Source organism: Ciceribacter sp. L1K23 (assembly GCF_018122705.1).
GTDB lineage: Bacteria > Pseudomonadota > Alphaproteobacteria > Rhizobiales > Rhizobiaceae > Allorhizobium.
The window spans coordinates 1,161,505-1,218,588 of record NZ_JAGRRC010000001.1 but is presented as its reverse complement, the minus strand read 5'-3'; the positions used below and the strand labels follow the sequence as shown (position 1 = coordinate 1,218,588).

General features: G+C 63.6%; 52 protein-coding genes (2 of these 52 cut by a window edge). 25 read left to right on the top strand and 27 right to left on the bottom strand.

Going from position 1 to position 57,084, the window contains the following annotated elements; genetic code table 11:
* Positions 1-653 carry the 5' portion of an efflux RND transporter periplasmic adaptor subunit gene (locus J5J10_RS05560; protein ID WP_208551438.1) on the bottom strand. 523 nt of this gene lie to the left of the window's left edge, so 653 of the gene's 1,176 nt are visible here — the first part of the coding sequence; the start codon lies at positions 651-653; the stop codon falls past the left edge of the window.
* A gap of 256 nt (positions 654-909) precedes the next feature.
* Between J5J10_RS05560 and J5J10_RS05555 the strand changes: the two genes are divergently transcribed.
* The 3 genes from J5J10_RS05555 (at position 910) to J5J10_RS05545 (ending at position 4,638) form a co-directional block, all read left to right on the top strand.
* Positions 910-1,599: a hypothetical protein gene (locus tag J5J10_RS05555; protein WP_211929153.1), complete on the top strand. Its 690-nt coding sequence runs from the start codon at positions 910-912 to the stop codon at positions 1,597-1,599.
* Complete coding sequence (locus J5J10_RS05550) at positions 1,524-1,940, top strand: hypothetical protein (RefSeq protein ID WP_211931147.1); 417 nt, start codon at positions 1,524-1,526, stop codon at positions 1,938-1,940. The genes J5J10_RS05555 and J5J10_RS05550 overlap by 76 nt, the downstream gene beginning before the upstream one ends.
* Positions 1,941-2,037: 97 nt before the next feature.
* Entirely contained in the window at positions 2,038-4,638 is a 2,601-nt protein-coding gene (locus J5J10_RS05545; RefSeq protein WP_211929152.1) for a UvrD-helicase domain-containing protein, read from the top strand.
* Positions 4,639-4,692: 54 nt separating this feature from the next.
* Here the strand turns inward: J5J10_RS05545 and J5J10_RS05540 are convergent, their stop codons facing one another.
* Entirely contained in the window at positions 4,693-4,995 is a 303-nt protein-coding gene (locus J5J10_RS05540) for a type II toxin-antitoxin system RelE/ParE family toxin (RefSeq protein ID WP_211931146.1), read from the bottom strand.
* A 3-nt stretch (positions 4,996-4,998) separates the two neighbouring features.
* Positions 4,999-5,250, bottom strand: coding sequence for a type II toxin-antitoxin system ParD family antitoxin (locus tag J5J10_RS05535; RefSeq protein WP_211931145.1), 252 nt, complete (start codon positions 5,248-5,250; stop codon positions 4,999-5,001).
* 153 nt (positions 5,251-5,403) lie between these two features.
* On the opposite strand from J5J10_RS05535, the gene J5J10_RS05530 reads away from it, so the two are divergent.
* Positions 5,404-5,898: a hypothetical protein gene (locus J5J10_RS05530; protein WP_211929151.1), complete on the top strand. Its 495-nt coding sequence runs from the start codon at positions 5,404-5,406 to the stop codon at positions 5,896-5,898.
* The gene (locus J5J10_RS05525; protein ID WP_211929150.1) at positions 5,895-6,257 is read left to right on the top strand and encodes a carboxypeptidase-like regulatory domain-containing protein; all 363 of its coding nucleotides are present in this window, start codon (positions 5,895-5,897) and stop codon (positions 6,255-6,257) included. Before J5J10_RS05530 ends, J5J10_RS05525 begins: the two co-directional genes overlap by 4 nt.
* A 49-nt stretch (positions 6,258-6,306) precedes the next feature.
* Here J5J10_RS05525 and J5J10_RS05520 read toward each other — a convergent pair whose 3' ends face one another.
* Positions 6,307-7,218, bottom strand: coding sequence for a LysR family transcriptional regulator (locus tag J5J10_RS05520; protein WP_211929149.1), 912 nt, complete (start codon positions 7,216-7,218; stop codon positions 6,307-6,309).
* A gap of 133 nt (positions 7,219-7,351) precedes the next feature.
* On the opposite strand from J5J10_RS05520, the gene J5J10_RS05515 reads away from it, so the two are divergent.
* Positions 7,352-7,966 carry a cupin domain-containing protein gene (locus J5J10_RS05515; protein ID WP_211929148.1) on the top strand — a complete coding sequence of 205 codons (615 nt, stop codon included), beginning with the start codon at positions 7,352-7,354 and terminating at the stop codon, positions 7,964-7,966.
* Between the two features lie 22 nt (positions 7,967-7,988).
* On the opposite strand, the gene J5J10_RS05510 is transcribed toward J5J10_RS05515, so the two are convergent.
* A complete protein-coding gene (locus J5J10_RS05510; protein WP_246745841.1) occupies positions 7,989-8,228 on the bottom strand; it encodes a DUF6074 family protein in 240 nt (79 codons plus the stop codon).
* Between the two features lie 405 nt (positions 8,229-8,633).
* Between J5J10_RS05510 and J5J10_RS05505 the strand changes: the two genes are divergently transcribed.
* Complete coding sequence (locus J5J10_RS05505; protein WP_211929147.1) at positions 8,634-11,348, top strand: cation-transporting P-type ATPase; 2,715 nt, start codon at positions 8,634-8,636, stop codon at positions 11,346-11,348.
* A 107-nt stretch (positions 11,349-11,455) separates the two neighbouring features.
* On the opposite strand, the gene J5J10_RS05500 is transcribed toward J5J10_RS05505, so the two are convergent.
* The 5 genes from J5J10_RS05500 to J5J10_RS05480 all read right to left on the bottom strand — a co-directional run bounded on the left by J5J10_RS05500 (position 11,456) and on the right by J5J10_RS05480 (position 17,790).
* A complete protein-coding gene (locus J5J10_RS05500) occupies positions 11,456-12,238 on the bottom strand; it encodes an SRPBCC domain-containing protein (protein WP_211929146.1) in 783 nt (260 codons plus the stop codon).
* Positions 12,239-12,259: 21 nt separating this feature from the next.
* Complete coding sequence (locus tag J5J10_RS05495) at positions 12,260-13,090, bottom strand: type II CAAX endopeptidase family protein (RefSeq protein ID WP_211929145.1); 831 nt, start codon at positions 13,088-13,090, stop codon at positions 12,260-12,262.
* 108 nt (positions 13,091-13,198) lie between these two features.
* Positions 13,199-14,272 (bottom strand): endonuclease/exonuclease/phosphatase family protein, encoded by a 1,074-nt coding sequence (locus tag J5J10_RS05490; protein ID WP_211929144.1) that lies wholly within the window; start codon positions 14,270-14,272, stop codon positions 13,199-13,201.
* A gap of 134 nt (positions 14,273-14,406) precedes the next feature.
* Entirely contained in the window at positions 14,407-16,746 is a 2,340-nt protein-coding gene (locus tag J5J10_RS05485; protein WP_211929143.1) for a glucose/quinate/shikimate family membrane-bound PQQ-dependent dehydrogenase, read from the bottom strand.
* A gap of 150 nt (positions 16,747-16,896) precedes the next feature.
* Positions 16,897-17,790: a DMT family transporter gene (locus J5J10_RS05480; protein ID WP_211929142.1), complete on the bottom strand. Its 894-nt coding sequence runs from the start codon at positions 17,788-17,790 to the stop codon at positions 16,897-16,899.
* Between the two features lie 165 nt (positions 17,791-17,955).
* On the opposite strand from J5J10_RS05480, the gene J5J10_RS05475 reads away from it, so the two are divergent.
* Positions 17,956-18,846, top strand: coding sequence for a LysR family transcriptional regulator (locus tag J5J10_RS05475; RefSeq protein WP_211929141.1), 891 nt, complete (start codon positions 17,956-17,958; stop codon positions 18,844-18,846).
* A 25-nt stretch (positions 18,847-18,871) separates the two neighbouring features.
* On the opposite strand, the gene J5J10_RS05470 is transcribed toward J5J10_RS05475, so the two are convergent.
* Together J5J10_RS05470 and J5J10_RS05465 are read right to left on the bottom strand one after the other, a co-directional pair.
* Entirely contained in the window at positions 18,872-19,090 is a 219-nt protein-coding gene (locus J5J10_RS05470; protein ID WP_211929140.1) for a hypothetical protein, read from the bottom strand.
* Positions 19,091-19,187: 97 nt separating this feature from the next.
* Entirely contained in the window at positions 19,188-21,725 is a 2,538-nt protein-coding gene (locus tag J5J10_RS05465) for a DEAD/DEAH box helicase family protein (RefSeq protein WP_211929139.1), read from the bottom strand.
* Positions 21,726-23,077: 1,352 nt separating this feature from the next.
* On the opposite strand from J5J10_RS05465, the gene pncA reads away from it, so the two are divergent.
* The 3 genes from pncA (at position 23,078) to panB (ending at position 25,515) form a co-directional block, all read left to right on the top strand.
* Entirely contained in the window at positions 23,078-23,704 is a 627-nt protein-coding gene (pncA, locus tag J5J10_RS05460) for a bifunctional nicotinamidase/pyrazinamidase (protein ID WP_211929138.1), read from the top strand.
* A gap of 114 nt (positions 23,705-23,818) precedes the next feature.
* Complete coding sequence (panC, locus tag J5J10_RS05455; protein ID WP_211929137.1) at positions 23,819-24,691, top strand: pantoate--beta-alanine ligase; 873 nt, start codon at positions 23,819-23,821, stop codon at positions 24,689-24,691.
* Positions 24,688-25,515 (top strand): 3-methyl-2-oxobutanoate hydroxymethyltransferase, encoded by an 828-nt coding sequence (gene panB / locus J5J10_RS05450; protein ID WP_211929136.1) that lies wholly within the window; start codon positions 24,688-24,690, stop codon positions 25,513-25,515. The genes panC and panB overlap by 4 nt, the downstream gene beginning before the upstream one ends.
* 7 nt (positions 25,516-25,522) lie before the next feature.
* Here the strand turns inward: panB and J5J10_RS05445 are convergent, their stop codons facing one another.
* Positions 25,523-25,795, bottom strand: coding sequence for a DUF2164 domain-containing protein (locus tag J5J10_RS05445; protein ID WP_249116680.1), 273 nt, complete (start codon positions 25,793-25,795; stop codon positions 25,523-25,525).
* A gap of 157 nt (positions 25,796-25,952) precedes the next feature.
* On the opposite strand from J5J10_RS05445, the gene J5J10_RS05440 reads away from it, so the two are divergent.
* Together J5J10_RS05440 and J5J10_RS05435 are read left to right on the top strand one after the other, a co-directional pair.
* On the top strand, positions 25,953-26,645 hold the full coding sequence (locus J5J10_RS05440) for an AzlC family ABC transporter permease (RefSeq protein ID WP_211929135.1): 693 nt from the start codon (positions 25,953-25,955) through the stop codon (positions 26,643-26,645).
* Positions 26,642-26,956, top strand: a complete 315-nt coding sequence (locus tag J5J10_RS05435; RefSeq protein ID WP_211929134.1) for an AzlD family protein — start codon at positions 26,642-26,644, stop codon at positions 26,954-26,956. Before J5J10_RS05440 ends, J5J10_RS05435 begins: the two co-directional genes overlap by 4 nt.
* Here J5J10_RS05435 and J5J10_RS05430 read toward each other — a convergent pair.
* The gene (locus J5J10_RS05430; protein WP_211929133.1) at positions 26,946-28,781 is read right to left on the bottom strand and encodes an aminopeptidase P family protein; all 1,836 of its coding nucleotides are present in this window, start codon (positions 28,779-28,781) and stop codon (positions 26,946-26,948) included. The genes J5J10_RS05435 and J5J10_RS05430 overlap by 11 nt on opposite strands.
* A 282-nt stretch (positions 28,782-29,063) precedes the next feature.
* Here J5J10_RS05430 and J5J10_RS05425 point away from each other — a divergent pair, with 282 nt between their 5' ends.
* Entirely contained in the window at positions 29,064-29,237 is a 174-nt protein-coding gene (locus J5J10_RS05425; protein ID WP_208551460.1) for a hypothetical protein, read from the top strand.
* Positions 29,238-29,458: 221 nt separating this feature from the next.
* Here J5J10_RS05425 and J5J10_RS05420 read toward each other — a convergent pair whose 3' ends face one another.
* The 3 genes from J5J10_RS05420 to J5J10_RS05410 form a co-directional block, all read right to left on the bottom strand.
* A complete protein-coding gene (locus J5J10_RS05420; RefSeq protein WP_211929132.1) occupies positions 29,459-30,331 on the bottom strand; it encodes a 50S ribosomal protein L11 methyltransferase in 873 nt (290 codons plus the stop codon).
* Between the two features lie 96 nt (positions 30,332-30,427).
* Complete coding sequence (locus J5J10_RS05415; RefSeq protein ID WP_211929131.1) at positions 30,428-31,027, bottom strand: SCO family protein; 600 nt, start codon at positions 31,025-31,027, stop codon at positions 30,428-30,430.
* Between the two features lie 141 nt (positions 31,028-31,168).
* Positions 31,169-31,327, bottom strand: coding sequence for a hypothetical protein (locus tag J5J10_RS05410; protein ID WP_208551463.1), 159 nt, complete (start codon positions 31,325-31,327; stop codon positions 31,169-31,171).
* 137 nt (positions 31,328-31,464) lie between these two features.
* On the opposite strand from J5J10_RS05410, the gene J5J10_RS05405 reads away from it, so the two are divergent.
* The 4 genes from J5J10_RS05405 (at position 31,465) to J5J10_RS05390 (ending at position 35,428) form a co-directional block, all read left to right on the top strand.
* A complete protein-coding gene (locus tag J5J10_RS05405) occupies positions 31,465-32,253 on the top strand; it encodes a DUF2189 domain-containing protein (protein ID WP_246745843.1) in 789 nt (262 codons plus the stop codon).
* Positions 32,254-32,430: 177 nt separating this feature from the next.
* Positions 32,431-34,401 carry a methyl-accepting chemotaxis protein gene (locus J5J10_RS05400; RefSeq protein WP_211929130.1) on the top strand — a complete coding sequence of 657 codons (1,971 nt, stop codon included), beginning with the start codon at positions 32,431-32,433 and terminating at the stop codon, positions 34,399-34,401.
* A gap of 1 nt (position 34,402) precedes the next feature.
* Positions 34,403-34,867, top strand: a complete 465-nt coding sequence (locus J5J10_RS05395) for a chemotaxis protein CheW (RefSeq protein ID WP_208551465.1) — start codon at positions 34,403-34,405, stop codon at positions 34,865-34,867.
* Between the two features lie 198 nt (positions 34,868-35,065).
* Positions 35,066-35,428, top strand: coding sequence for a hypothetical protein (locus J5J10_RS05390; protein WP_211929129.1), 363 nt, complete (start codon positions 35,066-35,068; stop codon positions 35,426-35,428).
* Between the two features lie 254 nt (positions 35,429-35,682).
* On the opposite strand, the gene J5J10_RS05385 is transcribed toward J5J10_RS05390, so the two are convergent.
* Together J5J10_RS05385 and J5J10_RS05380 are read right to left on the bottom strand one after the other, a co-directional pair.
* Positions 35,683-36,174, bottom strand: coding sequence for a CreA family protein (locus J5J10_RS05385; protein WP_211929128.1), 492 nt, complete (start codon positions 36,172-36,174; stop codon positions 35,683-35,685).
* A 46-nt stretch (positions 36,175-36,220) separates the two neighbouring features.
* Positions 36,221-36,862 (bottom strand): 3'-5' exonuclease, encoded by a 642-nt coding sequence (locus J5J10_RS05380; protein ID WP_211929127.1) that lies wholly within the window; start codon positions 36,860-36,862, stop codon positions 36,221-36,223.
* 50 nt (positions 36,863-36,912) lie between these two features.
* Between J5J10_RS05380 and J5J10_RS05375 the strand changes: the two genes are divergently transcribed.
* The 4 genes from J5J10_RS05375 to J5J10_RS05360 all read left to right on the top strand — a co-directional run bounded on the left by J5J10_RS05375 (position 36,913) and on the right by J5J10_RS05360 (position 41,178).
* Positions 36,913-37,554 (top strand): hypothetical protein, encoded by a 642-nt coding sequence (locus J5J10_RS05375; protein ID WP_211929126.1) that lies wholly within the window; start codon positions 36,913-36,915, stop codon positions 37,552-37,554.
* A 152-nt stretch (positions 37,555-37,706) separates the two neighbouring features.
* A complete protein-coding gene (locus J5J10_RS05370; RefSeq protein ID WP_211929125.1) occupies positions 37,707-39,836 on the top strand; it encodes a DEAD/DEAH box helicase in 2,130 nt (709 codons plus the stop codon).
* Between the two features lie 63 nt (positions 39,837-39,899).
* Positions 39,900-40,763, top strand: coding sequence for a TIGR02587 family membrane protein (locus J5J10_RS05365; protein ID WP_211929124.1), 864 nt, complete (start codon positions 39,900-39,902; stop codon positions 40,761-40,763).
* 7 nt (positions 40,764-40,770) lie between these two features.
* Positions 40,771-41,178 (top strand): TIGR02588 family protein, encoded by a 408-nt coding sequence (locus J5J10_RS05360; protein WP_208551472.1) that lies wholly within the window; start codon positions 40,771-40,773, stop codon positions 41,176-41,178.
* 52 nt (positions 41,179-41,230) lie between these two features.
* Here the strand turns inward: J5J10_RS05360 and J5J10_RS05355 are convergent, their stop codons facing one another.
* Positions 41,231-41,857 carry a TetR/AcrR family transcriptional regulator gene (locus J5J10_RS05355; protein ID WP_208551473.1) on the bottom strand — a complete coding sequence of 209 codons (627 nt, stop codon included), beginning with the start codon at positions 41,855-41,857 and terminating at the stop codon, positions 41,231-41,233.
* A 92-nt stretch (positions 41,858-41,949) separates the two neighbouring features.
* Between J5J10_RS05355 and J5J10_RS05350 the strand changes: the two genes are divergently transcribed.
* The 3 genes from J5J10_RS05350 to J5J10_RS05340 are packed head-to-tail and all read left to right on the top strand — an operon-like array spanning position 41,950 to position 47,179.
* Positions 41,950-43,035: an efflux RND transporter periplasmic adaptor subunit gene (locus tag J5J10_RS05350; protein WP_211929123.1), complete on the top strand. Its 1,086-nt coding sequence runs from the start codon at positions 41,950-41,952 to the stop codon at positions 43,033-43,035.
* Positions 43,032-44,117, top strand: a complete 1,086-nt coding sequence (locus tag J5J10_RS05345) for an efflux RND transporter periplasmic adaptor subunit (protein WP_211929122.1) — start codon at positions 43,032-43,034, stop codon at positions 44,115-44,117. Before J5J10_RS05350 ends, J5J10_RS05345 begins: the two co-directional genes overlap by 4 nt.
* Entirely contained in the window at positions 44,114-47,179 is a 3,066-nt protein-coding gene (locus tag J5J10_RS05340; protein ID WP_211929121.1) for an efflux RND transporter permease subunit, read from the top strand. The genes J5J10_RS05345 and J5J10_RS05340 overlap by 4 nt, the downstream gene beginning before the upstream one ends.
* A 58-nt stretch (positions 47,180-47,237) precedes the next feature.
* On the opposite strand, the gene ligA is transcribed toward J5J10_RS05340, so the two are convergent.
* From ligA to ftsZ, 7 genes are all read right to left on the bottom strand, one after another.
* On the bottom strand, positions 47,238-49,397 hold the full coding sequence (ligA, locus tag J5J10_RS05335) for an NAD-dependent DNA ligase LigA (RefSeq protein WP_211929120.1): 2,160 nt from the start codon (positions 49,395-49,397) through the stop codon (positions 47,238-47,240).
* A gap of 66 nt (positions 49,398-49,463) precedes the next feature.
* Complete coding sequence (locus J5J10_RS05330; RefSeq protein ID WP_211929119.1) at positions 49,464-50,276, bottom strand: endonuclease/exonuclease/phosphatase family protein; 813 nt, start codon at positions 50,274-50,276, stop codon at positions 49,464-49,466.
* A 37-nt stretch (positions 50,277-50,313) separates the two neighbouring features.
* Positions 50,314-51,705, bottom strand: a complete 1,392-nt coding sequence (gene cls, locus J5J10_RS05325) for a cardiolipin synthase (protein WP_211931143.1) — start codon at positions 51,703-51,705, stop codon at positions 50,314-50,316.
* A 105-nt stretch (positions 51,706-51,810) separates the two neighbouring features.
* Positions 51,811-53,484 carry a DNA repair protein RecN gene (gene recN, locus J5J10_RS05320; protein WP_211929118.1) on the bottom strand — a complete coding sequence of 558 codons (1,674 nt, stop codon included), beginning with the start codon at positions 53,482-53,484 and terminating at the stop codon, positions 51,811-51,813.
* A 30-nt stretch (positions 53,485-53,514) separates the two neighbouring features.
* Positions 53,515-54,321, bottom strand: a complete 807-nt coding sequence (locus J5J10_RS05315; RefSeq protein WP_249116833.1) for an outer membrane protein assembly factor BamD — start codon at positions 54,319-54,321, stop codon at positions 53,515-53,517.
* Between the two features lie 264 nt (positions 54,322-54,585).
* Positions 54,586-55,551 (bottom strand): UDP-3-O-acyl-N-acetylglucosamine deacetylase, encoded by a 966-nt coding sequence (lpxC, locus tag J5J10_RS05310; RefSeq protein WP_208551481.1) that lies wholly within the window; start codon positions 55,549-55,551, stop codon positions 54,586-54,588.
* A 276-nt stretch (positions 55,552-55,827) separates the two neighbouring features.
* On the bottom strand, positions 55,828-57,084 hold the 3' portion of the coding sequence (gene ftsZ / locus J5J10_RS05305; RefSeq protein ID WP_211929116.1) for a cell division protein FtsZ. 474 nt of this gene lie beyond the right edge of the window; 1,257 of the gene's 1,731 nt are visible here — the last part of the coding sequence; the start codon falls outside the window, past its right edge — the gene reads right to left on this strand; it ends in the stop codon at positions 55,828-55,830.

Here is a 57,084-nt window from a genome sequence, read left to right as displayed (position 1 = left end):
GTCGTGACATTATCGCCCACGTTGACGGCGACGATACCCGCCACACCGTCGATGGGTGCGACGATGTCGCGGCGCCTCAGGTCGAGCTCGGCGGTGCTCACCGCAAGCTTGGCCGTTTCCTCGGCGATCTGTGCATCGAGTACCTCGAGACGGGCGACCGACTGGAGGTTTTTGTAGGACGAGGAGCGTTCCACCGCGCTCCGAAGCGCCACGCGGGCCCGGTCGAGCGCGATCACCTGCTCGTCGCGGTCGAGCTTCGCCAGCACCTGACCCTTGGTCACGCGCTGACCCGACGTCACAAGGATCTCCTCGATCGTGCCCGCAACCTGCGGCATCACGACGACCGACTGGATTGCCTCACCGCTGCCGATCGCGCTCAGCCGGTCGTTCACGGTCCCGGTTTCGACGGCGACGGCGACCACAGCCGGTGCGTTGCCGCCCTGCCGTCGGCCACCGTTTGCACCCGCCTGCCCACCGTTGACTGCGCCGGTCTGCGTCGCCGCATCCGGTGACGGTCCGAGCGCCGATACCAGAGCCTGCGGCAGGCCGAGCCGGGCAAGCGTCTGCCCGCTTCCCGGGACGAACCACAGCCAGCCGACCAAGGCCACCACCAGCAGCACCGCCGCCAGAAGCAATTGTTTCCAGAACGCCATCAAGGACTCCGCGCATTAAAAAAAATAAGTCATCGAGCGTTCGGCCGGCGCCGAAAAACGACACCGGCCGACAGCCCGGTCCAAGGAATTCCTGGTACTATTTATGCGCCGCAACAGAACGGCAAGCCAGATTGTTCAACATTACCAAATTGTCATCGCTATCACGAAAGCGTCATCGGCCATTCGCTCGCCAGCTTGACTTTTGCCGCACCGCAGCAAGACTGCCTGAACTCCTTTGGCAAAAGTGACCTGACCCATGATCTCGATGGCGGAATTCCTGGCGAAAATCCCGAAGATGGAACTGCACCTGCATCTGGAGGGTGCCATTCGCCCGCAGACGGCCGTCGGTTTGGCCCGAAAGAACGGCGTCGCCCTGCCACCCTTCGAACGGGTCGAGGACCTTTACCGCTACGACACGCTTGAGCAGTTCCTCAATATCTACACCGCCGTCTCCGACAGTCTGGTCTCCGCCGACGACTATAGGCGCGTCACCTACGAGATGCTGGAGAGCTGCGCGGCGAACAACGCACGTTACGTCGAGTTCTTCTTCTCTCCGCAGATTCATTTCCCGAACGGCGTCAGCTTCGACACCCAGATGGATGGAATCCGCGCCGGCATGGCCGATGCCGAACGCGATTTCGGCATTGCCTCCGTCTGCGCCCCCGGCGTCAACCGCGAGCTCGGCCCCGCTGCCGGCGAGGGGTTCCTCGACATGATCCTGGCCCGCAAGGACGAGAAGCTTGTCGGCATCGGCCTCGACTTCAACGAGGCCCCCTTCCCGCCGGAACCCTATGCCGCGCTCTTCGAAAGAGCCCGGAATGCCGGCCTGCAGGTCACGGCACATGCCGGCGAAACCGGGCCGGCCGATTCATCCGCGGCTCGATCGACGCGCTCAAGGTCCGCCGGATCGATCACGGCTATCATATCGTCGACGATCCCGCGCTGATGCAACGCTGCAAGGATGAGGGCATCCTCTTCACCGTCTGCCCCTCGACCAGCGCCGTCACCTCCCCCTGGCACGACCTGTCTGCCCCGGACCACGCGATCCGCCGGATGAAGGACTTCGGCCTGAAGGTCATGATCAACAGCGACGACCCGCCGATGTTCTTCACGGACCTCGGCAAGGAATACGAGAAGGCCGCCCATCAGCTCGGCTTCACCCCCGCCGACATCCGCCGCAGCACCATCGACGCCATCGAAGGCAGCTGGCTGGACGACACGACGAAGCGCCGCTACGCGGCCGAATGGGGCGCCGAAATCGATGGCCTCATCGCCGAGCTCGGGTGATTTTCCCCTTCCGGAATCCGGCCCGTCAAACCGCCGCCGGAATGAAAGGAGAACATCTTGACTCGCCTTTCGGGCTCGAATCACTACATTGGGGCCCATGAGTAACGGTTTCGACGACATTCCTTTCTTCGACGAGGAGCCGACGCCGCGCAACGGCGCGCCCGCCCCGGCTCCAAAGGCCGGCGGCCTCGGCATTGCCGCGCGCGCCATGGCGGCCCGCGACCAGGCCCAGACACCCGACTATCTCGCCGGCCTCAATCCCGAGCAGCGCGAGGCGGTCGAGACAACTGAGGGTCCTGTCCTGGTGCTCGCCGGCGCCGGCACCGGCAAGACGCGCGTGCTGACCACCCGCATCGCCCACATCCTCGCCACCGGCCGCGCCTATCCCTCGCAGATCCTCGCCGTGACCTTCACCAACAAGGCCGCGCGCGAGATGAAGGAGCGCATCGGCATGCTGGTCGGCGGCGCCGTCGAAGGCATGCCCTGGCTCGGCACCTTCCACTCGATCGGCGTCAAGATCCTGCGCCGCCACGCCGAGCTCGTCGGCCTGAAATCCGATTTCACCATCCTCGACACCGACGACGTCATCCGTCTGATCAAGCAGTTGATCCAGGCCGAAGGTCTCGACGACAAGCGCTGGCCGGCCCGCACCTTCGCCGCCATGCTCGACGGCTGGAAGAACAAGGGCCTCGACCCCGCACACATCCCGGAAGGCGATTCCCGCGCCTTCGCCAACGGCAAGGGCCGCGAACTCTACACCGCCTACCAGAACCGCCTGAAAAGCCTGAACGCCTGCGATTTCGGCGACCTGCTGCTCCACCCGATCCGCATCTTCCGGCAACATCCCGATGTGCTGAAGGATTACCACCAGCGCTTCCGCTACATCCTCGTCGACGAGTACCAGGACACCAACACCGCCCAGTACATGTGGCTGCGCCTGCTCGCCCAGCGGTCGCCGGCATCGCGAAATACCTCCCCGGCCGAGGGCCGAGCCGGCGATAGCCGGCCGGGCGACGTTTCGCCCGCGCCCGCGCAGGCCAGCGCCGAAAGGCGCGATACGGCCGTGAGCGAAAACAAATCGCAGCAGATAAACATCTGCTGCGTCGGCGACGACGACCAGTCGATCTACGGCTGGCGCGGTGCCGAGGTCGACAACATCCTGCGCTTCGAGAAGGATTTTCCCGGCGCCAAGGTCGTCAAGCTGGAGCGCAACTACCGCTCCACCGAGCACATTCTCGGCGCAGCCGGCCACCTGATCGCCCACAACGAGGGCCGTCTCGGCAAGACGCTGTTCACCGAACGCACCAACCCCGACGACGAGAAGGTGCTGGTCCACGCCGCCTGGGACTCGGAGGAAGAGGCCCGCGCCGTCGGCGAGGAGATCGAGCGCCTGCAGCGCGGCGATGGCGCCGACGGGAAAAAGCACAATCTCAACGACATGGCGATCCTGGTCCGCGCCTCCTTCCAGATGCGCGAATTCGAAGACCGCTTCGTCACCCTCGGCCTCAACTACCGCGTCATCGGCGGCCCGCGCTTCTACGAACGGCTCGAGATCCGCGATGCCATGGCCTATTTCCGCCTCGTCTGCCAGCCGGCCGACGATCTCGCCTTCGAGCGCATCGTCAACACCCCGAAGCGAGGCCTGGGCGACACCACGGTGCGGACGCTCCACGACTATGCCCGCGCCCGCGACATCCCGATGCTCGCCGCCGCCGCCGAGATCGCCGAGACGGACGAGCTGAAGCCCAAGGCCCGCAAGGCGCTCTACGACGTCGTGCAATACTTCACCCGATGGTCGCAAGCCCTTGAATCGACTCCCCATACCGAGCTCGCCGAGCAGATCCTCGAAGAGTCCGGCTATACCGACATGTGGAAGAACGACAAGTCGGCCGAAGCCCCGGGCCGGCTGGAAAACCTCAAGGAACTCATCCGCTCGATGGAGAGCTTCGAGTCGATGCGCGGCTTCCTCGAGCACGTCTCGCTCGTCATGGACGCCGAGCAGAACGAGGACATGGACGCCGTCTCGATCATGACGCTCCACTCCGCCAAGGGCTTGGAATTCGACACCGTCTTCCTGCCCGGCTGGGAGGAAGGCCTCTTCCCGCACCAGCGCGCGCTCGACGAAAGCGGTCGCGCCGGTCTCGAGGAAGAACGCCGCCTCGCCTATGTCGGCATCACCCGCGCCAAGAAGCTCTGCCACATCTGGTTCGTCTCCAACCGCCGCATCCACGGCCTCTGGCAGTCGACCATGCCCTCGCGCTTCCTCGACGAGCTCCCCGCCGTCCATGTCGAGGTCGCCGAGGCCGAGACGAGCTATGGCGGCTACGGTCGCGGCGGCTACGGCCAGTCGCGCTTCGACAAGGCCGACCCCTTCCAGAACAGCTATTCCACCCCCGGCTGGAAACGCGCCCAGGCCAACAAATCGGACGCCACCCGCGACAACTGGGGCACCCGCTCCGGCCACGCGGTGGAACGCATCGGCTACGGCGAGGCGGGTCCGAGCGGCAAGGTCATCGAAGGCCAGCTCGTCGCCAAATCCGTCGCCGACACCCCCTCGAAATTTTCCGTCGGCGACCGCGTCTTCCACCTGAAATTCGGCAACGGCAACGTCTCAGGCGTCGAAGGCAACAAGCTGACTATCGATTTCGACCGGGCGGGGCAGAAGCGGGTGCTGGACGGGTTCGTGGAGCGGGCGTGAGGGGTTAGGCCTTGGCTGCACAGGCCCGTGTGATCTGGAACAACCACAACGAGATCATTCCGTCGGGACCCCTGAGGTTTCCCAGTTTTCCCTGCCGTGCCGAACGCGAACGACGAAAACCTCGTCATCCTCTTCCACGACGTAAACGATCAAATGCGCCTTGAAAGGCAGCAGCCTCACCGGCGGAACGATTTCCGTCCTCTCGCGGGCCATCCGGGGATTTTCGCCGATCAACCCCAAAAGCGCCAGCAGTTCGGTATGGTAGCGCTTCGCCTGGGCTCGGCCGAAGACCGAAATTCCATGTTCAGCGATCGCGATGATGTCTTCTTCCGCCTCGCCTGACAGACGGAATCCGATCCGTCAGCGTCCGTTCTTGGCGCTCACCCGCGCAATCGCTTCTTCGAAAAGCGCCTCCGGCGACCGCTCGCCGATCCCGCTCGCCAGTCCCTCGTCGACCAGTCGCTGCATGGCCGCGATCTTGTCAGCCCTTTCCTGGTCCCGCCGGATCAGGTCGCGGACATAGTCGCTGGCATTGGAATACCGGCCCGACTTGGCCTGCGCCTCCACCCAGTCCTTCATCGGATCCGGCAGGGATACGTTCATCGTCGCCATCGGCATCGTCCTCTTTTCCAGGATAATGGCAAACTTTGCCATCTGCTGCAATCCGCGCGCCCGGGAAGCGGAGCATACATATCAAATTCAATTTTAGATTGAACTCAAGAACGGCTTGCCCTATCCTCCCCCTATAACCGGGGCACGACGCCAATGACTGGCAATCTGATCGTCTCGCTGTCTTTCGTGATGCTGGCCGCGCTGTGCATTCTTGGCAGCATCTTCGTGCTGTCGCGGGTGAAGTACAATCCGGGCGCCGGCACCGAGATCAACATCCCCTTCCTGGGTACGATGAAGACCGATGTCCCGGCCATTGGCGGCCTCCTCGTCGGCATTGTCTTCGCCGGGTTCGCCTATGACCTGCAGCGCCCCAACAAGATCGAGTTCGTCAATTTCACCGGCAAGGTCCATATCGACCCCGAGGTCCTCCGCGACGTTCCTGCCGTCGTCGTCGGCGTCACCACCAGCCGCTGGAACCTGACGGAAACCCCGCGCGACAATGGCACGATGGAGATCACCATTCCGGTGCCCAACAACTGGGACAACTACACGGCTTATGCCTTCGCCCACGGCGTCCCCTCTGTCCGTCCGGCCGTCGAGGGCCTGCGCCTCGATGCGGCAAGCTTCGAACTGGATCTGAAACGATGAGCCCGCGCGCCCTCCTCCCCGCCCTACTGGCCGCCGTGACGCTGGCGTCCGCCGCACTGGCCCAATCCGCCGAGGTCACCGGCGAGGTCAAGACGCCGACGGCCGAGCCGCTCGCCGGCGTTCCCGTCATCATCGAGGGGCCCGAAGGCAAGAGCGTGCTGTTCACGGACAAGGAAGGTCGCTGGACGCTCTATAACGCGCCGGCGGGAGATTACTCCGTCCAGGCGATCATGCCGCAGGCGAGCGTCACTGATGCGGTGCCGAGCGTCCCCTTCACCATCGAGGAAAAGGGACTGTTCTCGAATTTCGGCGCCGGCAGCATCACCAATGTCGAACCGCTGATCGCCGATCAGATGTAGGCTGTATCCGCCGCGACATTACCGGAATGAGCCGAGCACGCAGAAATGCCTAGCAGGTCCAGTCGACCGCGGCGGCATGCTCCTTCACGATGGCCTTGGCCACATCCATGACGGCCCGCACGCGCGGCACGGCCCGCAGGTGCTCATGGGTCAGAAGCCACAGCTCCAACGTCGGCGGCAGGTCGGGCCGGAAGCAGCGCACCATGTCCGGCTGCATCATCGCGAGGAATTCCGAATAGAGGCCAATGCCGATACCGGCGCGGATGCTGGTAAAGGCTGCCGGAAGGGAGTTCTGCCGCACGACCACCGCTTCCGGCGGAAAATAACGGTCCGCCCAGTCGAGTACAGGTCGCCTTCGTACGGAGGCGTCGAGACCGATCAGCGCGTGATGTCGCAGATCTTCCGGACGCGTGGGCGTTCCGTGGACTTCGGCATAGGCGCGAGAGCAAAACAGGCTCCAGTAATCGATGCCGAGACGGACCCCGACCAGGCCCGCCTCGTCCGGGGCTCGAGCCAGACTGCGCAACGCGACATCCGCCTCCTCCTTGGCGAGGTCGCGCAGTTGCGCCGTTGTATCAACTTCGATCCTGATATCCGGATGCAGCGCCTTTATCCGCCGGATCAGCGCCGGCAGGAACAGCTCCGCCAGCGGCTCGTTGGTGGTAAAGCGCACCGTGCCTGAAAGATCGCGCGACAGGCCGTCGACCGCATGACCGAAGGCGTCGGTTGCCGCCCGCACCGCCCTCGCCGGCTCGATCAGCCTCTCGGCCGCCTCGGTCATCACATAGCCGGTGCGCCGCTTGTCGAAGAGCTCCAGCGCCAGCGCCTCCTCCAGCGCCGCGATCCGGCGCGAGACGGTGGACTGGCTGACGCCGAGCTGTTTGGAGGCCGCAAGCGTCGAGCCCGTCTCGGCCACCGCCAGCAGGAAACGGAGATCGTCATGGTCGAAGCGCTGGATCATCGGGTTATGCAGAAGTGGAGAACGAACGGGCGAGAACGGTGTTTGAACGCGAAGTCGGCGCACACTACACGCGTTTCATCGCGCGGTGAACACGTCACACGCGCATCATTCCCATCCCGAAGAGAGAACGCCGATGCAAACCGCCCTCGTTCCGGCCGATACCCGGATCACCAATCATTTCAACAAGGAGACCTTCGTCTTCACCCACCCCTACGACGACCAGCCGGTCAGCCGCATGGATGTCATTCTGGAGGCCGGTGGTTCTGGCGGCGGCAATGCCATCGCCCATGTCCATCCGCGGACCGACGAGATCTTTACCGTTCACTACGGCCGCCTGATGGTCTCGCTCGATGGCGTCGAGCACTATGTCGAAGCGGGCCAGTCGGCCACGGTGCCCATGGGCGTACCGCACTTCTTCCGCAACGCCTTCGACGGCGAAACCCGCGCCACGGTCACCTTCACGAACCCCCAGCAGCACCAGCGCTTTTTCCTCAATCTCGCGCTCTGGACGGAAAACCATCCGACGTATTTCTCGAACAACGGCGAGGTGAAGCTGCTGGCCATGGCACTCGGCCTGCATGAGTTCCGGGATCATCTCTACGTCGCCAGCCTGCCGGTCAGGATGCAGAAGATCCTGTTCGCCGGGCTTTCCGTCGTCGCGCGCCTGGCGGGCTATCGCCTCGCGGTCCGGCCGCGCGAGGTGGAAAAATCGGAGACGTCGCGGCTCGTCGGCGTCCCGGCCGAATGACAAGCTGTCGGGTGCCCGGTCTTCAGCCCTGCGCCATCTGCTCGCGGTGCAGCGTCATCAGTTCCATCTGTACGGCGAGCTGGAAATCCATGATCTGCGTCCGCATCTCGTCTTCCGGGCATCCCCGGGCGACGAGATCGGCGCCGAGCGCCCGGCAGGTCGTCTTCCAGAAATCGACAGCCGCTTCGCCGTGATGACGGTCGAGATCATGTGCGGCCTTGCGCACCAGATCGCGGCGCATGTGCAGGGGAAAGAAACTCAAGGAACCACCGGCCTCAGCCGAACGCGCGTCTACCGACATACCGAAACACCCTTACATCTGATTCCTGGAGTTAAGGGCATGCGGGTTAATGAAGGGTTGAGTCGCGGCATTTTGGCGGCGGCCGCCGTGCCAAAATGAAAACGAGGCCGCGCGTCGGTTGGCGGGACGGCGCCGAGGATTGACCGCGGCCGGCAACTCGCCCTCGCCAGTCCGTCACCTTTGTCGCCACGCCGACAAGGCCGTTTCACTTGGCATGGATCAAGGCGCTTCGCCAAAAAGCATTGTCTCACAATGGACGGCACGGCCCGTTCGCGACAGCATGTTATCACTAGAGGATTCCCCTGTCGCAGAACAAAAAGGCAGGCCTGCGAGACTGACGCGACACGACGAAGGAGAACGCCGCCGATGACGATCCCCGAACGCGCGACCGACAGACGCCATGCCGACATGCCCCACCATGCCCATCCCGCCGAGACCGTCATCGCCGCTCTCGCGTCGGACAAAAAGGGCCTGAGCGCGCAGGAAGCCGGCGACCGGCTCCTGCGCCATGGCGCCAACAGCCTGCCAGTCGGCAAGCAGCGTCACCCGCTGTTTCGCTTTCTCGCCCAGTTCAACAATGCCCTGATCTATTTCATGCTGGCGAGCGCGCTCGCCGCCGGGCTGCTCGGACACCTCGTCGATACCGGCGTCATCCTCGCCGTGGTGCTGGTCAATGCCATCGTCGGCTTCCTGCAGGAGGGCAAGGCCGAGCAATCGCTGGCCGCCGTGCGCGACATGATCGCCCCCAACGCCGCCGTGCTGCGGGATGGCAAGCGGATCAGCATCCCGGTCTCGGGGCTGGTGCCGGGCGATGTCGTCCTCATCGAGGCCGGCGACCGCGTACCCGCCGATCTTCGCCTCTTCAAGGCGCGTGGCCTGAGGGTTGACGAGGCGCTTTTGACGGGCGAATCCGTCGCCGCCTCCAAACATGTCGATCCGGTGGCGGAAGATGCCGCTCTCGGCGACCGCAAGTCCATGGTCTTTTCCGGAACCCTGGTCTCCACCGGTCAGGGCACCGGTGTGGTCACCTCCACCGGTCTCCGCACCGAGATCGGCAAGATCAGCGCGCTCTTGGGCGAGGTCGAACAACTGACGACGCCGCTGCTGCGCCAGATCAACAGCTTCGGCCGCGGCTTCACCTGGTTTGCCTTTCTCGGCGCCGCCATCCTGTTCGGCTTCGCCGTCGCTGTCAGCGGTTTTGCCTGGGACGAGGCGCTGATGGCGGTCATCGCGTTGTCCGTCAGCCTCGTGCCGGAGGGCCTGCCCGCCGTCATCACCATCACGCTTGCCATCGGCGTCCAGCGCATGGCCGCCCGCAATGCCGTCATCCGCCGCCTGCCGGCGGTCGAAACCCTCGGCGCCACCTCCGTCATCTGCTCGGACAAGACAGGCACGCTGACCCGCAACGAAATGACAGTCCGCCGCCTCATCACGCCGGAGGCAACGATCATGGTCGGGGGGGCGGGCTATGATCCCGGCGACGTCCTCCTGTTCGACCACAGGAAACCGGCCGGACCTGGCACCGCCCTGTCGCTCGTTCGTGCCGGCCTGCTTTGCAACGACGCCACGCTGCGCCAGGATGCCTCCGGCTGGCACGTGGAGGGCGATCCGATGGAAGGCGCGCTCGTCACGCTGGCCATGAAGGCCGGCTTCCAGCCGGATGTCGAACGGGCCGAATGGCCGCGCCTCGACGAAATCCCCTTCGATGCCGCGCACCGCTTCATGGCAAGCCTGCACCACATGTCGCTTGCCGAGCGGGTCGTGCTCGTCAAGGGCGCGCCGGAGGTGGTGCTGGCGATGTGCGCCAACCAGGAAGGACCGGCAGGCCCGGTTCCGCTCGAAGCCGAGCTCTGGAACCACCGCATCGCCGAAGCCGCCGCCGAGGGCGAGCGCGTGCTCGGTTTCGCCACGCGGCCCCTGCGCGCCGGAACGGACCGGATCGATTTCGACGACGTCGAGGGCGGCCTCATTCTGCTCGGCATGATCGGCTTCATCGACCCGCCGCGCGAGGAGGCCATCCAGGCCGTCGCCGAGTGCCGGTCGGCCGGCATCGCCGTCAGGATGATCACGGGAGACCACGCCGCCACCGCCCGGGCGATCGCCGGGCAGCTCGGCCTGGCCGACGATCCGAAGGTGCTGACCGGCGCCGATCTCGATGCCCTGCCCGACGAGGATTTCGCCCGTGCCATTAGGGAGACGGTCGTCTTTGCCCGCACCAGCCCGGAGCACAAGCTGCGCATCGTCCAGGCCCTTCAGGCCGAGGGCCGCGTGGTGGCGATGACGGGAGACGGCGTCAACGACGCGCCGTCGCTGAAACAGGCCGATGTCGGGATTTCGATGGGCCTGAAGGGCACGGAGGCCGCCAAGGAAGCCTCGGAAATGGTGCTGATGGACGACAATTTCGCCTCCATCGTCGCCGCCGTCCGCGAAGGCCGCACGGTCCACGACAATATCCGCAAGGTCATCGGCTGGACCCTGCCCACCAATGGCGGCGAGGCATCGGCTGTCATCCTCGCCATCCTGTTCAATTTCGTGATGCCCATGTCGCCGGTGCAGATCCTCTGGATCAATCTGCTCTCGGCCGCCACGCTCGGCCTGGCGCTGGCCCTGGAACCTTCAGAACCGAACGTGATGCAGCGCACCCCGCGCCGACCGGACGCCGGCCTGCTCACACCGTTCATCCTGTGGCGCATCGGCCTCGTCACGGTCATGTTCACCGGCATCGTGCTCGGCCTGTTCTTCTGGGCGCTCGGTCAGGGCCGCGATCTCGAAACCGCGCGCACCATGGTCGTCAACATGCTTATCGTGCTGGAAATCTTCTACATGTTCAGCGTCCGCTACCTGCACACGACCTCGCTGACGTTCACGGGGGCCAAAGGCACCTGGCCCGTTCTGACAGCGCTTGCCGTCGTGGTGATCGGCCAGCTCGCCTTCACCTATCTGCCGGTGATGAACACGATCTTCGACTCCCGGCCGCTGACGTTTCTTGACGGCATCCTCATCATCGCCATCGGCGCCGCCTCTTTCATCGTGCTGGAGATCGAGAAGCGCTTGACGCGTCGGCTGTTCGCCGAGCAGTGAACGGTGCCCAACCTCAAGAAATCGCCGCCGAAGCGCATATCTTCGGCGGCGATGCGGACTATCCAATCCCTGCTTCGGGACGAGCCGGAACCCTTATCGGTGTAGCATCAGCCCGCCATCGCCGGCGGCGGCATGTGGAAGGGCTCGCCGGTCTCGGCCAGCGTCTTCAGCCGCGACAGCGCTTCCGGCCAGCCGCCGGTGATCGCCTTGCTGGTGGCCGTCTCGCCTCCGAAATCGTCATGCGTCAGCGTTAGCTTGCAGGCCTTGTCGCCGACGGGTTCGAGCGTCCAGGTCACCCGCGAAGCGGGATCGACCGCCACGTCCGGCGACCACTGGGCGCTGAACGTATGCACGAAGCGGCGCGGTGGCTCGATTGCCACCACCTTGCCCACGATCATCGGCCGGTCGCCGACGAGGAACGTGATCGCTCCGCCTTCGGTCCATTCGGTTTTCGAGGTCATGTTGAAGTGCTGCCAGAGCGGCGTCTGCTCGTCGTCCGTCAGGATCGACCAGACCGCCTCCGGCGTGGCGCGGATATACATTTCCCAGACATGCTTCGGTGCTGCGGCGCCCATGGTCCTGTCCCTTGTTTCTGCGGCCGTTGCCAGATCGCTCAGCGTGCGCGCGAACGGCGCGGCGAAACGCGACACCCACCGGTCCGCCACCTCTTGGATCGGCAGCGGATTGAGATAGTGCAGCTTTTCGCGGCCCACCTTGCGGGTCACGATGAGATGGGCGCTCTCCAGCACGCCGAGATGCTTCATCACGCCGAACCGCGTGACAGGCTGGTCCCGTTCGAGCTCGCCAAGCGTCTGACCGTCGCGTTCGCGAAGCCTGTCCAGGAGGTCGCGACGGATCGGATGCGCCAGAGCGTTGAAGATATCGTCCATGCAGCCACAATAGGTGACTATTTAGTCACGTGTCAATAGGGTCACATTTCCGGCGCGGCCTCTCGTCAGCGTCCATGCCAGCGCGCCGAGACCGAGCAGCGTCGTCAGCGCCCCCACCACCATCATCACCTCGGACGGCCCGAGAAACGCGATGTCCATCGTCGCGTGGAACACGGCCGCAGCGAAGACGCTGCCGCCCGTCCCGTTCAGAATGACCGTCAGCAGGAAGGCGCCGGTCAAAAGGCTCGCGGCCCATCCGGCGATACCGCCGGCGCCCAGTGCCGACAGACCGGGCGAGAAGAAAAACAGCGGCCAGTGCCAGACGGCCCAGATCGCGGCAACGCCAAGCGTCGCCATGAACGGCGAGAACCGCTCCTGCAGCATCGGCAGCGCAAAGCCTCGCCAGCCGATTTCCTCGCCGAAGCCGTAGAAAAACAGCACCGCCACCCAGTAGATGGCGACCGGCATGGCGGGATACTCCGCGCTCGGCGCCAGTTCGCCCGGCGTCACCTCTGCGCCATTCGCCCGCGCGACCAGTTGCGCTATGACGAGCAGCGCGAACGGACCTAGCCAGACCGCCATCTGCCAGCCCCATCCGATCCGCCAGAAGGCGATACGACGCACCAGCCGCCGCAAACCCTCCCGCCCGCCGGTGAGCCACGCCCAGTAAAGCCCGGAAAGCGCCGGCCCAAGACTGCCGACGAGATGCAGGATGGCTCGCGGTGACGTTCCCGTCTGCCCGGGTTCACCGAGCGCAAGCGGCAACCACAAGAGCCACGAAAACAGACCGGCACAGAGAAAGAAACCGACAAGATGTCGGAAGACGGCTGATGATGACGGGGTGGAGGACATCCGGGACAACCTTCGGGACGAGGCGAACGCGCCTGTTTTACCCCCATGCCGGCCCGGCGAGAAGTGCGGCGCGACGTCCCGCCTCCGCCGTAAGACAATGACCGGCAATCAGGGCGGTGCCGGCCCTGTGCCTGCTAGCTTGTCGAGATAGGCATTGCTGTCGTCGATATCGAACTCCACCCACATTGGCAGGTGATCGCTCATCCGGAAGGTCCGCCAGTCCTTGTAGCTCCTGCCGCCCTTCACGGCCCGCTCGGCCGCGTAGTCCGCCTCCTGATCCGCGCGGTAGACATGGTCGAAAAAGTTGAACACCCCTGCCCGCTTCGTCGGCTTCAGGCCGGCCAGCTTCTTGTGGTAGGCGATCTGGTCGTAGTGCTTCTTCTGGTCGACATTGGAGCCCGGAATGCTCTGTAACCCGTCAGGCACCACGAAACCCGCCTTGGTCAGCGCCTCCATCGTCACATCCTTGCGATTGAAGATGTTGAAGTCGCCGAGCAGCAGCAGGTTGTCGCGCTGCGGCTTGCCGTCCGGCGAATAGACGCGGGCGCTCGAAAAATCGGGCGCGAACTTCGTCAGCGTTTCCGCGAGCTTCTGGATCTCCGCCAGCCGCCGTTCGTCCACCGGCACGCCCTTGCCGTAGTAGACATGCACGGTCACCAGCGTGAAATAGGCCCAGCCGGCCCGGAAGCCGGCGATATAGGGCGAGCGGGCGAACTGCACGATCTTCTCGTCGATGGCGATTGCCTTGTCGAGCACCAGTTCCGCCGCGAGCCCGGTGAAATCGACCTTGCGCCGATCGTAGAGAAACGCCATGCGCTCCGAATTGCCGCCGGCGCCGAGCGTGATGTCGGTCACGAGGAAATCCCACCAACTGCCGAGCAGCCGTTTCAGGTTCTGCAGCGGGTAGAGGCTACGCCGCACCTCCTGGATCGCCACGATGTCGAACCGGCTGATGATTTCAGCGATATAGTAATAGGCCTCCTCATCGCGGAAGCTCGCCTTCGATCCGGCATCGAATTCGCGGATGTTCCAGGACGCCATCAAAAGCGTGTTGTCCGCCGATTTCGACGGTATGCCATGTTCCGGATCGGCAAAGCCCTCGCGCAGCGCCTTCAGCCCGCGCACGATCCGGTTTCGTTTCGCCTGATCCTTGATCGTCCGGATGTCACTGTAGAACGGCATGCCACCCTCCCCGCGTCCGATAATCCATCATACACGCTCTGCGGGATAATTCGAGTCTGTCACACCGAAATGACGAAAGGCCCCGGACATGCCGTCCGGAGCCTTTCTCTTTCATTGACCGCGATGATCGCCCGTCAGTTCGGCAGCGTGTAGGCGATGACGTAGTCGCCCGGCTTGGTGCCGACCGAACCATGGCCGCCGGCGACCTGCACGACATACTGCTTGTCGCCGAGCGCATAGGTCATCGGCGTCGCCTGGCCGCCGGCCGGCAGCCGGGCTTCCCAGAGCTGCTTGCCGGTCGTCAGGTCATAGGCGCGCAGGTAGTCGTCGACCGAAGCGGCAAGGAACGCGACGCCGCCCTTGGTGATCATCGGGCCGCCGATACCGGGCACGCCGACCTTGAAGGGCAGCGGCAGCGGCGTCATGTCGTAGACCGTGCCGTTGCGGTGCTTGTAGGCGATCTCGCCGGTGCGGAGATTGGCGCCCGCGACATAGCCCCACGGCGGCGCCTGGCAAGGAATGCCGAGCGGGCTGAGGAACGGACCCATCTTCACCGCATAGGGCGCGCCCTCGTTGCGGTTCAGGCCCTGCTCGGAACCCTTCTCGTTGGCACCCGGCGGCGGCACGTCCTCACGCGGCACCAGCTGCGAGGTGAAGGCGAGATAGGTCGGCATGCCGAACATCACCTGCCGCTCCGGATCGACCGCGATCGACCCCCAGTTGAACGTCCCGAAATTGCCGGGATAGACGATCGTCCCCTCAAGCGACGGCGGCGTATACTGCCCCTCGTATTTCAGCTGGTGGAAGGCGATGCGGCAGGCAAGCTGGTCGAACAGCGTGATGCCCCACATGTTGCGCTCCTCGAGCGGCGGCGGCCGGAAGGTGAGATCCGAGATCGGCTGCGTCGGCGCGGTGAAATCCTCCGGGATCGCACCGCCGGGCGCCGCGATCTCGCGCACCGGGATGATCGGCTCGCCGGTGCGGCGGTCGAGCACGTAGATGTCGCCCTGCTTGGTCGGACCGATCAGCGCCGGCACCGTGGTGCCGTCCTCCTTGGTGATGTCGAGCAGCACGGGCTGGGCCGGAACGTCCATGTCCCAGAGGTCGTGATGCACGGTCTGGCGCACCCAGCGCACCTGGCCCGAATTCACGTCCAGCGCCACGATGGAGGACGAATAGGTCTCCACCGCCTCGCTGCGGCCCATGCCGAGCTGGTCGGGCACCTGGTTGCCGAGGGGGATGTAGACGAGCCCCAGCGCGTCGTCGACCGAGAAGATCGACCAGCTGTTCGGCGAGTTCGCCGTATAGGTCTCGCCCTCCGGCAGCGGTTCGGTTTCGTCGGGATTGCCCGAATCCCAGTTCCACAGCAGTTCGCCGGTGTCGACGTCGAAGGCGCGGATGACGCCGGACGGCGAGCGGATCGAATAGTTGTCGTTGACGGCCCCGCCGATGATGATCTTGTCGTCGACGATGACCGGCGGCGAGGTCGAGTAGTAGTAGCCGGCCGGATTGTACGGCATCTTCTGCTCCAGCCGCAGCGTGCCGCCATCGGCGAAGTTCTCGCAGATCTGGCCGTTCTTGGCGTCGAGCGCGATCAGCCGCGCATCCGAGGTCGGCAGGTAGACCCGCTCGCTGCAGGCGCTGCCGGCCGGAACCGACGGATCGGCATAATAGGTCACGCCGCGGCAGGTCTGGTGCTGGCGCTGCGGCTCGAGCCCGGCATTCGGGTCGAACTTCCACTTCTCCTTGCCGGTCGCGGCATCGATCGCGATCGCCCAGTTGTGCGGCGTGCAGATATAGAGCGTGTCGCGCACCTTGAGCGGCGTCACCTGGTAGGTGGTTTCGCCGACATCCTCCGGCAGCTTCACGTCGCCGGTCTGATAGGTCCAGGCGACCTCCAGCTGATCGACATTCTCGGTGGTGATCTGGTTGAGCGGCGAATAGCGCTGACCATAGGGGGTGCGGCCATACTGATGCCATTCCTGGTCGGCCACCTGCCCGCCATAATCGACCGTCTGCGCAACCGTTTCGGTCGGCAGCGACCCGGACATGTCGGCCGGATCGGTGGTCAGCGAATAGCCGGCGACAACGATTGCCAGCACGACAGGCACCGCCACCGCCGTGGCGCTCGCCGCATGCCGACGCCCGTCCGATCCGCGAAAGCCGAGCGGACGACGAACGGCCGGCAACAGCAGCCAGAGACCGGCCACGACCACCACGCCGCCGCGCGTGCCGAGCTGCCACCAGTCGAAACCGACCTCCCAGATCGCCCAGGCAAGGCTGCCGACGATGAAGAGCCCGTAGACCCAGAGCGCCGACGGGCGCCGGAGGAGAAGCAGGATCGCGGTAAGCGCGAAGGCCAGGCCGGCAATCAGGTAGTACCAGCTGCCGCCGAGCATGACGAGCTGGCCGCCGCCGACGCCAAGGAAAAGTCCGATGGCGCCGAACACGACGGCGGTGAGGATGATGATCATGGTGAAACCCCGGGGTGTCTTTGTCGAGAAAGGGCGAGAGCCGGCGCATGGTCCGACGAACCCCAACGCAAAACACCCCGTAAAGGTTCCGCGCGTCGAATTCACAAAGCGCCAGCGTGCTTTACGCCCGTTGACGATATGCCGCCCGCCTCACCCCCGCCACGTCATCGCCACCCCCGCCAGCGTCACCGCCAGCCCCGCGAACATCACCCCCGTCAGAGGCTCGGAAAACAGCATCCAGGCCCAGATCATGGTGACCGGCGGCGAGAGATAGATCGCGGCACTCACCTGCGCCACCGGATAAAGCCGGAGCGCCGTATAGTAGACCCCGTAGGCCGCGAAGGTGGCGAACAGCACCAGCCAGCCGACGCCGAAGGCGAAATGCGCCGTCAGCGGCGGCATCAGCCCGCCCTGCCACCACGCCACCAGCCCGAACACCGCCGCCCCCGTCAGCGTATGGATCGAGAGCGCCTGATGAACAGGCATCCGGAGCGTCGGCCGCTTCTTGTGCATGACCGAGGCGAGCGCGAACACCAGCGTCGAGGCGACCGTCACCACATACGCCCAGAGCGGCGCCTCCCCCACCGTCAGGCTGTCGAACGAGACGATGAACACGCCGCCGACCGCCACCGCCGTTCCCGCCCATCGCCGCCCGGACAGCCGCTCGCCCAGCACCGGCTGCGACAGCGCCGCGATGGCCAGCGGCAGCATGTCGGAGATCAGCGCCACCAGCCCCGTCGGCACCCGCTCGGCGATCGCCACCGCGAAGCCCCCGAGATAAAGAACCACCGCCGCCACGCCGAACACCATCTGCTCGAAGACACCGCGCGCCGTCATCTTCGGCCCGGTGAAAACCGCGAACGGCAACAGGATCAGCCCCGCCACCAGCGTCCGCCAGAACAGCACCGTCGCCATGCCGGCCTCCTCGTTGGCATAGCGCAGGCCGACGAAGCCCGAACTCCAGCTGACGATCATGACGAGCGCAAGAACCGGCCAGAGCCAGCGTCTGTGAACGACGGGAGCGGGTGAAGGAACGCAGGTCATGGCCAATCTCCGTGTGGATGACAGCCGGAGACTTAGGCCTGAATGATCCGCAAGGCACATGACAAAAATCGATGATGAGATGACATTCAAGAAAAAGATGGCATGAAAATTTGCCATAGCAATCGATCTGGCGCACTATTGGCAGACAACGACGAGGAGCCAGTCATGACCGACCTGAACGCCCGCCGCCTCGAGATCGACGCGCTCCGCGCCCTTCTCGCCATCCGCCACCACGGCGGCATCACCCGGGCGGCCGACGCCCTCGGCCTGTCGCAATCGGCCGTCAGCCACAAGATCAGGCGGCTCGAGGTGAGCCTCGACTGCGATCTCCTGAGCCGCAAGCCCGGCGACCGCACCTTCACCGCCGCCGGCGAGGACCTGCTCGATTATGCCGGCCGCATCCTCGGCCTGCACGACGAGGCGCTCTTAAGCCTCACGCGCACCACGCTCGCCGGCCGCCTCGCGCTCGGCCTCACCGAGGACACCACCTGCACCGATCTCGCCCGCATCCTCGGCCGCTTCCGCCGGCTCCATCCGGATGTCGCGGTGCGCACCAAGGTCCGCATGAGCCTCGTGCTGCGCGCCATGCTCGATCGCGGCGAGCTCGACGCGGCCATCGTCCAGGTCTTTGCCCACGAGGTCCGCCCCACCGACCTCGTGCTCTTCCGCGAAAACATCCACTGGGTGAAACACCGCGACCTCGTCCTGCCCAAGGACGCCCCGATCCCCTTCCTCTCCTTCGACGACGACTGCTTCTACCGCCGCTGGGCGCTCGATATCGGCCAGGACGGGGGCGGCGTGCTGGAAACCGTGTTCGAATGCTCCAGCGCCGCCGGCATCACCGCCGCCGTCACCGCCGGCCTCGGCGTGGCACTCCTCTCCGACCGGCATCTCCGCCCCGACATGACCCTGATCGAGGACCGCCTGCCGGCACCCCCCTCCGTCGCCTACATCGTCCGCCGCGCCCGCAAAACCCGCAACCCGGCGCTCGACACGCTGGTGTCGGAAATCGAAAGCGAAATCAGCCGCTACGGCGGACTGGGCCTCGCAAGCTGACGGCCGGAACCGCCAACCGCTACCCTCACCCCAACCCGAGCGGCATCACCGCCAGCGGCCCGATCAACATCAGCGTCGCCATGGCAAGCGCGATCCGGTCGCGGGTCTCGAAGAGGGGGCCGCGAAAGGCGGCGGCGGGGTAGCGGGGGTGGAGGTTGGCGGGGGTATCATCGACCAGTCGCGTGTCGGTCGGTGCGGGATATACGTCGTGAGTGGGGTCGGTTGTGTCAATGTTGGGATGCATAGGACTTCTCCATCATTAAGTATCTGGAGCAGTCCTAACAGCCAGCATCCGCGAGAGTTCCTCAAACATCCTAACCATATGTACAAAGGCAGGGCCGCTATCTGAGATCCTTCAGCTTATTCCGCGCCAAGACCTTGAACCATCCATCTATAAGCCATTCAGAAAGACCGCCAAGTTCCTTCAACAACGTGTGACGCTCAAGCAAAATTTTTCCGCGCGTATCTTCAATCTTCGCGGAAAACTCACGCATGCGATTGGCAAGAGCGGTTGTCTCCACCAAGAAAATATCGTCGGATGGATTTGCTTCTGCCTTGCATACACCACTAGGGCCTACGATCAGCATACCAGGCCAAGATATTTCTGGATAGTTATCCTTCATCCACTGGATGTGGTTATGAGCCTGCCCGACTTCCTGTTTCGAATACTCTGCCGGCGCATTTTTCTGTGTTTTCAGTTCAAATGGAATACCTACTTTTGCCTCTTCATCGATCCAAACCACATCAGGACCAGCTCCCGTTTCGTTGTCTGGACGGCTCGCAGAAAATCCAATTAACTCACCAAACATTCGAAGAGCTTCTTCCTTAACGTTCGATGTGGCTTTATCTTCCAACAAGTTTCGTGATTGTATCCTCAGCTTAGCTACAAGGTCTCCTAACGCCTGTGGGCCATGGTGGTTTACTTCCAACAATCTGCGTTGGATTAGTGTAATTTCCCCGTCTGCCTTCTCGACAAGAAGATCCTCAGCAGACTTGAATTGGACATTGAGCCACGCCGACAACCTCGACCGAGCCTTTTTGTAATGCGCAACACTTGTCACCGCATCGCCGTCAATTTCGTAAGTCATACCCAACCAAACGGAATACCAACCCGCTAATCTGGCATCAACGAGCGCTACATCGTCTAATACATCGAGGAGCGCTTTGCGGGCACCTTCAACATCTCCTTGCCATAGGCGCGTCATAAAACTGCATTCGGCTACCGCCGCAACGGCAAGCTGGCCTTCACGTTCCTTTACACGCTCAAGAGCGTCGCTCGATACTTCTAGACCGTCGACAGTGTCCCTGTAGAATTTCAACCAGCCGGAATCTCGCGCCATTACTTGTGAAATAAGCGCGTTAACTTCTTCCGCATTACTAGACGTCATCCCTTCTTGCACAGTCTGCCCCAATATTACCTGCTTGCGAATAAGAGGCGGCAGCAAGGCGACGTTGCGTTCGGTTTTGAGCCAAACATTGAGGTCACTGCCATAGATCAAGAAAGCGCCGTAGTCGCTTCTTCCACGGTTTATGCGGCCAAGTAACTGAGTGACACGACTTGCCATTTTTGTAGAGAACAAGTTGCTCAGCGAAAGATGGCTGAAAAGGTACTGATCCATTAGGTTCGCCCCCGAAGGCGCGCCGTCAATCAGCATTACGCGACAGGTGTTTTGTGGGAGATCGATGCCGTCAATGCGCGACACCAAAACGAATGCACCCGTTTTATCATCTCTAAACTTTTGAAGCGCTTCAGTGAACTCAGATCGATTTGGTGGGGTCCCAATGCCCTTCCATGGAACCGCCTTCGGATAGGACGGAACGGAGATTAACAACTTGTGACTCTTAAGGATCTCCTTCGCCAGTTCTCTCTTTTCCGGTTTGTCGACGAACCGGCTACTCAAAAGGATTAAGCGCTCGCCGTTGCCCGCATCGTTGTCGGGCACGATACGGTCACTAATTCTTCTCCCGAAACCGCGGACGAAGTCCGTCTCGAATTCCATCGTGGCGGAGAGATAAACGCGGCGGACCCCTTTACCAAGGAAGTCAAAAACTCCAGTTGGAATGAAAGGAGGAGTTATTTCAACCGAATTAGCCGAAACAAAAATGGCGCAATTGCCGATGTGCTCCCAAAGGCGCAACGCTGGGAAAAACAAATCGGTCTTTCGAAAATTCTTAACGCTTTTAATAGCTTCGATAAGCTCCTCCTTGTGCCTATGAGCGCTCGCAGGAGGACACATCGTGACAGACTGCTGCCCGAACTGCTCCAAAATGAAATTTAGATGTGCGCCCTTCCCGATGCTATCAAATTCGGGTCTGACCATCTCCACAATCTTTGTGAATAGCGCTGGGAAGTCTTCTTTTGTTACCGTTAAAGTAAAAGCATCCCGTATCATTCGTTCTGCGACATGCGCATCATCGAAAATAACACCCGCAGGCTTTTTCTCGCCGCCGAAGGTTGTGTTGGCGGTGAACAGCGCCTGATACGTAGTAATGCAAAACGCTTTGCCGATCTCAAAGAGGTCGTTAGAAAATGCTCCTTGAACCCGCGTGGTGTAACTTATTCCTAGTCTGTCGCATTCCCGGGCTGTTTGATTCACTAGGTCAATAGTGCTGCAAGCAAAGACAATCGGACCGATCTGCTCATTAACAAGACTCTGCGCAACAAGAATCCCAACGATGGATTTTCCTGCGCCGGTGTTTAGGAGGATGGCATTGTCGTCAGCGCTACGAGTTGCGTGCCATTTTTCCAACGCCTCGGCCTGACCTTTCCAAAGATCGTTGGGCGCGTCCTTCAAATTCGGAGTTTTTGCAAATATCTCAAGAGGGTCGATAGGCGCGACATTTCCTTTGGGCCGCGCAAGCTTGTTGAAGTCTATCAAGGCGATTTCTCCCGATCTCAATTGTCAATGACATTAAAATCGCCAGACCATTTTCGCAACGACAGATTGCTTTATATATCCACCACACGAAGGTTCGCCAAAGTGTCTTTTCTGCCCAGGCAAAACTAGTAAAGAGCGTGCGACTGAGGGTAATTTCAGCTCTTAGCTTTCGCTAAGTGCCAGATTTTTCAGGTGAAGGGGTCGTCCCAAGGCACGCCACCAAAATTATCTCCCAACAAAAACAACACCTTATCAGAAAAAAACACTTTCCTTCGAAAAAATCTCACCGCTGCTTTCCCCCTTCTTTTCCACGCCCGTATCCTAGTTCCCGTTCCGTCGCGGATACACCACAAGGCGTTGTGGCGAGGCGGGGCCGGCGCTGGTGGCAGGGGAAGGACGCAAGAGCCTGCCACCGGGGTCCGCGGAAAATGGTCTCCCTCCGGCGACATGGGGGAGGACGGGTTTGCAGCCAGGCCCGTCATCCAGCCCTAACCGGGCGCCGGGTGTGCCTGTGGGGCACGGAAGGGAGCGCGGGGTATGCATGCGGCGCGGGCCAACGGACCTGACAAGTCCCGGCGGCGCATGCGGGGTGGGGGTTTGCCTCCACCGGAAACCCGACGCTCTCCCAGAGAGACCGAAGTCGCGGATAAAAACCGCCGAACGGGGTACCGGAAGGTACCACTATACTAAACTAACGAGGTGCCCCCGGTACCCCGTCCGCTTCCCCTTTGTCTGGAGTTATGGGGAAGAACATTACAGGTGATGCCGAACCGGAGGGGGAGAGCCTCTGCGGGGTTTTGGGGTGCGCGGGATTTTGGGAGCTTGAGATTGGAGGAGATGGATGACGCTACCGCTGAAGAAATGCCGGGACTTGCCCCTCATCCGCCTGCCGGCACCTTCTCCCCGCTCGCGGGGAGAAGGAGGATGGAGCGCCGGCGGCGCCACGAGTCCCTTCTCCCCGCGAGCGGGGGTGAGGCGCGGTCCGCGCAGCGGAGCAATCGATCCGGCGAATCGATTGCAGCAACGAACGCCTTGAGCCCTAGCGAAAGGCCGGCCGGGTGGCGGCAGCCGGATGAGGGGCACTTGTGACGCGGTGACCGACGCAACAGCCACCCGGCACGCCCTCATCCTGAGGTGCCCTCGCGAGAGCGAGGGTCTCGAAGGATCATGCGGGGCACGACACCGGCGCCGGTGCGGCCAGCCCCGATGATGCTTCGAGGCGCCTGCGGCGCACCTCGGCATGAGGCTGGAGAGAAGGCGACGCCAAAACCGCACACCTGCCCTGCGGCGTCCCCCCTTGATCCCCTGCCCGGCCCTTGCCATCTTCACCCAACGAAACGAAAGGCAAACCCATGACCCGTGCGCTGCTGCTGATCGACATCCAGAACGGCTTCTGCCCCGGCGGCAACCTGCCCGTCGCCGATGGCGACGCCGTGGTCCCGGTCGCGAACCGCCTGATGAAGAGCGGCCGCTACGATCTCGTCGTCGCCTCGCAGGACTGGCATCCGGCCAACCACGGTTCCTTCGCCTCGCAGCATCCCGGCAAGGCGCCGTTCGAGATGGGTGAACTCTCCGGCAAGCCGCAGATGATGTGGCCGGACCATTGCGTCCAGGGCACCGCCGACGCCGACTTCCACCCGGACCTCGACGTGGCCTCCATCGACCACGTGCAGCGGAAGGGCGAGAATGTCGCCGTCGACAGCTATTCCGCCTTCCGCGACAACGACCGCGCCGCCCTCACCGGCCTTGCCGGCTATCTCGCCTCGAAAAACGTCACCGAGCTCGACCTGATGGGCCTTGCGACCGACTACTGCGTGAAATTCTCGGCGCTGGATGCCGTCGACATGCTGCCGGGCGTGCGCGTCGCCTTCATCGAGGATGGCTCCCGCGGCATCGATCCGGAGGGTGTGAAGGCGGCGATCGCGGAGATGCGCGCGGCCGGCGTCCTGATCACGACAAGCCATGACCGCCTCGCCTGAGACAACGGGACCAACCCATCAGGGGAATTGCCTTTTTGCGCCGCACGCGCTAGGCCGCCTTGCAAGGACCGAACGCAACAAGGGTCCGCGGAAAATGACAGGGAGGAGCCGGTCATGAGAACCATCGGTACCATCGCCGCACTGCGCGAGCGCCTGACCGCCCATCGCCGCGCCGGCCGCAGCATTGGCTTCGTGCCGACCATGGGCTACCTGCACGAGGGGCATATGAGCCTCGTCGCCCGCTCGAAGGCGGAAAACGACGTGACCGTCGTCTCGATCTTCGTCAACCCGCTGCAGTTCGGCAAGAACGAGGATCTCGCCAAATATCCGCGCGACCTTGCCCGCGACAGCCTGATGCTGGAGGCTGCCGGCGTCGATTTCCTGTTCGCCCCCGATGTCGAGGCCATGTACCCCGAGCCGATGCAGACGGTCGTCGACCTGCCGAAGCTCGGCGGCCAGCTGGAGGGCGAGGCCCGTCCCGGCCATTTCGCCGGCGTCGCCACGGTCGTCACGAAACTCTTCAACATCGTCCAGCCCGACGCCGCCTATTTCGGCGAGAAGGACTACCAGCAGGTGACGATCATCCGCCGCATGGTGGACGATCTCGCTCTGCCCGTCCGCGTCGTGCCGGCCCCCACCATTCGCGAGGCGGACGGCCTCGCCTGCTCCTCGCGCAACGTCTACCTGTCGCCGGAAGAGCGCGCCGCCGCCGTCATCGTGCCGAAGGCGCTGGAAGAGGCCGACCGCCTCGTCGCCGCCGGCCTGCGCGATCCGAAGGAACTGGAAGACGCCATAAAAACCTTCATCCGCGCCGAACCGCTGGCCGACCCGGAAGTGGTCGCCGTGCGCGATCCGAAGACTCTGGAGCCGCTGGAGCGCATCGGCGCCACCGCGCTGATCCTGCTTTACGTCCGCATCGGCCAGACCAGGCTTCTCGACAACAGGGTTCTCGGCAAGGCCGAGGCAACCGGAAAGGAAGCCGCATGAGCGCGCCCCTCCGCCAGAAGCGCATGACGCCGTCGGCCATCAAGGCTCTCAAAGGTCAGCGCCCGATCGTCTCGCTCACCTCCTACACCACGCCGATGGCGCGGCTCACCGATCCGCATTGCGATTTCCTGCTGGTCGGCGATTCCCTCGGCATGGTGCTCTATGGCATGGAAAGCACCGTCTCCGTCACCATGGACATGATGATCGCCCACGGCCAGGCCGTCATGCGCGGCGCGAAGCAAGCCTGTGTCATCGTCGACCTGCCCTTCGGCGCCTACCAGGAATCGAAGGAACAGGCCTTCCGCAATGCGGCCCGGCTGCTCAAGGAAACCGGTTGCGATGCCGTCAAGCTGGAGGGCGGTGAAGAAATGGCGGAAACCGTCGCCTTCCTCATCAGCCGCGGCGTGCCGGTTCTCGGCCATGTCGGCCTGATGCCGCAGCAGGTCAACACCAATGGCGGCTACCGCTCGCAGGGCCACACGCAAGCCGAGGCCGACAAGATCCGCCGCGACGCCAAGGCAATCTCCGAGGCGGGCGCCTTCGCCATGGTGATCGAGGGCACGGTCGAGCCGCTCGCCCGCGAGATCACGGCCGAGGTCGCGACCGCCACGATCGGCATCGGCGCCTCGCCTGCCTGTGACGGACAGGTGCTGGTCGTCGACGACATGCTTGGCATCTTCAACGATTTCAAGCCGCGCTTCGTCAAACACTTCGCCTCGCTCGCGCCCCTGATCTCGTCCGCCGTCGAGGATTACGCCAACGAAGTCAAGGCCCGCCGTTTCCCCGCCGAGGAGCACACCTTCCAGCCGCGCGTGAAGAAGTGAGGCCTTGTCAGCCGAGATCGACCGGCTGTTCCAGCTGGTAGATCGCGTCGTTCAGATCCTCGATCTTGCCGAGCATCACCGACTGGGCATCGTAGAGGCCGCGATTATAAAAATGCGCGCCGATCTGCTGGGTGAAGAAATCGACGAGTTCCTCGGCCTCGAACCGTCCGAGCTCCAGTTCGAATTCGGACTCGAAATGCTCCTGCACCCTGGAGATCAGCGTGGCGAGATCCTCGGTGGAATAGTCGAGCTTCATCGTCGATCGGTTCCTTTCGTTCAAGAAACATCGCCATCGGCCTGCCAAGAGTAAGTCGAGACGCCTTTGGGATCAACCACGGCGCGCGAAGGTTCGGTTTCGTCAATCGATCCATCAGCCAAATTTGATTGTCCGCCCGGCGGCAAAGCCGTAAGGGGCGGACGAAGGAGACCGAAAATCCATGCGAGCCGATCTTGTCGAGGGCCTGCGCCAGGCGCCGCCGGTGCTGATGTCCACCATCCCCTTCGCGCTGCTGTTCGGCGCCGTCGCCGTCGGCAACGGCCTGACGGTGGCCGAGGCGACGCTGATGAGCGCGACGCTGTTTGCCGGCGCCAGCCAGCTCGTCGGCATCGAGCTCTTCGGCCACAACGTCCCGGCCTGGCTGATCGTGCTCTCAGTCTTCGCCGTAAACTTCCGCCACATCCTCTATTCCGCCGCCGTCGGCCCTTTCCTCTCCCGCTTCACCTTCCCCCAGCAGGCCGCCTCCTTCTTTCTCCTGACCGACCCGCAATTCGCGCTTGCTCTTGCCCGCGACGAGAGCGGCAAGAAGGTCACCTTCGCCTGGTACATGGGATTCGGCCTGGCGCTTTACGTCGCCTGGGTCGGCACGACAGCCATCGGCGCCTATTTCGGCCGGCTGATCGGCAACATGGAAACCTGGGGCATCGACGTGCTGCTGCCGGTCTACTTCATGGGCCTGCTGCTCGGCTTCCGCAAACGTGACAACTTCGCCCTCGTCGCCGCCGCCAGCGCCTTGTCCTCGGTGCTCGCCCACATCTATGTCGGCTCGCCCTGGCATGTCAGCATCGGCGCCGCTGTCGGCATCGTGGTCGCCGCCGCCCTGCCCCCGAAAGCGCCGGAGGCGTCGGAATGACCGAGATCCTGTCGCCCTACATGACCGCCGTCATCCTCTTGTCTGCACTCGCCACCTACCTCACCCGCATCGGCGGCCATCTGGTGATCAGCCGGATGAAGACGATCCCGCCGAGGCTAGAGGCGGCGTTGAACGCCGTGCCGGCCGCCGTGCTCACCACCCTCGTCGCCCCCGCCTTCTTCGCCGGCGGCTGGGACGTGAAGGTGGCGATGACGGTCGCCTTCCTGGTCGGACTGCGCTTTTCGGCGATCCCGCTGCTCGTCGCCGGCTGGGTCACCGTGATGATCATGCGCTACGGAATCACCGGCTGAAGGGCGCCGTCGCCTTTTCGAGCCAGTCCCGAACCTTGGGATCGTGGATCAGCGGCAGAAGCTCGTCACGGGTCTTCTCGTGATAGGCGTCGAGCCAGCGCAGCTCGTCCCGCGTCAGGAGCTCGGTAACCACGAGATAGCGGTCGATCGGCACATAGGTCAGCGTCTCGAAGCTCATCATCGGCATGTCGCCGCCCTCCACCGGCTCGAGATCGCGGACATAGATCAGGTTCTCGATCCGGATGCCGAAGGCGCCGGGGCGGTAATAACCGGGCTCGTTGGAGAGGATCATGCCCGGCAGCAGTTCCTGCGTCGCCAGCCGCGAAATCCGTTGCGGCCCCTCATGCACGGAGAGATAGGAGCCGACACCGTGGCCGGTGCCGTGGGCATAGTCTGCGCCGGCCTTCCAAAGCGCGATGCGCGCCAGTGGATCGAGGTCGCAGCCGCGCGTGCCCTTCGGAAACCGCGCCGTGCTGATGGCGATCATGCCCTTCAGCACCAGCGTGAAGAACCGCTTCTGCTCCTCCGGTACCGCCCCGACGGCCACCGTGCGGGTGATATCGGTCGTGCCGTTGACGTACTGCCCGCCGGAATCGATCAGGAAAAGTTCGCCCGGCCTCAGCACCCGGTTGGTTTCGGTCGTCACCCGGTAATGGATGATCGCGCCATTCTCGGCGGCCCCTGATATCGTGTCGAAGGAAATGTCTTTCAGCGGGTTCTGCATCCGCTCGCCGACCCGCCGGCGCGCCACTTCAAGCGCCTTGGTCGCGTCGATCTCGGTGACGGTGCCGGGACGCTGGTCGCTGAGCCAGGCGAGGAACTCCACCATCGCCACGCCGTCCTGCAGGTGCGCGACGGCGGAACCATTGAGCTCCACAGTGTTCTTGATTGCCCTCGGTAGCTTCGCCGGATCGCGGCCCTCCACGGCCGTTCCGCCGTCGCGGCCGATCAGGTCGTAGAAGGCGTAAGGCGTCAGGTCCGGATCGACGAGGACGCGCGCGCCATCCCGGCCAAGTGCTGCCAGACGTCCCTCGATCTCCGACGGCTCGCGCTGGGTAGCAAGCTGGGCAAGATAGGCTTCGACCTCTATCCCGGTCTTGCGCCGGTCGAGGAAGATGTCGGCGGAGCCGTCGGCAAACACAATCGCGCGGGCCAGCGGATGCGGCGTATGCGGAACGTCGTTGCCGCGTATATTGAGGATCCAGGCGACCGACGACGGGTCGGTAATCAGCGCCGCCCGCAAAGAGCGTTCGGCAAGATCGCCAGCGATTTTCGCGATCTTCTCCTTCGCCAACGTTCCGGCGAAGGTATCGGTCTGGATGGTAACCGCGCCGAGCGGTTCGGGCGGACGGCCCTCCCACACGGCGTCGAGCGGGTTCTCCCCGAGAAGCACGAGGCTACCGTCCTTCTCTGCAAGCGCCTTTTCCAGCCGCCGAACCTCGGCAGCCGTGTGCAGCCACGGATCGATGCCCAGACGGAAGCCTTTGGTGGCCCTCGCGGCAATCCAGCGGTGCGGCGGCTCGCCGACGAGGTCGCCGGGCTCGAACACCGCGCCGTCCACTTGGTCGACAAGCTGCGTCGTGTAGCGGCCATCGACAAAGACGACCGCCTGCCGTGCCGTCACGAGAGCGATACCGGCCGAGCCGGTGAAGCCGGTCAACCAGGCAAGCCGCTCCGACGAGGCCGGCACGTATTCGCCCTGATACTCATCCGCGCGTGGAACCAGGAACCCGTCGATCCCGAGAGAGGCGAAGCGGGCGCGCAGGGCGTCCACCCGCTCCTTTCCGAACTGCGGGGTGGAGGTGACGTCGAAGGACTGGAACATCGGAAAACCTGACTGAAAGAAACGAACGTGAGTCGTTATAGCAAGCCCGACCGGCTTGCACAGCCGCGGCGTCGGGCGTCGATGCGTGCATCGCAACATCATCTGGAGGCACGCTGCCCAATTTTGTGACAGACAACGGCCAAAAATCCGGCGAAAACGACGAAGCTTTGCGCTAAGCGCATAACACCCGTGCCTTAGACCCCCTCACTAAAATTGTTGCAGCGCTTATATTGGGATCATCGAACGGAGCAAGAGTGCTTCCGTAACGAAAGGATTTTCAAAATGGCAACCTCCTTCTTCCGCACCGCATACGAACGCGTCGTCGCGGCACGCGAACGTCAGGTGAGCCGCTACGTCAACGGCGCCCTGCTGAACCTCGATGATGAGACGCTAGCGTCCATGGGCACCAGCCGCGAAGAACTGCGCCGCAAGGGCGCCAAGAGCTTCGTATTCTGATCACGATCCGGTCGCCGTCTCCTCCTCCCTCCAGCGACCGAATTCCAGAGTACGAATGATCCGCTTGAGCGTCTCCTCCCAAAGGCTCGTGGATCGGATTTGCATGTAGCAAATCAGCAAGGCGGCACCATCGGTGCCGCCTTTTGCATGTCCGGAGCCTGAAATGCCAAGCGCACCTGACATGCGTCAAGTGCAACGCTGCGCCGCAAAATAAGCAATAACTACTGAAGATGAATGGTGACCCAGCCGTTGCGCCAGATTGTGCGCACGTGGCGGAGGCCCGCGCCGTTATAGGCAGCGAGAACCTTCCATCGCTGCTCGGCAAGAATACCCGAGAGGATGACCGAACCGCCGAACGCGAGATTGCCGACGAGCTGTGGCGCCATCTTCATCAGCGGACGGGCGAGAATATTGGCAACGATCAGGTCGAACGGCCCGTGGTGACGGAAGGCCGGGGAGTGGAAACCGGGCGCGGTCGCAAACTCGATGCGACCGGCGACGCCGTTCTTGCGGGCGTTTTCGCGTGCCACCCGGGTGGCGATCGGATCGATGTCGGTCGCCAGCACCGGAATAGCCGCGAGCTTGGCGATGGCGATGGCAAGAACGCCACTGCCCGTGCCGAGATCGAGTGCGTTGACGACCGGGCGGGAACGGATGACGCTGTCGATGACTTCGAGGCAGCCGGCGGTCGTGCCGTGATGGCCGGTGCCGAAGGCCTGCCCCGCCTCGATCTCGATTGCAAGGTCATTGGCCCGCACTTTGTCGCGGTCATGGGCGCCGTGAACGAGGAAGCGGCCGGCCCTGACGGGCTTCAGGCCTTCGAGCGATTTGGCGATCCAGTCTATGTCGGGAATGACTTCCGTTTCGATGGCGAGACCGGCGAACTCTTCCGCCAGCAGGGCCGCGAGCCGCTCGCGGATGTCGGCCTCCTCATCGGCCATCAGATAGACGGATGCCTGCCAGCGGTCAGCCTTCTCGTCGACTTCGGTCGTGGCGATGGCATAGCCCTCGTCCTCGAAGACAAGCGTCATCAGGTCGAGAATGCGGTTCGCCTGCTTCTCTGATGTGGTCACAAAGAGACGGATTTCACTCACGGCCTGCCCTCGGATGCTGGATGGAAGTCTCAGCAGTCCGGTACTATGCCGGCCCCCGCGACGCAACTACCGCCGCGGGCAATCCGGAGAGAAGGCTCAGCCCTTCATCAGGTTCTGCAGCTTTTCGATGGCGACATCGGGATTTTCGCCGTAGGCGATCGTACCCTTGAACCGGCCCTCGGCGTCGAGCAGGAAGATCGAGGCGGTGTGGTCCATGGTGTAGTCGCCGTTCGGATCCTTCTCGTCGATCGGGATCTTCTTGGCATACACACGGAAGCCCTTCACAACTTCGGCGACCTTTTCAGGCGGGCCGGCAATGCCGGTCACGCGGTCGGTGACATTGGAAATGTAACTGCCGAGCAATTCCGGGGTATCCCGCTCCGGATCAACCGTCACGAAATAAGCGTGCAGCTTGGAACCATCGGGATCGACCTTCGGCAGCCAGTCGCCGAGTTCGAACAGTGTCGTCGGGCATACTTCCGGGCAATGCGTGAAGCCGAAGAACAGAAGCGTCGGCTTTCCGCGGAAAGCCTGCTCGGTGATCGGCTGGCCGTTCTGGTCGACCAGTTCGAACGGCACCCCGAACGGCGCTTCGGCCAGTTGTTCCTGCTTCTGGCTGATCGAAAAGCTCATCCAGCCGAGCGCGCCGGCCATGACCACGACGAGCGCCCAGAGAACGATGCGGACTGTTTTCATGATATACTCCCTGCCGATCCTCGCGGACCGCGACTTCAGGCTGCCTGCTTAGCGCCAAGAAACCGACGGATCAAATCAACAGAGACGGAAAGCGGCGGACCGCGCGGTTTTGTCTCGCCATCACGGCATCAGGAAGGCTGGTCAGAGACACCAGCTGAGTCCGTTCTGGCTGAACGCCAGAAGGATATCCGCTCCAAAACGCATCCAGCCGGCGAACACGAGACCGCTCACGGCGCCCAGAGCAAGAAGCAGGGCGACAACGGTCATTGTGCGGGGCGTTTCGGCTGTGGCTGTCGTCATGGATAGAGAATACCAGTGCCGCCCTGCCCGCGAAAGCGCATTTTTTGCGAGCGTCGATCAGATTTGATAAACATCAGGGACTGGGGCGCCGGTTTGCGCCAATCTTCGCTTATCGCCTTTGATCTTGGGAGGGATTGATGGGAGACGGCACATTGGAGATGGGTGTTCCGGCCAAACCGACGATCGGGACGTTGGCGCCTGCTGACATCTCCGCGGCTCTTGCCGAAGGATGGCGGGACTTTACGCGCTACCCTACCTACGGACTTTTCTTCGGCGCCATCTATGCGTTTGGCGGCATTTTTATCGTCACCATGCTGGCCATCTACCATCTGCCCTGGATGATCATACCGGTGGCGATCGGCTTTCCGCTGGTCGGGCCCTTCGTCGCCGTCGGCCTTTACGAAGTGAGCCGCCGTCACGAGCAGGGTCGCGCAGTGACCTGGCAGGGGATTCTGACCGAAGTATTCCGACAGCGCGAACGGCAGCTTTCGTGGATGGCCTTCGTGGTGCTGTTCATCTTCTGGATCTGGATCTACCAGGTCCGCCTGCTGCTTGCGCTGTTTCTCGGCTTTCGCATCCCCGCAACGCTGGAGGCGTTCGCGACCGTCGTCACGACAACGCCGGAAGGTCTTCTTTTTCTTGCCGTGGGGACGGTCGTCGGGGCCGCACTCTCGACGTTCCTGTTTGCCGTCACAGTCATTTCGATGCCGTTGCTGCTCGACCACGAGATCGACTTCGTCACGGCGATGATCACCAGCATCCGCACCGTCGCCGCCAACCCTGTGCCGATGCTTGCGTTCGGCTTCGTCGTCGCGGCGACGGCCATCCTGGCAATGCTGCCGCTGTTCCTCGGCCTGTTGGTGGCGCTGCCGGTGCTCGGCCATGCCACCTGGCATCTCTACCGCCGCGCGATCGCTTTCGCGTAAAGGCTGCATGAGCACATAGAATATTAGCGAATGTTTAACTGTAGCAGGCGAAACTTGGCCTGCGAGGCAGATTCTGTCGAATCGCGTGGATATGACATCCGCGGACTGTGCTGCGTTCCGACCTTCGCATGACACCGACGAGGCCGATTGGGGCCATGGAAAAGCATCGAGGAACGCATGCTGGGGTTCATTGCCGGTCATAACCTGTCCGTAAAACAGAGAATGATGACGCTCGGCGCTGCCGCCGTCATCGGTATCGCATCCATGCTCGGAGCGGGCTGGTACCAGAACAGCCGCGCCGATGCGGCCCTTGAACGCGCCATAGAGAGCCAGATCGCGATGGAACGCGTCGGCGAAATGCGGCTGGCCGTTTCCAACCTTGTGCTCGCGGCCATGGACACGATCATCGATCGCGACGAGCGCGTGGTCCAGCCGGAGCGCCTCGCGATCATGGCCGAAAGCGGCGCCATGCTTTCCGACAATGTCGAAACCCTGAAATCCGTTGCCGCTGACGCCGGCCAGCCGACGCTGATCGACGGTTATGCCGAAAAGGTCGCCGCTCTGCGCAAGGCCATCGAGATCGACCTGAAGGCACTGGTCGAGGCCGGCGCGGAGCCTGGCTCGTATGCCGCAGCCGACGATATTATCGACAGCAGCGGCGACGAGGTAGCCGAAATGCTGACCAAGATCGCCGGGCTTGGCGGCAGGCTGATCGAACAACGGGTCTCCGAGGCACAGGAGAGCTCCGCAGAAGCGCTTTACATACAGCTGGTGCTGGGCTGCATCGCCTTTGTCAGCGTTCTGGCGCTGCAGCTGATCCATGGGAATGCCATCGTCAACGGCATCCAGTCTGTCCGCGCCTTCCTGCAGTCCATCATCGACGGCAATTACCAGGCCGACGTCGCCGAAAAATCGCGGAAGGACGAGATCGGCGACATCGCACGGTCGGCGGATCTCTTCCGTCTCGCCGCGATCGAGAAGATCCAGATGGAAGCGGAGGCCGAGAAGGAGCGCGAGGAGCGCGAGCGGGAACGGCTGAGCCGCGCGGCGGCCACGGAAGAGGATGCCCGCGTCATCAAGAGCGCAGTCGACCAGCTCGGCCAGGGCATCAACATGCTGGCCGAAGGTGATCTTTCTCCAACCATTTCGAGCGCCTTCGCCGGCGAACTCGACCGGCTGCGCTCCGACTTCAACCAGCTGACCGAGCGCCTGCGCAACGTCATGCGCGACATTGCGACCAGCACCGCCTCGATCACCGCCAACAGCCACCAGATGCGCTCGGCGGCCGACGACCTCGCCCGCCGGACGGAGCAGCAGGCGGCCTCCCTGGAGGAAACCTCCGCCTCGCTCGACCAGATCACCGCCACCGTCCGCACAGCCGCCGAACGGGCCGAGGAGGCAAGCCGCATGGTGGACGGCGCCAAGGATTTCGCCGAACGATCGAGCGTGGTGGTCGGCGACGCCGTTGCCGCCATGGAGCGCATCCAGACAGCCACCGGCGAGATCGGCAAGATCATCAACGTCATCGACGAGATCGCCTTCCAGACCAACCTTCTGGCGCTCAACGCCGGCGTTGAAGCCGCTCGTGCCGGGGACGCCGGCAAGGGTTTCGCGGTGGTCGCGCAGGAAGTTCGGGCGCTCGCCGGTCGCGCGGCCGATGCGGCCCGGGACATCAAGGACCTGGTTGGAAAATCCAATGACGAGGTCAAGACCGGCGTCGATCTGGTGGCCGCCGCCGGCGAGGCGCTCCATCGGATCGGCGAAGAAGTTTTGCAGATCAACGACCACGTTAAATCAATCGTAACTGCTGCTCGTGAACAATCAGCGGGACTATCTGAAATCAACGTGGCCGTCGGCCAGATGGATCAGGTGACGCAAAAGAACGCGGCGATGGTGGAAGAAACCAATGCCGCAAGCCATACGCTGGCTCAGGACGCGGAAAACCTCACGCGACTGGTCGGCCAGTTCAAGACCGGAGGCAATGCCGCTTCCGCCCCGGTCAAGCCGGCAGCAGCGACAGCCGCGGCCGTGCCGAAAGCTTCTCCTGCCCGCGACCTGATGAACAGGGTGGCAGGATCGATCAACCGCTCCGCTCCGGCAGGCCGCGCCGGAACGGCAGCCGCAACAGAAACCTGGGAAGAGTTCTGACATGACAAACGCGATCAAACAGTCCGGGGCCTACCTCGAAATCGTCTCGTTCCACCTGGGTGACCAGGAGTTCTGCATCGACATCATGGCGATCCGCGAAATCCGCGGCTGGGCGCCGGTGACGCCGATGCCGCACACCCCGCCCTACGTGCTCGGTCTCATCAACCTGCGCGGCGCGGTGATCCCTGTTATCGACATGGCCTGCCGCCTGGGTATGAAGATGACCGAACCGTCGGAACGCGCTGCCATCATCGTCACCGACATCGCTGGCAAGCTGGTCGGCCTCTTGGTCGAACAAGTCTCCGACATGATGACCATCAAGGGCGAGGACCTGCAGCCGGCACCGGAAATCATCCCGGAAGCCCAGCGCGCCTTCTGCCGCGGCATCGTGGCGCTGGAAAAGACCATGGTCTGCTTCCTGAACCTCGACACTGTGATTGCCGACGAGCTGGCCCAGGCTGCCTGATCCGGCAATCGGGCCAAAGCACGTCCGAAATGAGGCCACGCGCTCGCGCGTGGCTTTCGCATATGTGATTTCAACCTCTGAAACTGCCTAAATTAGCAAAAATAACCGGAAAATTGTCGTTATTTTTCCGGAACTTCGCCGACTCCCGTCCGTTCTTTCATCGTCCAACACAGAGACGAAAACGGAAGGAGAAACACCATGAAAAACGTTATCAAGATCGCCCTGGCCGGTATGTTCGCTGCCTCGTCGCTGGGCGGTATCGCCTTGGCTCAGACGGCAACCACCACCATGGCGCCGGATGCCACCACGACCGGTTCGACCATGGCTGAGGACAACTATACAATCGTTCGCCTGAGCTCGCTGAACAACGACACGGACCGCCAGCAGTACGAGCGCCTGTCGCTTGTCGCAACTGACGCATCGCAGGTCCAGGAAGCCCAGGCTGAAGTCGCGGCCGACCCGGCTCTGGCTGCCAAGCTTCAGGCAGAAAACGTCCAGATGGAAAACATCATCGAAGTTGAGACCGCTGCCAACGGCGGCAAGATCATCTACGTCCGCTAATCTGATCGACGGACGAACTCTGCGGAGTAAGCCATATCAACAAACGCAGACCGCCCCGATGGGAGTCGGGGCGGTCGACGAAACGAATGGCCGTCAGGCCAGGCAAGACATTGAAAACACGGACTGGGGTTTGCCCGCTTTCCGGATGTCAATGTGATCCTGCCTCATAATAAGTATGACCAAAAGCCCTCCTCACCCACCCGATCGGCCAAAACTGGGTTCATTTTCAAGAACCGCTTGACCTTTTTTGGGTTTTAACGCTGCGGCTTTCCCTCTTCCCATCGCACCTCTTCGCCGAAAAGCGGGACAGTCGAGATCGCCATTTTGGCCGACCCCTCGACGACCTGACGGCTGTGCGCCAAGTAGATGAGTGTGTCGTTCGCCTTGTCGTAAATCCGGTTCACCACCAGCGATTTCCAGATCAGCGAACGTCCTTCGCGAAACACTTCCTCTCCATCTTCGGACAGATCGATATCACCGATCTCGATCGGGCCGGTCTGCCGGCAGGCGATCGAGTTGTTGGACGGGTCTTCGAACCAGTTGCCATTCGACAGCCGATCGATGATCGAGCGGTCGAAATAGGTGACGTGGCAGGTCACGCCCTTCACTTTTGGATCAGACACAGCCTCGACGACGATGTCGTTGCCGACCCAGTCGACCCCGACCTTGCCGACAACCTCGGCGGCGACGGGCGTGACGAGGGCGCCGAAAACGGCGGCGGATGCCAGGAAACGGCGAAAAGCCATGGGTTTCACTCCTTTGTGATCGTTCCCATAGAGTGGGATCGCACGGTCAGGCTTGCAAGGCCGCGCGTCGCCGCGGCGTGCGGGCGACCGAGCACGCATCATAGCCGCCGCGATAAATTCGCCCGGGATTGATACCGAGCAGCGACGCAAACGCGATCAGGCTGTCCGCGCCCGCTTCCGCCGCCATGGGGAGCGACGCTTCGGCGCAAATGCGCGCATCCTCGGCCGCATTATGATGCTGGAAAGAAAGACCGAGATGCGCCGCGAGCACGTTCAGCCGGTGCGATCCGAGATCCGGCCAGTGCCGCTGCGCAAGCTTGACGCTGCACAGGTAGGAAAGCTCGGGATAGTCGAGGCCGTACATGTCGAGGCTGGCGCGCAGCACGGAGAAATCGAAGGAGGCATTGTGCGCGATCATCGTCGCGCCCTCGAAATCCTCCGCGAACTCCGCCATCACATCCGGAAACTCCGGCGCGAAAGCGACATGTTCGGGGCGAATGCCGTGGATTGCGATGTTGAAGGAGGAAAAGCGATTGCCCGGCGGCCGGATAAGCCTTTCCTCGACGCGCACCACCTTGCCATCCTCGATGAAGGCAAGCCCGATGGAACACGCACTGGCGCGCGCTTCGGTGGCTGTTTCGAAATCGATGGCGATGGTCTTGCCGGCGGAGTGATATGCGATCGACATGATCCCGGCATAGGCTGCATCAGGGATTCGGGCAAGGTTTTGAGGGCAATATGCCGAAGATCGCCGGCTTTTACTGCGAGATCGACAATCCGGACGGCCACGGTCTGCCGCTTGTCTTCCTGCACGGCAGCGGGCAGGACGAGACGGTCTGGGGCGATCGGGCCGAGTGCCTGGGGCCAGACTCGCCCCGCATTCGGCTGCGCGGCAAGGTCGACTGGGAAGACCGTTACGCCTTCTTCCGCCGCCGCCCCGACCGCAGCCTCGACCCTGAAGACCTCGCACGCTCGGTCGCGGAACTGGCCGTCTTTCTCGAAAACCTCGCCGCGCTGCTGCCGGACCGGCCTCCCGTCATGGTCGGCTACTCCAACGGCGCCATCGCCTCGGCCGCGCTGGCAATCAAAAAGCCCGAGGCGACACGGGGCGCAATCCTCATGCGCCCTCTTTCACCCGCTCCCGGGACGGACTTTGCCGGTCTCGGCGGCTACCGTCTCCTCCTCCTGAGCGCAACGGCGGACGAACGCCGCAACCCCGCCGACGCCGCCTTGCTCGCCGCGCAGCTTCGGGCGGCTGGCGCGGAGGTCGAACATCACGATCTTCCCTGCGGCCACGGCTTCGACGAGGAAGGACGCGACATTGACCTCGCACGCCAGTGGCTAGACCGGCTGGACGGAGTAAAAGACGACCGGGTTTGAGCGGCGCCGGAGCTTTTTCAGTCCGCCCCCTGTACTTTTTGCCGCCGCGAGGATAGGAACGCGGCAAAACCGTGTCGCCGGCTACGTATAGACTGCCGGCCCTGCCCTTCCATCCCTCGGGAACGGAAGGAGCGTAATCGAAAGACCGTTACATGACCCAGTTTGACGGCATCGCCCCGGCGATCGCTGAAGCCTTGCGCAAGCGCGGCTATGACACCCTGACTCCCGTTCAGCAGGCGATGATCGATCCCGAACTGGAAGGCCGCGACGCGCTCGTCTCCGCCCAGACCGGATCCGGAAAGACGGTCGCCTTCGGCCTTGCGCTGGCGCCGACGTTGCTCGAAGGCGAAAACCGCTTCGGACGGGCCGGCGCGCCGCTGGCGCTCGCCATTGCACCGACCCGCGAACTCGCCATGCAGGTGAAGCGCGAGCTCGAATGGCTCTATGCCGAAACCGGCGCCTCGATCGCCTCCTGCGTCGGCGGCATGGACGTGCGAACCGAACGGCGCGCCCTGGAACGCGGCGCCCATATCGTCGTCGGCACTCCTGGCCGCCTGCGCGACCATATTACCCGCAACGCGCTCGACCTCTCGGCGCTGCGCGCGGTCGTGCTCGACGAGGCCGACGAAATGCTCGACCTCGGTTTCCGCGAGGATCTGGAATTCATCCTGGAAGAATCACCGGATGACCGCAGGACGTTGCTGTTCTCGGCGACCGTGCCGCGCTCCATCGCCGATCTTGCCAAGAGCTACCAGCGCGATGCCCGCCGCATCGAGACCGTGTCCGAGAAGAAGCAGCACGTCGACATCGAATACCGTGCGCTGACCGTCGCCAATCCCGACCGCGAGAACGCCATCATCAACGTGCTCCGCTACTACGAGGCGCGCAACACCATCGTGTTTTGCTCGACGCGTGCGGCCGTGAACCATCTGACGGCCCGGCTGCACAATCGCGGCTTTTCGGTCGTGGCCCTCTCCGGCGAGCTCTCCCAGAACGAACGCACCCACGCCCTTCAGGCCATGCGCGACGGCCGTGCCCGCGTCTGCATCGCCACCGACGTCGCCGCCCGCGGCATCGACCTGCCGGGGCTTGAACTCGTCATCCATGCCGACTTGCCGACCAATTCGGAAACCCTGCTGCACCGCTCGGGCCGGACGGGCCGCGCCGGCAACAAGGGCATCTCGGCGCTCATTGTTCCGGTCAATGCCCGCCGCAAGGCCGAACGCCTGCTCGGTGGCGCCAATGTACAGCCGACCTGGGCGCTGCCGCCGTCCGCCGACGAGGTGATCGCCCGCGACGACGAACGGCTTCTGGCCGATCCCTCGCTGACGGAAGCGATCACCGAGGACGAAGCGCCGATGATCGAGGCGCTCATCGCCACCCACGGCGCCGAGCAGATCGCCGCCGCCTTCATCCGCCTGCAGCGCGGCAATCGCTCGGCGCCCGAAGACCTGATCCAGGTCAATCTGGAAGCCGCCAAGAAGCGCCGCGAGCCCGACTATGCCAATCCGTCGAGCCCGGTCACAAAGCCGCGCGGCGACTTCGGCCCGAGCGTCTGGTTCACGGTCTCCGTCGGCCGCCGGCAGAATGCCGAGCCGCGCTGGCTGATCCCGATGCTCTGCCGCAACGGCAAGATCACCAAGGACGTGATCGGCGCGATCAAGATGCAGCCCGAGGAAACCTTCGTGGAAATCGCCGAGGATGGACTGGATCGCTTCCTGTCAGCGATCGGTCCCGGCGGTCAGCTCGAGCGCGGCATCACCATTGAGCAGCTCGAGGGCAAGCCAGACTTCTCCGCGCCGCCGAAGGAACGTCCGCAGCGCGACGATCGGGAGTTCGCCGACCGCAAGCCGAAGCGTGAGCGCCCGGCCCGTAGCGAGGGCGACGCGCCGGCAAGGGACTGGGCCGGCAAGAAGGACTTCACGCCAAAGAAGGATTTCGCTCCGAAAAAGGATTGGGCCGCGAAAAAGGACGGCGCCGGCCGCAAGGACTGGAAGGACAAGCCGGCTCGCGACAATGCCGCCCGTCCGGCGCGTCGCGGCGATGACGACCTGAGGGCTGCCGATGCCGAAGTCTGGGGCGATGCGCCGGCAAAGCCGCGCCGCGACGACAGGCGCCCCGCGGAGGCGAAGAGCTTCGGCAAGCGCGGTGACGGGCCGCGCGGTCGTGGCGACGCAGCCGGCGGACGCGAAGGTCGGTTCACCAAGCCGCAGGGCGGGCCGAAAGCCGGCGCGCGGGACGGAAAAAACAAGGGCTTCGGTCCGAAAAAACCGCGCGGCTGATATCGGCCACGGAACCAAATACCCCGTTCCGCGTTTGGAGTACGCACCGCGGACGGGGTATTCATGGGTCAGCAGACCAGCCTGAAAGATGACAGTGTCGATCGGCACGCCGCCTCGCGGTTTATCTGGGGGCTGGCGCGCGGCGGAGCAAGCGCACTCCTGTTCTCGCTTCCCATGCTGATGACGATGGAGATGTGGGCCCTCGGCGTCTATCTCTCTCGCGACAAACTGCTGCTTCTCCTGCTTCTGAACATGCCGCTGCTCGCAGTGCTTTCCCACCGGATCGGCTTCGAGCATACCGCGACGTGGCGGCAGTCGATCCGTGACGCGCTCGTTGCCTACGGTATCGGCATCGTCGCGAGCGGTGCGATCCTCGTGCTGTTCGGCGTCATCAAGAACCACATGCCGCTCGACGAGATCATCGGCAAGATCGCGGTACAGGCAGTACCCGCCAGCATTGGCGCCCTGCTCGGCCGCAGTCAGCTTGGGACGAGCGACGAGACAGAGGATGACGACGAGGACACGGATCGACGTACCTCCTATGTCAGCGAGCTTTTCCTGATGGCGATCGGCGCCCTGTTCCTGTCGCTGAACATCGCTCCGACCGAGGAGATGATCCTCGTCTCCTACAAGATGACCTACTGGCACGCGCTCGTTGCGATCCTTTTGTCTCTCGCCGTGATGCACGGCTTCGTCTACGCCGTCTCCTTCGACGGCGGACACAGCATGGAGAAGGATGCGCCTCGCTGGCATGCGTTCGTGCGCTTCACCCTGCCCGGCTACGCCATCGCCCTTCTCATCAGCCTTTATTCGCTCTGGACGTTCGAACGTCTCAACGACAGCGCCATGCTGACGGTTGCGATGTCCGTGATCGTTCTCTCCATGCCCGCGGCGATCGGCGCCGCGGCAGCCCGCCTGATCCTGTGAGGTCGCCATGTCTCCTGCAAAACAGACATTTCCCGAATCCGGCAAGCCTCACTGGATCGAGTGGGTCACCGGTGTCGTCTCCGGTTTGCTGGTCGCAAGCCTGGTGATCTGGATCGCCTACGAAGCGGTGGCCGGCGAACAGAAGCCGCCCGAACTCGTCGTGCACGCGACGCAGGTCGAGCAGATCGCGGGAGGCTTCAGGGTGTCGTTCGATGTCCAGAACCGGTCCGGCACGACAGCAGCCGCCGTCGTCGTGCGCGGGGAACTGTCCGACGGCGATGAAACGGTGGAAGACGCCGAAATCACCTTCGACTACGTTCCGGCCCAATCGAAAAGCAGCGGCGCCGTGATCTTCGATCGCGATCCGGCCGAGCTGTCGATGTCGCTCCGTCCCGTCGGCTACACCGAGCCATAAGGGCATCGTTGGCAGCCGGGGGTTCGCTTGATCGCTGCCTGCTCACCGTTCCTCAATCCCGAGCGGCGGAGATGCCCTTCAGTACCAAATCGAGATGGGCTTCCATGTAGGCCGGCAGGTCGACCGTTCGCCGGCTGTCGAAGATCAACAGGTCGATCATCAGGGTCAGGATCGGCGCGACGATGATGTCGGCGTTGACGGTCGGCGAGGAGCGAAATTCTCCGGCCGCGATGCCCTCGTCCAAAATCTGCTGCGTACGGCCGATCAGCGGCTCGATGAGTTCGGCGTGGTGGGCATCGATGACTTCGGGAAAACGCGTGCCCTCCGCCACGACGAAACGCAGCAGTTCCTTCGCACGCCGGTCCTGTGTCACCTTCTCATAGGCGATCTGGAAAAACGATCGGAGCTGGTCGGCGAACGAGCCGCTGAGGCCGTCCGTTTCCCGCAAGAGATCCTCGATCGGCACAGAGACATGCCGGATCATCGCCGAGAACAGGTCCTCCTTTGTCGGGAAGTAGACATAGATCGTGCCCTTGGTGACCCCGATCCGATCCGCGATGTCCTCCACTCGTGTAGCGGAAAAACCGTTCGCGACGAACTCTTCGAACGCCGCGTCGAGGATCTGGATGGGCCGTAGCGCCTTCTGCTCTGCGCGCGTGAGCTTTCTGGCCTTGATCATCGATATACCTTTCATCGCCTCCGCGACGGAAATTCATTGACTAACGAGTCATTCAACGATACAGATTTGCCACCGATATTCAAGAGGCGATCATGCAACGGCTCCGTACAATACTTCTGGTGGCGTGCTCATGCGCCTCCCTGGCCGCCTGCGCTCCGGCGGAAGAGGCAGGCGACAAGGCTCCCCGACACGTGGAAACGGTGACAGTCAGGGCAACGCCCTGGTCGGAGAAGGTGTCCAGCACAGGTGAAATCAATGCGCGCGTGCAGTCCGAACTGTCGTTCCGCATCAGCGGCCGCATCATTGAGCGGCTGGCCGATGTCGGCGACCGGGTCGCGGCTGGCGAGGTGCTGGCCCGCATCGACTCGGAGGAACAGCAGGCCGACCTGCAGGTGGCGCTCGCCACGCTGCAATCGGCCGAGGCGCAGCAAACGCAGGCACAGCAGGCTTTCGACCGACAGCAGAGCCTGTTCACGACGGGTGTTTCGACCCGCGCCGCGCTGGACGAGGCCCGCGAGGCGCTGCTGAGGGCCGATGCGACAGTCGATTCGGCCAAGGCCCAGGTCGACACGGCCCGCGATACCCTAGCGCAGACAGAGCTGAAGGCCGACGCCAACGGCATCATCACCGCCAGAAATGCAGAGGTGGGACAGGTGGCGCAGGCGGCCCAGCTGATCTTCACCCTCGCCCAGGACGGACCGCGTGACGCCGTCTTCAACGCCGACGAGTCGCTGTTTCTCGGTCTCGGCCTTGGCCGCACGATCGAAGACGAGGTCGAGGTTCGGCCGCTGAGCGGCGGCGCGCCGATGAAGGCGATGGTTCGCGAAATTTCCCCGACCATCGACACCAGCACCGGCACGATCCGAGTCAAGCTGGCGATCGAAGGGGATCCTCAGGTGAGCCTCGGCAGCCCTGTCGTCGCAACGGCGCGCTACACGCCTGTCGACACGATCGAACTGCCCTGGTCGGCGATCGCTTCCGACGGGGGGCGGCCCGCCGTGTGGGTCGTCGATCCGCAGACGAGCAAGGTATCTCTGCGTCCGGTCGAGATCCTGGTCTATGGCAGCGAGAGTTTTTCGGTCCGCTCCGGCCTCAAGCCCGGCGAAATCGTCGTCACGGCGGGGACCAAATTCATCAGCGACGGGGATGTCGTTGCCTACGAGGGGGCCGCCCAATGAACAAAGTGTGTAAACTCGTCCTGGTCCTCCTGGCAGGCACGGCTCTATCGGCCTGTCAGGACGAGGAGCAGAAGGCGGCGACGGAACCCCGGCCAGTACTCTCGGTCGTGGCGATCGCCGAGCCCGCGGTCAAGCTTGCCCTGCCCGGCATCGTCGAGGCACGGATCGAGACCGAATTCGGCTTCAGGATTCTCGGGCGCGTCGTCGCCCGCAATGTCCAGACCGGCGATCTCGTGAAGAAGGGCGACGTTCTCGCCGCCATAGATCCGCTGGCGCTTGAACTTGCCGTGAAGAGCGCGCAGTCCGACCTCGCCAACAGCGAGGCGCAGCTCGCCAACGCCATCACAACCGAGGAGCGCCAGAAAACCCTGTTCGAACGCCAGTCCGGCGCCAAGGCCGCCTATGAGACGGCGCAGCTGGAGCGCAAGACGGCGGAAGCCGCTGTCGCCAAGGCGAAAGCCAATCTGGCCAAGGCGAACGAGCAGCTCGGTTACGCGCAGCTGGTCGCCGAATTCGACGGCGTCGTCACAAGCACTTCGGCCGAAATCGGCCAGGTCGTCTCTCCAGGACAGACGATCGCCACCGTCGCACGACCGGAGGAGCGCGATGCAGTGATCGATGCACCGGAGACCGCCGGAAAACTTTTGCAGCCGGGATCGGTTTTCGATGTGTCCCTGCAGCTCGATCCGTCGGTCCGGGCGCGCGGCATCGTCCGCGAAATCGCCCCCGAAGCCGATGCCGCCACCCGGACGTTCCGCACGCGACTGACGCTGGTCGAACCGCCGGAGGTCATGCGGCTTGGCTCAGTGGTGACGGCGACCGCGACCAACGGCGGTGAACCGGCGATCCGCCTCCCCGCCTCCGCCATCAGGACCGACGGCGCCGCGCATTCCGTCTGGATCGTCGACGTCTCCGCCGCCAAGGTGGCTCTCCGACCGGTGACCATCGACGGCGATCCCTCCGCCGGAGGACCGGTCACGATCCTTTCCGGCGTCGAGCCCGGTGACAGGATCGTCACCGCCGGTGTCAACACGCTCGAAGAAGGCCAGTCCATCCGCGTCGATCAGGAGATGACAAAGTGAAATCCTTCAACCTCTCCGACTGGGCGCTCGAGCACCGTTCGCTCGTCTGGTACTTCATGCTGATCTTCATCGTGGCGGGCACGCTCTCCTACATCAATCTCGGACGCGAGGAGGACCCTGCGTTCACGATCAAGACGATGATCATCAACGCCCAGTGGCCGGGCGCTTCGGCCGAGGAAGTCACGCTTCAGGTGACCGATCGGATCGAAAAGAAGCTCGAGGAGCTCGATGCGCTCGACTATACGAGAAGCATCACCAGGGCCGGCCAGACGACGATCTTCGTCGAACTGCTCGACACCACCAGAGCGAAGGACGTGCAGGACAACTGGGTCCGCGTCCGCAATATGGTCAACGATATCAGGGGCGAGTTTCCGAGCGGTGTCGTTGGTCCCGCCTTCAACGACAGCTTCGGCGACGTCTACGGCAACATCTACGCCTTCACCGCTGATGGCCTGACACAGCGCCAGTTGCGCGACCTCGTCGAGGACGCCCGCGCCAAGCTGCTGACCGTGCCGAATGTCGGCAAGATCGATGTGATCGGTGCGCAGGACGAGGCGATCTATCTGGAATTCTCGACCCGCAAGATCGCGGCACTCGGCATCGACCAGCAGTCCGTCATCGCCACGCTGCAGGCGCAGAACGCCGTGACACAATCGGGCGTCGTCGAAGCGGGTGCAGAACGGATCGCCCTGCGCGTCAGCGGCCAGTTCACCTCCGAAGACAGCCTCAAGGCCATCAATCTGAGGATCAACGACCGCTTCTTCCCGCTGACCGACATCGCCACGATCAAGCGTGGCTATGTCGATCCGCCGTCTTCGCTGTTCCGCTTCAAGGGCGAGCCGGCGATCGGCCTTGCCATCGGCATGAAGACCGGCGCCAACCTGTTGACCTTCGGCGAGCAGCTCGACGCCCAGCTCGACCGCGTCGTCGCCGACCTGCCGATCGGCGTCCACGTCGAGCGGGTCTCGGATCAGCCGAAGGTGGTCGAGGAAGCCGTCTCGGGCTTCACCAGGGCCCTGTTCGAGGCGATCGTCATCGTTCTCGCGATCAGCTTCATCAGCCTTGGCATGCGCGCCGGCATGGTCGTCGCCATCTCCATCCCGCTGGTGCTGGCGATCACCTTCGTCTTCATGGAGTACACCGGCATCTCGCTGCAGCGCATCTCGCTCGGTGCGCTGATCATCGCGCTCGGGCTGCTTGTAGACGACGCCATGATCGCGGTCGAAATGATGGTGTCGCGGCTTGAGCACGGCGATACGCTGCGCAAGGCGGCGACCCACGTCTATACCTCAACCGCCTTCCCGATGCTGACCGGTACGCTTGTCACCGTCGCCGGCTTCATCCCGATCGGCCTCAACAGCAGCGCAGCGGGCGAATTCACCTTCACGCTGTTCGTCGTCATCGCGGTTTCGCTGATCGTCTCCTGGGTGGTGGCGGTGCTGTTCACCCCACTGCTCGGCGTCACGATCCTGCCGAAGACGATGAAATCCCACCACGAGAAGAAGGGCCGCTTCGCGAGTGCCTTCGCATCGCTGCTGGCGCTCGCCATGCGTTGGCGCTGGGTGACCATTATCGCCACCGTCGTCGTCTTCGCGGTGTCGGTCGGCGGCCTGGGTCTCGTGCAGCAGCAGTTCTTCCCTGCCTCCGACCGCGTTGAACTGATCGTCGACTGGGACCTGCCACACAACAGCACGATCGCCGAAACGAACCGGCAGATCGCCCAGTTCGAGCGGGAGAAGCTCGTCGGCAATCCCGACATCGACCATTGGTCGACCTATGTCGGCGAAGGGGCGCCGCGCTTCATCCTCTCCTATGACGTTGCGACACCCGCCCCCTCGACAGGCCAGGTCGTCATCGTCACAAAGGACCTCGAAGTACGCGACCGCCTGCGCGCCGATCTGCAGGACTATCTCGTCAAGACCTTCCCCGGCACCGACGCCTTCGTGAAGCTGCTCGACATCGGCCCGCCGGTCGGCAAGCCGGTACAATACCGGATCGGTGGTCCGGACGTGCAGAAGGTGCGCGAACTTGCCGGCAGGCTCGGCTCGATCGTCAACGGCCATCCACTGCTCTCCAACATGACCTTCGACTGGAACGAACCCTCGCGGGTCGTGAAGGTCGACGTGCTGCAGGACAAGGCTCGCCAGCTTGGCATCTCCTCGCAGGACATCGCCACCGGCCTCAACAGCATCGTCGAGGGATCGGCCGCGACGCAGGTCCGTGACGACATCTACCTGATCGACGTCATTGGCCGGGCGCAGGATTCCGAACGCGGCTCGATCGAGACGCTGAAGAACCTGCAATTGCCGAGCACCAGCGGCAAGTCCGTGCCGCTCTCGGCAATCGCCAAGTTCCGCTACGAGCTCGAACAGCCTGTGATCGCGCGCCGCGACCGTATCCCGACGATCACCGTCAAAGCAGCCGTGATCGGCCCGACCCAGCCGGCGACCATCGTCGAGCAGCTGAAACCGGCAATCGACGAGTTCGCCCGGTCGCTGCCGGCGGGCTATCAGGTGGAGGTCGGCGGTTCGGTGGAATCGAGCGCGGAATCGCAGGGGCCGATCGTTGCCGTGGCGCCGCTGATGCTGTTTGCCATGGCGACGATCCTGATGATCCAGTTGCAGAGCTTCAGCCGCTTGTTCCTGGTCTTCGCGGTCGCCCCGCTCGCCCTGATCGGCGTCGTCGCGGCATTGCTGCTCAGCAACGCGCCCATGGGCTTCGTCGCCATCCTCGGCGTGCTGGCGCTGGTCGGCATCCTGATCCGCAACTCCGTCATCCTCGTCGTCCAGATCGAGCAGTTGCGGAGCGAAGGTATCTCGCCATGGAAAGCCGTTGTGGAAGCGACCGAGCACCGCATGCGGCCGATCATGCTCACCGCAGCGGCCGCGACGCTCGCGCTCATCCCCATCTCGCGCGAAGTGTTCTGGGGACCGATGGCCTACGCCATGATGGGCGGCATCGTCGTTGGCACCGTCCTGACCCTGCTCTTCCTGCCGGCGCTCTACGTCGCCTGGTTCCGGATACCGCGCGAGGACGACGATAAAGCACAGCCGGCCGCATGACGGAACGACTGAGGGCGCCGCGAGGCGCCCTCTTCACTTCCGAAGGATCTACGATCACTCAGCCGGCGATCAGCGCCAGCCATTCGTCCTCGTCCATGACGGTGACGCCGAGTTCGCGGGCCTTGTCGAGCTTGGATCCGGCGCCGGGGCCGGCCACGACGTAATCGGTTTTCTTCGACACGGAACCCGCCACCTTGGCGCCCAGCGATTCCGCCCGCGCCTTCGCCTCGTCGCGGGTGAACTTTTCGAGCGAACCGGTAAAGACAACCGTCTTGCCGGCGACTGGGCTTCCGCTCGCTGTCGGCGCTTCCGCGTCAAGCGGTGTGACTTCCTGAAGGAGGTCTTCAATGACGGCGGTGTTCCGCGGCTCCTTGAAGAACTCGACGATCGCGGTTGCCACCACCTCGCCGATCCCTTCGATGGCGTTCAGCTCGTTCCAGGCCTCACCATGGAGCGGCGCGGCCTCCTTCATGGCCGCCGCGAAAGCCGCATAGGAGCCGTAGGAGCGCGCCAACAGCTTGGCGGTGGTCTCGCCCACGTGGCGGATGCCGAGCGCGTAGATGAACCTGTTGAGGGCGATCTCGCGGCGGGCGTCGATGGCATCGAACAGCTTCTTGACGCTGACCTTGCCGAAGCCCTCGATGTTTTCCAGTCGAGTGAGGACCGAGCCCTCCTGGCGGCGCTTGAGCGTAAAGATTTCCGGCGCCGTCCGGACCCTGATCGCCGGATCCTCGCTCTCGAAGAAGAAGTCGACCTGCTTGGTGCCGAGGCCCTCGATGTCGAAGGCGTTGCGCGAGACGAAGTGCTTGAGGTGCTCCTTCGCCTGCGCCGAGCAGACGAAGCCACCGGTGCAGCGCGTGACGGAATCGAGCTTCCCGGTCTTCTCGTTCTTTTCCCTGACAGCATGGCTGCCGCAAACCGGGCACTTCGTGGGAAACTGGTACTTCGCCGCCCCCTCCGGCCGCTTCTCCATGACGACGTCAAGCACCTGCGGGATGACATCCCCTGCCCGCTGCACGATGACGGTGTCGCCGATACGGATATCGTGCTCCTCCTCGCGGATGCGCTGGCCGGAATTGCCGATGCCCTCGATGTAGTCGGCATTGTGCAGCGTCGCATTGGTCACCACGACACCCCCGACGGTGACTGGCGTCAGCCGCGCAACCGGCGTCAGCGCGCCGGTGCGGCCGACCTGGATGTCGATCGCCTCGACGGTGGTGAAGGCCTGTTCGGCCGGGAACTTGTGCGCCGTCGCCCAGCGCGGCGAGCGCGAACGGAAACCCAGACGCTCCTGCAGGTCGAGCCGGTCGACCTTGTAGACGACACCATCGATATCGTAGTCGAGCTCGGCGCGTTGAAGGCCGATCTGGCGGTAGTGCTCCAGGATATCCTGCGTCGAGGAGAGCCGCTTCATCAGCGGATTGACCGGAAAGCCCCAACGCTTGAACACCTCGACCATGCCGAACTGGGTGTCTTCAGGCATCTCCGACATCTCGCCCCAGGCATAGGCGAAGAACCGCAGCTTGCGGCTTGCCGTCACCTTCGGATCCAGCTGGCGCAGCGAGCCCGCGGCGGTGTTGCGCGGGTTGACGTAGGTCTGCTTGCCCTCCGCCTCCATCTGCGCGTTGAGCGCCATGAAGTCGGACTTGGCCATGTAGACCTCACCCCTCACCTCGACGACATCAGGGGCGTCGGCCGGCAGCGTATTCGGGATTTCGCGGATCGTGCGGATATTGGCGGTGACGTTTTCGCCGGTCGTGCCGTCGCCGCGTGTCGCCGCTGTCACCAGTTCGCGGTTCTCGTAGCGCAACGACATCGACAGCCCGTCGATCTTCGGCTCGGCGGTAAAGGCGATGGAGTCGTCCGGCAGCTTTCCGAGAAAGCGGTAAACGGACGAAACGAAGTCGGCGACATCCTCGTCCGAAAACGTGTTGTCGAGCGACAGCATCGGCCGGGCATGGGTGACCTGCGAGAACACGCCGGCAGGGGCCGCGCCGACGCGCTGCGAGGGGCTGTCGGTCCGAACAAGTGTCGGAAAATGCGCCTCGATCTCGTCGTTGCGACGCTTCAGCGCGTCATAGTCGGCGTCGGAAATCTCCGGCTGGTCCTTGCCGTGATACAGCGCATCGTGATGGGCGATCTCGCGCGCCAGCCGCTCGAGTTCGGCTTTCGCCTGCTCCTCGGTCAGGGTCTCGACGGGAACGAGCTGTTCGGCCATGGCATCCTCCGGAATCGTCTGCAATTCTCATAACGCAAATTCGCCGAATGGAAACCTGCGAGACGTCTAGCTTAGGCAGGCTGTGAGATCGATCCTGGCAGTAAGTGGCAGGTGATCGGAGGCCTTGCGGGCAAGCGGCGTGTCGTGAACGGCAAGATTGCCGATGAGGCCCTGACGGTTGGCGAGGATACGGTCGAGTGACAGCACCGGCATGCGTGCTGGAAAGCTCGGCAGCGCCGGCGGCAGGGGCCCGAACAAGGTTTCGAGCCGGTTGAGCGCCGAACCATTGCCGAGGCGCCATTCGTTGAAGTCGCCCATCAGGATCGTCGGCCGGTCGTCGCGGCCACCCAGCAATTCGAGCAGAGTGTCGGCCTGCTGGCGGCGCGCCCAGCGCATCAGTCCGAGATGGGCGGCGACGACGCGGATCGAGGCGCCGCGCTCGAGGTCGATTTCAGCGAGCAGCGCGCCACGCGGTTCCAGGCCCGGTAGCTTGACCTGATGCACGTCGCTGACGACACCCTGCCGAAACAGCAGCACATTGCCGTGCCAGCCATGCGATTTCGGATTCGACGTGACGGGTACCGGAACGAGCCCCGTCTCGTGCCTCAGACGCGGCAGGTCGAGCAGCCCGGCACGCTCGCCGAACCGCATGTCCGCCTCTTGCAGCGCGATCACATCGGGACCGATTTCGCGGATCACTTCCATGACGCGGGACGGATCGAACCGGCCATCGGTGCCCACGCACTTGTGCACGTTGTAGGACGCGACCAGCATGCTGTCGCCGTCGAGGACGTATCCAGGATGCTGCGACGGACGCCGCTTGCGATTACGGATGGAGGCGATCAGCGCACGGGCAAGGTTGGTGTCGTTCGTCTTCATCGCAAAGTTCCCGCTCCCTTCCCGTCCACGCTCCATCTCATAGATAGGGCGACCCCAGCCAGAAGATGCGGTCGGTCAGGCGCAGCGGAAACGGCCGCGCTTTCAGCTGGTCCAGCTTCAGCTCGGTACCGCCATCGCGGGCCGCGAGAATCCGCGCCTCCACCTTCCGCGCGAAATTGGGGTCATGCACCTCGAGGTCGATCTCGAAGTTCAGGCGCAGCGACCGGGAATCCAGGTTGGAGGAGCCGACGAAAGCCCAGTTGCCGTCGACCACCAGAAGCTTCGAATGATCGAAGGGCCCGGACGACAGGAAAACACGGCTACCATCCTTCAGCACCATCGCGAACTGGGCCATCATCGCCCGCGCGACGATGGCGAGATTGTTCTGCGAGGGCACCACGATTTCGACCGCAACGCCACGCCGGGCGGCAGTGGCCAGCGCGCCGAGGAAGACATTGTCAGGCAGGAAATAGGGAGACATGATGCGGATCGATTTTTCCGCGATCGAGAACGCGCCTGTCAGAAGCTTGTGATTGGTCTCGATCGTCGAATCAGGACCGGAGACCACGGCCCTGGCGCACGCCGCTTGCGGCCCTGCGACCCCGATCCCGGACGAAATCCAGGGCTCGCCGGACAGGGTTTCCCCGGTTTCGAAATGCCAATCCTCCGCCGCAACGGCGAACAGATCGGCGACAAGCGGCCCATGCACGCGGAAATGTGTATCGCGGTTCGCCGCCACGCCGCTGAAGCCGGCGCGAATGTTCATGCCACCGGCGAAGGCGATCAAACCGTCGACCACCATGATCTTGCGGTGCGTGCGCAGGTTCGCATAGGGCAGCCTGAGTCCCATGATGACCTGCCCGTTGAACGAGGCGACGGTGACCCCTCCGGCTTCGAGATAGGGCAGAATGCTGGGCACCGAATAGCGTGCGCCGACGGCATCGATCAGCACGCGCACCTCGACGCCCCGCTGCCGCGCCGCGATGAGCCGGTCGGCGATGCGTTTACCGACGCGGTCGCGGTCGAAGATATAGGTTTCCAGAATGATGGACCGATCGGCCGCATCGATCGCCGTGCAGAAGGCGTCGTAGGTCTCGTCACCGCTTCCCAGAAGATCGATCTGGTTTCCGTCCACCAATGGACTGGAGGCGACCCGATCGCCGAGCCTTTTCAGGGAGGCCATGCGCGCTCCGAACCGCTGCGCATACGTTTCGTCGTCGACGATATGGGATGCGAGGATCGTCTCGACCGCCGAATGGGGAACGTGCCGGCGCAGGAGCAGCGACTTGCGGCGGATTCGGTTGACGCCCGCCACCATGTAGATCAGCGCTCCGAGGATGGGCGACAGGATGATGACGCCGACCCAGCCGATCGCGGAAGGCACGTCGCGCTTGGTCATCGCCGCATGCACCGCCGCGACGCTGCCCATGGCTATGGAGAGAGCGGCGAGCACATGCGGCCAATAGGTCGAGATGATGTCCACGCGCTGTTACTCCGTTGTCCGCCGACGAGAACGACCGGAAGCGGTTTTCGTTCAATGATCTCCGGAAAGCAGTTTGGCCGCCGCCGCGCGAGCCTCGTCGGTGATCGAGGCGCCGGCGAGCATCCGGGCGATCTCCTCGGTCCGGTGCTCCGGCTGCATGCGGGCGACGCGTGTCGCGATCTTGTCGGCGGCTTCCTCGGACGGTCCCTTGGAGATCAGCAGGTGCGTCGAGGCGCGGGCGGCGACCTGCGGCGCGTGGGTAACCGACAGGACCTGCACTTTCGAGGAGAGACGCTTGAGGCGCTGACCGATCGCATCCGCCACCGCGCCCCCGACACCCGTGTCGATCTCGTCGAAGACCAGCGTCGGTGCCGAACCGCGATCGGCGAGCGCGACCTTGAGTGCCAGCAGGAAGCGCGACAGCTCGCCGCCAGACGCCACTTTCATGATCGGGCCGGGTCGCGTGCCGGGATTGGTCTGCACATGGAACTCGACGGTATCGATGCCGTCGGCGGTGGCCGCCTCGGCATCGGTGGTGAGCTCGACCATGAAGCGGGCACGCTCCAGCTTCAGCGCCGGCAGTTCGGCCATGACCGCTGCGGCGAGAGCGTCGGCGGCGTTGTGGCGCTTGGCCGACAGCGACTTCGCCGCGTGATCGAAAAGCGCCCTCGCCTCGCCGACGGCCTTGTCCAGGATCGACAGTTTCTCTTCGCCGGCATCGAGATCGGCGAGATCGGCGACCATCTTCTCGGCAAGCGCCGGCAGATCGGACACGAGAACCGAATACTTGCGGCCGGCGGCGCGAAGCGCAAACAGCCGCTCTTCGACGCGTTCCAGCTCGCGCGGGTCGAATTCGGTGCGCCTGAGCGCCGATTCCACTTCCATCTGCGCGTTGGACAGATTGTCGAGCGCCGAATCGAGCAGTTGCACCGTCTCTTCGAGCAGGCCGGGCGCCTCATGACTCTTGCGTTCGAGCCGCCGCACCAGCGAGGCGATCAGCGGTACGGGGGAAGCATTTCCGTTGAGGAATTCGGAGGCTTCGGCAATGTCGCCGGCAATGCGCTCGGACTTCTGCATCACCGCGCGACGGTCGGCGAGCTGGTCCTCCTCGCCATCCTGCGGCGACAGCGTTTCCAGTTCCTCGACCGAGGCGCGCAAGTAATCCGCTTCGCGGGCGGCAGCCTCGACCTTGGCGCGATGCGCCTTGGCGGCACGTTCGGCGTCGCGCCATTTGCGATAGAGCTCGGCAACGGCCAGCGCTTCGTCCTGAAGCCCGGCAAAGGCATCGAGCAGGATACGGTGGGCGTTGGTGTCGATCAGCGCACGGTCGTCATGCTGACCGTGGATTTCCACGAGCAGCTGACCAGCCTGTCGCATAAGCTGCACGCTGACGGGCTGGTCGTTGACATAGGCCTTGGTGCGTCCATCAGCCGACTGCTGGCGGCGGAAAATGAGATCGCCGTCATCGTCGATGCCATTGTCACGAAGAAGAACGCGCGCTGCATGATTCGCTGCAACGTCGAAGACTGCGGTCACCTGCCCCTTGTCGAGTCCGTGTCTCACAAGCCCGCCATCGCCTCGTCCGCCGAGCGCCAGCGAGAGGCTGTCGAGCAGGATCGACTTGCCCGCGCCGGTTTCGCCGGTCAGCACCGACAGGCCGGCCTCGAAGGCGAGGTCCAGACGTTCGATCAAGACGATGTCACGGATCGACAGCTGAACCAGCATGGGCTTTCAGGTCTCGTTCGGATTCGGGGCTCACGTGCCGAGAATAAGCTTCTTGCCCGCTCTCGCAATCCAGGAGCCCGGATTTTCACGCGGCTCCAGGCCTCCGGTCTGCAGAAGCTTGTACGAATCGGCGTACCACTGGCTGTCAGGATAGTTGTGTCCGAGAACGGCCGCGGCGGTCTGCGCTTCCTGGGTCACGCCCATGGCGTAGTAGGCCTCGACGAGACGAGCAAGCGCTTCCTCGATCTGATTGGTGTTGGAATAATCCTCGACCACCTTCCGGAACCGGGAGATGGCCGCGAGGTATTCCTTGCGCTCCAGATAGTAGCGGCCGACCTGCATCTCCTTGCCGGCGAGCTGGTCGCGCGCGAAGCGGATCTTGGCCTGGGCGTCGGGCACGTATTCGGAGTCCGGCCAATTCTCGACGACCTTCTGCATCGCCTCGATGGTGCGCACCGACGGCTTCTGGTCCTGCGTGACGCTGGCGATCTGGCGCCAGTTCGACAGGCCGATCAGGTACTGCACGTAAGCCGCGTCGTCCGACTTCGGATAGAGCGCCATGTAACGGTTGCCGCTGGAGATCGCCTCCGTGTAGCGCGAGGTGCGGTACTTGACGTAGGTGGTCATGACCAGCGCCTTCTGCGACCATTCCGAGAACGGGTGCTGCCGGTCGACCGCCTCGAACTTGCGCCCCGCCTCCGTCATGTTGCCTGCCTTCATGTTGGCAAGCCCCTGATTGTAGAGCACTTCCGGGGGATCGGTCTCGACCGCGAGCTTGGTGATGTCGATGTCGGGATCCGTCTGGCACCCGGCCAGAAGGACACCCGGGCCCGTCATGAGGACACACACGGCGGCGATACGCGCTGCTTTCTTGACCATTCTCGACCCTACATCACTCGTACGACGGTTCCCGGCTGCAGCGCCGCCGGCGAAGATCGCCTCTCTCAACTGGCGTTTCTAGCCACAAATGCGGCAAGAGGGCAACGCAATGATCGTGATTTAACGCATTTTTATGGCAGCCGGCGGGCTTGCACCAAGAATGACCGTTCGCCGATCCGTCAGATGACAAGAAAAAGGCGGGTCCGAAACCCGCCTTTTAAATCAAACCTCCGCAGCCCAGGGCGCGAAGCCCGGAACGCTGACCGCCACGAACTCGCCTGCCCTGACCCGTGTCGTGCTGCGCGACGGCGCCTCGACGATTTCATAGGCGGTCGGATCCGACAGCAGGGCCTTGAGCGCATTGGCGTTCATCTTGTGGCCGCCGCGATAGGAGCGGTAGCAGCCGATGAACTGGGCGCCGGCAAGCGCCAGGTCGCCGACGGCATCGAGGGTTTTGTGACGCACGAACTCGTCGCCGGCATACCGCAGGCCCTCGACGTTGATCACTGTGTTGTCGTCGGAAATGACGACGGAATTTTCAAGCGACGAGCCGAGCGCGAAACCGGCGGCCCAGAGCTTTTCCACATCGCGCATGAAGCCGAAGGTACGGGCACGCGACAGTTCGTCCTTGAACGTGCCGGCGGTCAACTCACCCTGCCAGGACTGGCGCCCGATCAGCGGCGTGTCGAAATCGATCTCGACTTCGAACCGGGTGCCGTCGTGCGGACGGAATTCGGACCAGGAGGCGCCGTTATCGATTCGCACCGGCTTCAGAACGCGGATATAACGACGCTTGACGCCGAGATTGCGGATACCGGCCTGCTCGATCGCTTCGATAAAGGGCGCGGAGCTGCCGTCCATGATCGGCATCTCGGCGCCGTCCACCTCGACGATCAGATTGTCGATGCCGAGCGCGTAGATCGCGGCCATCACATGTTCGATAGTGGCGACTGAGCCCTTGGCGGTCTTGCCGAGAACCGTGCAGAGATCGGTATTGCCGACATTGTTCGAAACGGCGCGCAGTTCCGTCGACGTTCCGTCGGCATGCTGGCGGCTGAACAGGATGCCGGTGCCGGCCTCCGCAGGCTGAAACGTGATCGACACAGGCGTGCCGGAATGAACGCCGATACCCGATATCGTTACGGGGGATTCGATTGTGGACTGGAAGCCCAGGAGGCCGATTGCCATTCTAACTTAACCTTCCGCACGGCGCGCCAAACCTTGGGACGAAAGGCGCAGCCCCATCTTTAAACACCGTCCGCACCAAAAAACGCCAAGCGGGACATCTGTCTTCACCCCATACATACGGGTGCGCGGCGGCCAAACCAAATCACTGTTTCTTTCGAATTGTTACGAATCTTCTCGAAAGAATAACTTAATATTTTCAAACGCTTGAACACGGAAAGACGAAAGGCCCGGACGAAGCCGTCCGGGCCTTTCGTTACAATGTGGTGACGGCGTCGGTCAGGTCGACTGGCGTCGCAGGAAAGCCGGAATTTCCAGCTGGTCGTCGTCATGGCCGGCATGGCTTGCCGGAACGGGGCGACCATGGTCGTCGAGGTTGCCGCGACGCGGTGCGTAGAGGCTCGCCTCGGGCGACAGCGGGCGACGCTGCTGCGAGGCAGCCGGCGGCACGGCGGTCATGTCGGCCTGCACACCCTCTTCGTCGGCATGGCGGCCGAGACTGTTGGTGATCCGCTTCAGGAGACCCATCGGGCCACGCTCGTCAGCAGCAGCCGGCGCGGCCTGGGTGGCACGCTGGTCGATTTCCGCACGCAGAACCGGCGGGAAATCCTCCACCTTCGGCATCCGGACCGGGTCGACCGTCTGGCGTCCAACGGATGCTGCCATCGGCTCGTGCATCATCGGAGCAGGCTGCGGCGCCGGAGCGGGAGCCGCCGGACGCGTCATGACCGGAGCCGGCTGCGGCGCGGGTGCGCGCACCGGAGCCTCTGCAGCGGGCTGTGCGAACAGCTTGCTCTGCGGACGGAAGTCGCCGGCCGGCGCGGCGGGCTGTTCCATCGACGGGGCGGCCGGGCGGGCCATGGCGATTTCGAGCTCGCGCTCCATTTCAGCTTCTGCCGAGCGGATGGTCTCGGCGACCGGATCGATCGCCTTCGGTGCCTGCGCGGCGACAGGCTGAACGGCGGCCGGGGCCGGAGCCACGGCCGCGGAAGGACGGGTAACTGTTCTCTGGACCGGCTCATAACCCTGCTGGCCCATACCGGCCGCACGGTCGATGCCCGTGGCGACGACCGACACGCGGATCAGGCCTTCCAACGCTTCGTCGAAGGTCGCGCCGAGGATGATATTGGCATCCGGATCCACTTCCTCGCGGATGCGGGTCGCAGCCTCGTCGACTTCGAACAGGGTCAGGTCACGACCGCCGGTGATCGAGATCAGCAGGCCCTGGGCGCCCTTCATCGAGGTTTCGTCGAGCAGCGGGTTCGCGATCGCGGCTTCGGCGGCCTGCATGGCGCGGCCCTGGCCGGAGGCTTCGCCGGTGCCCATCATGGCGCGGCCCATCTCGCGCATCACCGAGCGAACGTCGGCGAAGTCGAGGTTGATCAGGCCTTCCTTGACCATCAGGTCAGTGATGCAGGCAACGCCCGAGTAGAGCACCTGGTCGGCCATCGCGAAGGCGTCGGCGAAGGTGGTCTTGTCGTTGGCGATGCGGAAGAGGTTCTGGTTCGGGATGACGATCAGGGTGTCGACCGACTT

Coding starts and splice junctions, on each gene's coding strand:
- J5J10_RS05390 (WP_211929129.1), top strand. CDS start 35,066: ATGAAAAACGTTATCAAGATCGCCCTGGCCGGTATGTTCGCTGCCTCG.
- J5J10_RS05435 (WP_211929134.1), top strand. CDS start 26,642: ATGACCGAGATCCTGTCGCCCTACATGACCGCCGTCATCCTCTTGTCT.
- J5J10_RS05375 (WP_211929126.1), top strand. CDS start 36,913: ATGCCGAAGATCGCCGGCTTTTACTGCGAGATCGACAATCCGGACGGC.
- J5J10_RS05480 (WP_211929142.1), bottom strand. CDS start 17,790: ATGACCTGCGTTCCTTCACCCGCTCCCGTCGTTCACAGACGCTGGCTC.
- recN (WP_211929118.1), bottom strand. CDS start 53,484: ATGCTGGTTCAGCTGTCGATCCGTGACATCGTCTTGATCGAACGTCTG.
- cls (WP_211931143.1), bottom strand. CDS start 51,705: ATGGGCAGCGTCGCGGCGGTGCATGCGGCGATGACCAAGCGCGACGTG.
- J5J10_RS05365 (WP_211929124.1), top strand. CDS start 39,900: ATGGGTCAGCAGACCAGCCTGAAAGATGACAGTGTCGATCGGCACGCC.
- J5J10_RS05400 (WP_211929130.1), top strand. CDS start 32,431: ATGCTGGGGTTCATTGCCGGTCATAACCTGTCCGTAAAACAGAGAATG.
- J5J10_RS05505 (WP_211929147.1), top strand. CDS start 8,634: ATGACGATCCCCGAACGCGCGACCGACAGACGCCATGCCGACATGCCC.
- J5J10_RS05490 (WP_211929144.1), bottom strand. CDS start 14,272: ATGCCGTTCTACAGTGACATCCGGACGATCAAGGATCAGGCGAAACGA.
- J5J10_RS05395 (WP_208551465.1), top strand. CDS start 34,403: ATGACAAACGCGATCAAACAGTCCGGGGCCTACCTCGAAATCGTCTCG.
- J5J10_RS05485 (WP_211929143.1), bottom strand. CDS start 16,746: ATGATCATCATCCTCACCGCCGTCGTGTTCGGCGCCATCGGACTTTTC.
- J5J10_RS05345 (WP_211929122.1), top strand. CDS start 43,032: ATGAACAAAGTGTGTAAACTCGTCCTGGTCCTCCTGGCAGGCACGGCT.
- J5J10_RS05315 (WP_249116833.1), bottom strand. CDS start 54,321: ATGACGGGCCCGGGTGTCCTTCTGGCCGGGTGCCAGACGGATCCCGAC.
- J5J10_RS05535 (WP_211931145.1), bottom strand. CDS start 5,250: ATGGCGACGATGAACGTATCCCTGCCGGATCCGATGAAGGACTGGGTG.
- J5J10_RS05425 (WP_208551460.1), top strand. CDS start 29,064: ATGGCAACCTCCTTCTTCCGCACCGCATACGAACGCGTCGTCGCGGCA.
- J5J10_RS05410 (WP_208551463.1), bottom strand. CDS start 31,327: ATGACGACAGCCACAGCCGAAACGCCCCGCACAATGACCGTTGTCGCC.
- J5J10_RS05515 (WP_211929148.1), top strand. CDS start 7,352: ATGCAAACCGCCCTCGTTCCGGCCGATACCCGGATCACCAATCATTTC.
- J5J10_RS05355 (WP_208551473.1), bottom strand. CDS start 41,857: ATGATCAAGGCCAGAAAGCTCACGCGCGCAGAGCAGAAGGCGCTACGG.
- lpxC (WP_208551481.1), bottom strand. CDS start 55,551: ATGGCAATCGGCCTCCTGGGCTTCCAGTCCACAATCGAATCCCCCGTA.
- J5J10_RS05370 (WP_211929125.1), top strand. CDS start 37,707: ATGACCCAGTTTGACGGCATCGCCCCGGCGATCGCTGAAGCCTTGCGC.
- J5J10_RS05405 (WP_246745843.1), top strand. CDS start 31,465: ATGGGAGACGGCACATTGGAGATGGGTGTTCCGGCCAAACCGACGATC.
- J5J10_RS05520 (WP_211929149.1), bottom strand. CDS start 7,218: ATGATCCAGCGCTTCGACCATGACGATCTCCGTTTCCTGCTGGCGGTG.
- J5J10_RS05380 (WP_211929127.1), bottom strand. CDS start 36,862: ATGTCGATCGCATATCACTCCGCCGGCAAGACCATCGCCATCGATTTC.
- J5J10_RS05555 (WP_211929153.1), top strand. CDS start 910: ATGATCTCGATGGCGGAATTCCTGGCGAAAATCCCGAAGATGGAACTG.
- J5J10_RS05350 (WP_211929123.1), top strand. CDS start 41,950: ATGCAACGGCTCCGTACAATACTTCTGGTGGCGTGCTCATGCGCCTCC.
- J5J10_RS05440 (WP_211929135.1), top strand. CDS start 25,953: ATGCGAGCCGATCTTGTCGAGGGCCTGCGCCAGGCGCCGCCGGTGCTG.
- J5J10_RS05360 (WP_208551472.1), top strand. CDS start 40,771: ATGTCTCCTGCAAAACAGACATTTCCCGAATCCGGCAAGCCTCACTGG.
- J5J10_RS05415 (WP_211929131.1), bottom strand. CDS start 31,027: ATGAAAACAGTCCGCATCGTTCTCTGGGCGCTCGTCGTGGTCATGGCC.
- J5J10_RS05500 (WP_211929146.1), bottom strand. CDS start 12,238: ATGGACGATATCTTCAACGCTCTGGCGCATCCGATCCGTCGCGACCTC.
- pncA (WP_211929138.1), top strand. CDS start 23,078: ATGACCCGTGCGCTGCTGCTGATCGACATCCAGAACGGCTTCTGCCCC.
- panC (WP_211929137.1), top strand. CDS start 23,819: ATGAGAACCATCGGTACCATCGCCGCACTGCGCGAGCGCCTGACCGCC.
- J5J10_RS05545 (WP_211929152.1), top strand. CDS start 2,038: ATGAGTAACGGTTTCGACGACATTCCTTTCTTCGACGAGGAGCCGACG.
- J5J10_RS05385 (WP_211929128.1), bottom strand. CDS start 36,174: ATGGCTTTTCGCCGTTTCCTGGCATCCGCCGCCGTTTTCGGCGCCCTC.
- J5J10_RS05330 (WP_211929119.1), bottom strand. CDS start 50,276: ATGAAGACGAACGACACCAACCTTGCCCGTGCGCTGATCGCCTCCATC.
- ligA (WP_211929120.1), bottom strand. CDS start 49,397: ATGGCCGAACAGCTCGTTCCCGTCGAGACCCTGACCGAGGAGCAGGCG.
- J5J10_RS05475 (WP_211929141.1), top strand. CDS start 17,956: ATGACCGACCTGAACGCCCGCCGCCTCGAGATCGACGCGCTCCGCGCC.
- panB (WP_211929136.1), top strand. CDS start 24,688: ATGAGCGCGCCCCTCCGCCAGAAGCGCATGACGCCGTCGGCCATCAAG.
- J5J10_RS05530 (WP_211929151.1), top strand. CDS start 5,404: ATGACTGGCAATCTGATCGTCTCGCTGTCTTTCGTGATGCTGGCCGCG.
- J5J10_RS05525 (WP_211929150.1), top strand. CDS start 5,895: ATGAGCCCGCGCGCCCTCCTCCCCGCCCTACTGGCCGCCGTGACGCTG.
- J5J10_RS05470 (WP_211929140.1), bottom strand. CDS start 19,090: ATGCATCCCAACATTGACACAACCGACCCCACTCACGACGTATATCCC.
- J5J10_RS05495 (WP_211929145.1), bottom strand. CDS start 13,090: ATGTCCTCCACCCCGTCATCATCAGCCGTCTTCCGACATCTTGTCGGT.
- J5J10_RS05430 (WP_211929133.1), bottom strand. CDS start 28,781: ATGTTCCAGTCCTTCGACGTCACCTCCACCCCGCAGTTCGGAAAGGAG.